The 57,671-nt window shown below is 47.0% G+C and carries 45 protein-coding genes, 2 tRNA genes and 1 pseudogene (2 of these 48 only partly in view); 16 read left to right on the top strand and 32 right to left on the bottom strand.

What is annotated here, in order from left to right; genetic code table 11:
- On the top strand, positions 1 to 140 hold the final stretch of the coding sequence (locus IL_RS08515; RefSeq protein ID WP_011234902.1) for an AbgT family transporter. The gene continues 1,429 nt to the left of window position 1, outside the view; 140 of the gene's 1,569 nt are visible here — the last part of the coding sequence; its start codon lies off the left edge, out of view; it ends in the stop codon at positions 138 to 140.
- Between the two features lie 5 nt (positions 141 to 145).
- Here IL_RS08515 and IL_RS08520 read toward each other — a convergent pair whose 3' ends face one another.
- The 4 genes from IL_RS08520 to rnhB all read right to left on the bottom strand — a co-directional run bounded on the left by IL_RS08520 (position 146) and on the right by rnhB (position 4,842).
- Positions 146 to 1,348 (bottom strand): multidrug effflux MFS transporter, encoded by a 1,203-nt coding sequence (locus IL_RS08520; RefSeq protein ID WP_011234903.1) that lies wholly within the window; start codon positions 1,346 to 1,348, stop codon positions 146 to 148.
- Positions 1,348 to 3,153 (bottom strand): bifunctional metallophosphatase/5'-nucleotidase, encoded by a 1,806-nt coding sequence (locus IL_RS08525; protein ID WP_011234904.1) that lies wholly within the window; start codon positions 3,151 to 3,153, stop codon positions 1,348 to 1,350. Before IL_RS08525 ends, IL_RS08520 begins: the two co-directional genes overlap by 1 nt.
- 12 nt (positions 3,154 to 3,165) lie before the next feature.
- Positions 3,166 to 4,101, bottom strand: coding sequence for an isopenicillin N synthase family dioxygenase (locus IL_RS08530; RefSeq protein WP_011234905.1), 936 nt, complete (start codon positions 4,099 to 4,101; stop codon positions 3,166 to 3,168).
- 66 nt (positions 4,102 to 4,167) lie between these two features.
- A complete protein-coding gene (gene rnhB / locus IL_RS08535) occupies positions 4,168 to 4,842 on the bottom strand; it encodes a ribonuclease HII (RefSeq protein WP_016341365.1) in 675 nt (224 codons plus the stop codon).
- Between rnhB and IL_RS08545 the strand changes: the two are divergent.
- Positions 4,834 to 6,406: pseudogene (locus tag IL_RS08545) on the top strand (AbgT family transporter). The gene rnhB and the pseudogene IL_RS08545 overlap by 9 nt on opposite strands.
- A gap of 41 nt (positions 6,407 to 6,447) precedes the next feature.
- On the opposite strand, the gene IL_RS08550 reads toward IL_RS08545, so the two are convergent.
- Both IL_RS08550 and IL_RS08555 read right to left on the bottom strand, forming a co-directional pair.
- On the bottom strand, positions 6,448 to 7,743 hold the full coding sequence (locus IL_RS08550) for a methyl-accepting chemotaxis protein (protein WP_011234909.1): 1,296 nt from the start codon (positions 7,741 to 7,743) through the stop codon (positions 6,448 to 6,450).
- Positions 7,744 to 7,885: 142 nt separating this feature from the next.
- Positions 7,886 to 8,299, bottom strand: coding sequence for a VOC family protein (locus IL_RS08555; protein ID WP_011234910.1), 414 nt, complete (start codon positions 8,297 to 8,299; stop codon positions 7,886 to 7,888).
- 70 nt (positions 8,300 to 8,369) lie between these two features.
- Here IL_RS08555 and IL_RS08560 point away from each other — a divergent pair, with 70 nt between their 5' ends.
- Positions 8,370 to 8,783: a DUF3293 domain-containing protein gene (locus tag IL_RS08560; protein ID WP_011234911.1), complete on the top strand. Its 414-nt coding sequence runs from the start codon at positions 8,370 to 8,372 to the stop codon at positions 8,781 to 8,783.
- A 60-nt stretch (positions 8,784 to 8,843) separates the two neighbouring features.
- Positions 8,844 to 9,704, top strand: a complete 861-nt coding sequence (locus tag IL_RS08565) for a DMT family transporter (RefSeq protein ID WP_227016315.1) — start codon at positions 8,844 to 8,846, stop codon at positions 9,702 to 9,704.
- Here IL_RS08565 and IL_RS08570 read toward each other — a convergent pair.
- The 9 genes from IL_RS08570 to IL_RS08610 all read right to left on the bottom strand — a co-directional run bounded on the left by IL_RS08570 (position 9,694) and on the right by IL_RS08610 (position 23,421).
- The gene (locus IL_RS08570) at positions 9,694 to 10,749 is read right to left on the bottom strand and encodes an endonuclease/exonuclease/phosphatase family protein (protein ID WP_011234913.1); all 1,056 of its coding nucleotides are present in this window, start codon (positions 10,747 to 10,749) and stop codon (positions 9,694 to 9,696) included. The two genes, IL_RS08565 and IL_RS08570, sit on opposite strands and share 11 nt — an antisense overlap.
- Positions 10,750 to 11,123: 374 nt before the next feature.
- Positions 11,124 to 12,701, bottom strand: a complete 1,578-nt coding sequence (locus IL_RS08575) for a dihydrolipoyllysine-residue acetyltransferase (protein WP_011234914.1) — start codon at positions 12,699 to 12,701, stop codon at positions 11,124 to 11,126.
- A gap of 12 nt (positions 12,702 to 12,713) precedes the next feature.
- Entirely contained in the window at positions 12,714 to 13,691 is a 978-nt protein-coding gene (locus IL_RS08580) for an alpha-ketoacid dehydrogenase subunit beta (protein ID WP_011234915.1), read from the bottom strand.
- Positions 13,691 to 14,878 carry a thiamine pyrophosphate-dependent dehydrogenase E1 component subunit alpha gene (locus IL_RS08585; RefSeq protein WP_011234916.1) on the bottom strand — a complete coding sequence of 396 codons (1,188 nt, stop codon included), beginning with the start codon at positions 14,876 to 14,878 and terminating at the stop codon, positions 13,691 to 13,693. Before IL_RS08585 ends, IL_RS08580 begins: the two co-directional genes overlap by 1 nt.
- A 157-nt stretch (positions 14,879 to 15,035) precedes the next feature.
- Positions 15,036 to 16,067: a succinylglutamate desuccinylase gene (astE, locus tag IL_RS08590; protein WP_011234917.1), complete on the bottom strand. Its 1,032-nt coding sequence runs from the start codon at positions 16,065 to 16,067 to the stop codon at positions 15,036 to 15,038.
- Between the two features lie 12 nt (positions 16,068 to 16,079).
- Positions 16,080 to 16,790, bottom strand: a complete 711-nt coding sequence (locus IL_RS08595; RefSeq protein WP_011234918.1) for a DUF599 domain-containing protein — start codon at positions 16,788 to 16,790, stop codon at positions 16,080 to 16,082.
- Between the two features lie 131 nt (positions 16,791 to 16,921).
- Positions 16,922 to 20,098: an efflux RND transporter permease subunit gene (locus tag IL_RS08600; RefSeq protein WP_011234919.1), complete on the bottom strand. Its 3,177-nt coding sequence runs from the start codon at positions 20,096 to 20,098 to the stop codon at positions 16,922 to 16,924.
- Positions 20,099 to 20,103: 5 nt separating this feature from the next.
- Entirely contained in the window at positions 20,104 to 21,333 is a 1,230-nt protein-coding gene (locus tag IL_RS08605; RefSeq protein WP_011234920.1) for an efflux RND transporter periplasmic adaptor subunit, read from the bottom strand.
- 120 nt (positions 21,334 to 21,453) lie between these two features.
- A complete protein-coding gene (locus tag IL_RS08610) occupies positions 21,454 to 23,421 on the bottom strand; it encodes a monovalent cation:proton antiporter family protein (RefSeq protein ID WP_011234921.1) in 1,968 nt (655 codons plus the stop codon).
- 167 nt (positions 23,422 to 23,588) lie between these two features.
- On the opposite strand from IL_RS08610, the gene IL_RS08615 reads away from it, so the two are divergent.
- Positions 23,589 to 24,494 carry a GGDEF domain-containing protein gene (locus tag IL_RS08615; protein WP_011234922.1) on the top strand — a complete coding sequence of 302 codons (906 nt, stop codon included), beginning with the start codon at positions 23,589 to 23,591 and terminating at the stop codon, positions 24,492 to 24,494.
- Here the strand turns inward: IL_RS08615 and tilS are convergent.
- The 9 genes from tilS to dnaQ form a co-directional block, all read right to left on the bottom strand.
- Positions 24,460 to 25,806: a tRNA lysidine(34) synthetase TilS gene (gene tilS / locus IL_RS08620; RefSeq protein ID WP_011234923.1), complete on the bottom strand. Its 1,347-nt coding sequence runs from the start codon at positions 25,804 to 25,806 to the stop codon at positions 24,460 to 24,462. The two genes, IL_RS08615 and tilS, sit on opposite strands and share 35 nt — an antisense overlap.
- Before the next feature lie 6 nt (positions 25,807 to 25,812).
- Positions 25,813 to 26,769 (bottom strand): acetyl-CoA carboxylase carboxyl transferase subunit alpha, encoded by a 957-nt coding sequence (accA, locus tag IL_RS08625; protein WP_011234924.1) that lies wholly within the window; start codon positions 26,767 to 26,769, stop codon positions 25,813 to 25,815.
- Positions 26,770 to 26,784: 15 nt separating this feature from the next.
- On the bottom strand, positions 26,785 to 30,261 hold the full coding sequence (dnaE, locus tag IL_RS08630) for a DNA polymerase III subunit alpha (RefSeq protein WP_011234925.1): 3,477 nt from the start codon (positions 30,259 to 30,261) through the stop codon (positions 26,785 to 26,787).
- 78 nt (positions 30,262 to 30,339) lie between these two features.
- Positions 30,340 to 31,635, bottom strand: a complete 1,296-nt coding sequence (locus IL_RS08635) for an NAD(P)/FAD-dependent oxidoreductase (RefSeq protein WP_011234926.1) — start codon at positions 31,633 to 31,635, stop codon at positions 30,340 to 30,342.
- Positions 31,636 to 31,735: 100 nt separating this feature from the next.
- Complete coding sequence (locus IL_RS08640; protein ID WP_011234927.1) at positions 31,736 to 33,925, bottom strand: M3 family metallopeptidase; 2,190 nt, start codon at positions 33,923 to 33,925, stop codon at positions 31,736 to 31,738.
- Between the two features lie 205 nt (positions 33,926 to 34,130).
- Positions 34,131 to 34,207: transfer RNA gene (locus tag IL_RS08645), tRNA-Asp, on the bottom strand.
- A gap of 26 nt (positions 34,208 to 34,233) precedes the next feature.
- Positions 34,234 to 34,310, bottom strand: a tRNA-Asp gene (locus tag IL_RS08650).
- Positions 34,311 to 34,450: 140 nt separating this feature from the next.
- Positions 34,451 to 35,785 carry a TIGR03503 family protein gene (locus IL_RS08655; RefSeq protein ID WP_016341366.1) on the bottom strand — a complete coding sequence of 445 codons (1,335 nt, stop codon included), beginning with the start codon at positions 35,783 to 35,785 and terminating at the stop codon, positions 34,451 to 34,453.
- Complete coding sequence (dnaQ, locus tag IL_RS08660) at positions 35,770 to 36,477, bottom strand: DNA polymerase III subunit epsilon (protein ID WP_011234929.1); 708 nt, start codon at positions 36,475 to 36,477, stop codon at positions 35,770 to 35,772. Before dnaQ ends, IL_RS08655 begins: the two co-directional genes overlap by 16 nt.
- A 51-nt stretch (positions 36,478 to 36,528) precedes the next feature.
- Here dnaQ and rnhA point away from each other — a divergent pair, with 51 nt between their 5' ends.
- A complete protein-coding gene (rnhA, locus tag IL_RS08665; protein WP_011234930.1) occupies positions 36,529 to 37,002 on the top strand; it encodes a ribonuclease HI in 474 nt (157 codons plus the stop codon).
- 1 nt (position 37,003) lies between these two features.
- Here the strand turns inward: rnhA and IL_RS08670 are convergent, their stop codons facing one another.
- Entirely contained in the window at positions 37,004 to 37,393 is a 390-nt protein-coding gene (locus IL_RS08670; RefSeq protein ID WP_011234931.1) for a rhodanese-like domain-containing protein, read from the bottom strand.
- Entirely contained in the window at positions 37,390 to 38,160 is a 771-nt protein-coding gene (locus IL_RS08675; protein WP_011234932.1) for a class I SAM-dependent methyltransferase, read from the bottom strand. The genes IL_RS08670 and IL_RS08675 overlap by 4 nt, the downstream gene beginning before the upstream one ends.
- 74 nt (positions 38,161 to 38,234) lie before the next feature.
- Here IL_RS08675 and gloB point away from each other — a divergent pair, with 74 nt between their 5' ends.
- The 3 genes from gloB to IL_RS08690 are packed head-to-tail and all read left to right on the top strand — an operon-like array spanning position 38,235 to position 41,194.
- Positions 38,235 to 38,996, top strand: a complete 762-nt coding sequence (gene gloB, locus IL_RS08680) for a hydroxyacylglutathione hydrolase (protein WP_011234933.1) — start codon at positions 38,235 to 38,237, stop codon at positions 38,994 to 38,996.
- Between the two features lie 48 nt (positions 38,997 to 39,044).
- Positions 39,045 to 40,679 carry a LysM peptidoglycan-binding domain-containing protein gene (locus tag IL_RS08685; protein WP_011234934.1) on the top strand — a complete coding sequence of 545 codons (1,635 nt, stop codon included), beginning with the start codon at positions 39,045 to 39,047 and terminating at the stop codon, positions 40,677 to 40,679.
- Between the two features lie 8 nt (positions 40,680 to 40,687).
- Positions 40,688 to 41,194, top strand: a complete 507-nt coding sequence (locus tag IL_RS08690; RefSeq protein ID WP_011234935.1) for a hypothetical protein — start codon at positions 40,688 to 40,690, stop codon at positions 41,192 to 41,194.
- On the opposite strand, the gene ligA is transcribed toward IL_RS08690, so the two are convergent.
- From ligA to smc, 3 genes are read right to left on the bottom strand one after another with little or no spacing between them, the layout of a single operon-like run.
- Positions 41,191 to 43,203: an NAD-dependent DNA ligase LigA gene (gene ligA, locus IL_RS08695; protein WP_011234936.1), complete on the bottom strand. Its 2,013-nt coding sequence runs from the start codon at positions 43,201 to 43,203 to the stop codon at positions 41,191 to 41,193. The genes IL_RS08690 and ligA overlap by 4 nt on opposite strands.
- Before the next feature lie 12 nt (positions 43,204 to 43,215).
- Positions 43,216 to 44,193: a cell division protein ZipA gene (gene zipA / locus IL_RS08700; RefSeq protein ID WP_011234937.1), complete on the bottom strand. Its 978-nt coding sequence runs from the start codon at positions 44,191 to 44,193 to the stop codon at positions 43,216 to 43,218.
- Between the two features lie 24 nt (positions 44,194 to 44,217).
- The gene (gene smc, locus IL_RS08705) at positions 44,218 to 47,676 is read right to left on the bottom strand and encodes a chromosome segregation protein SMC (protein ID WP_011234938.1); all 3,459 of its coding nucleotides are present in this window, start codon (positions 47,674 to 47,676) and stop codon (positions 44,218 to 44,220) included.
- 145 nt (positions 47,677 to 47,821) lie between these two features.
- Between smc and cysZ the strand changes: the two genes are divergently transcribed.
- Positions 47,822 to 48,562: a sulfate transporter CysZ gene (gene cysZ, locus IL_RS08710; protein WP_011234939.1), complete on the top strand. Its 741-nt coding sequence runs from the start codon at positions 47,822 to 47,824 to the stop codon at positions 48,560 to 48,562.
- A gap of 25 nt (positions 48,563 to 48,587) precedes the next feature.
- Here cysZ and rmuC read toward each other — a convergent pair whose 3' ends face one another.
- The gene (gene rmuC / locus IL_RS08715) at positions 48,588 to 49,931 is read right to left on the bottom strand and encodes a DNA recombination protein RmuC (RefSeq protein WP_011234940.1); all 1,344 of its coding nucleotides are present in this window, start codon (positions 49,929 to 49,931) and stop codon (positions 48,588 to 48,590) included.
- A complete protein-coding gene (locus tag IL_RS08720) occupies positions 49,931 to 51,454 on the bottom strand; it encodes a fumarate hydratase (RefSeq protein ID WP_011234941.1) in 1,524 nt (507 codons plus the stop codon). The genes rmuC and IL_RS08720 overlap by 1 nt, the downstream gene beginning before the upstream one ends.
- A gap of 137 nt (positions 51,455 to 51,591) precedes the next feature.
- On the opposite strand from IL_RS08720, the gene pabB reads away from it, so the two are divergent.
- From pabB to IL_RS08735, 3 genes are all read left to right on the top strand, one after another.
- A complete protein-coding gene (gene pabB / locus IL_RS08725) occupies positions 51,592 to 52,974 on the top strand; it encodes an aminodeoxychorismate synthase component I (protein ID WP_011234942.1) in 1,383 nt (460 codons plus the stop codon).
- Positions 52,971 to 53,585, top strand: coding sequence for a CoA pyrophosphatase (locus tag IL_RS08730; RefSeq protein ID WP_011234943.1), 615 nt, complete (start codon positions 52,971 to 52,973; stop codon positions 53,583 to 53,585). The genes pabB and IL_RS08730 overlap by 4 nt, the downstream gene beginning before the upstream one ends.
- Before the next feature lie 96 nt (positions 53,586 to 53,681).
- Positions 53,682 to 55,055, top strand: coding sequence for an L-serine ammonia-lyase (locus IL_RS08735; protein WP_011234944.1), 1,374 nt, complete (start codon positions 53,682 to 53,684; stop codon positions 55,053 to 55,055).
- Between the two features lie 23 nt (positions 55,056 to 55,078).
- On the opposite strand, the gene cysB is transcribed toward IL_RS08735, so the two are convergent.
- Positions 55,079 to 56,053 (bottom strand): HTH-type transcriptional regulator CysB, encoded by a 975-nt coding sequence (gene cysB, locus IL_RS08740; protein WP_011234945.1) that lies wholly within the window; start codon positions 56,051 to 56,053, stop codon positions 55,079 to 55,081.
- A 137-nt stretch (positions 56,054 to 56,190) separates the two neighbouring features.
- On the opposite strand from cysB, the gene IL_RS08745 reads away from it, so the two are divergent.
- The 3 genes from IL_RS08745 to yciH form a co-directional block, all read left to right on the top strand.
- A complete protein-coding gene (locus IL_RS08745; RefSeq protein WP_011234946.1) occupies positions 56,191 to 56,874 on the top strand; it encodes a sensor histidine kinase in 684 nt (227 codons plus the stop codon).
- A 73-nt stretch (positions 56,875 to 56,947) separates the two neighbouring features.
- Positions 56,948 to 57,661 carry a hypothetical protein gene (locus IL_RS08750; protein WP_231378583.1) on the top strand — a complete coding sequence of 238 codons (714 nt, stop codon included), beginning with the start codon at positions 56,948 to 56,950 and terminating at the stop codon, positions 57,659 to 57,661.
- A 5-nt stretch (positions 57,662 to 57,666) separates the two neighbouring features.
- Positions 57,667 to 57,671, top strand: the beginning of a protein-coding gene (gene yciH / locus IL_RS08755; RefSeq protein ID WP_011234948.1) for a stress response translation initiation inhibitor YciH. It continues 331 nt past the right edge of the window; the window shows 5 of its 336 coding nt (coding positions 1-5); the start codon lies at positions 57,667 to 57,669; the stop codon falls past the right edge of the window.

A 57,671-nucleotide genomic window follows, 5' to 3' on the forward strand; every position in this document is an offset into this window, starting at 1 on the left:
ATTTAGGTATTGGCACTCTGGTTGCCATGATGCTGCCTTATTCTATGTTCTTCTTTGTTGGTTGGTCGGTGCTCTTCTTCCTTTGGGTCTTTGTCTTTGGATTCCCTGTAGGACCAGCCGCACCGACTTATTATAACTAAAAAGCTTATTCTGGCCGGCGCATTACGCGGTATGCAATTACCGCGAGTAAGCCGGCCACACCTATGACCCAGGCCATGGCGTAATCAGTGAATGAGCCAGCCTGACTCACTCCGGCAGAAACTAAACCAGCAATTAAAAACTGTAAGCTACCGGTTACTGCAGATGCCGAACCTGCGCGTTCTTTCTGTTCAGCCAAAGCCCCGGCCATAGCGTTCGGGAAAACCATGCCTAAAGTCGAAATATAGGCAAATAACGGCAGCAATATTCCCCAGAAGCCGGCATTAAAATACGCCATAACGCACATTACAATGGATACTACGGCCAATATCGGTAAAGAAACATTAAGGATCTTGCGTGAGGAGTGGTATTTCAGTAACCAGCCATTCAGCTGCGAAAAGCCAATAATACCAATAGCGTTTAATCCAAACAGCCAACTGTAGTGCATGGGCTCAAGACCAAAAACCTCAATAAACATTTTTGGCGAACCTGTGATGTAGGCAAACAACCCCGACTGAGCAATAGCACCCGTTAACGAGTAACGCAGGAATGAGGGATCTCGTAAAACCGCCCAGTAAGTGCTGCCGGTATTGCGCATACGCACGTCGTAACGGCGCCCGCGGGTTTCCGGCAAAACAAAGTGAATAGTCACAGCGGAGGCCACACCTAAACCGGCAACAATTAAGAACAGAGCACGCCATCCCATCCATTCGGTGACATAGGCACCAAACAGAGGCGCCAGAATAGGTGCAACCCCCATTACCAGTATCAGGAACGAAAACACGCGAGCTGAAGCCTGCGGGGTATACAAATCACGCACCACAGCGCGGGCAATAACAATACCGGCACAAGCCCCTATAGCCTGCAGGAAACGTAAAGCAATAAGCCACTGAATATCCGGCGCAAAGGCACAGCCAATGGATGTCACTACGTATATAGCCAAACCGATATACAGCGGGTTCTTACGCCCAAATTTATCGGTCGCTGTACCATAGAGCAGCTGCCCAATAAAAAGACCGAAGAAAAATGCCGTCAGCGACAGTTCAACGTGGTGTGTATCGGTCGCATAGTCCGACGCAATAGCGCTGAAAGCCGGCAGGTACATATCAATGGAAAGTGGCGCAAAGGCCGTCAATAACGCCAGAATAACAACAATAAAATCGAATCTGGCGTTATCGGAAACCGGGGCTGGCTCGAATGCTCGAGCCATTATTTATCTCCCACAGGAACATATGACTGCGTCGCAAATTCTTGCGGACGCTTCAAAACCTCCTGCTCTCTGGCATAATCCACCAGCGACTGGGCATAGTCTATTCCGGTATTACGGGCACGTCCGCGCTCACTAACACGGTAAAAGGTGTCATAACCGTCCTGACCGCCTGCAATAAAGCTGTTTGTCACCATCACGTAGGTTGCTCTGGCGGTCATTGGCTGCCAACTGCTGCTGCCTTTATCCCACACTTGCAGGTTAGACACACGACTGCCTTTTTCTTTGGTTAAGTCCACCGAATAACGAATACCGGCACCATAGGGATAAGCTCGGGTTGAGCCGCCATCAGAAATGGAATAGGCCAGTGCTTCTTCCATTGCCTGTTTGAACTCAGAGCCGCTCAGTTCTAGCTTAACCAGGGTATTCGCAAAAGGCAGTACATTGAAAGCGTCGCCCACGGTAAAGTCCCCCTGACTAATACCAGAGCGGACACCACCACCATTTTGAATAGCAAAGTCGGCTTCCGGCACTGAGTTCAGGAAAGCTTCAGCAACCAGACGATGAGCACCAGAACTCATAATGTCAGCACAACCATCGCGTCTCGGCAAGTCAATTTCCTGACTGCAAATTTGCTGTGGCGCCTGCGCCAGCACTTCGGCAGAAAACTCTTCAACTTTGCCTTGATACTCCTGCAACATGCTTTGCAGCTCAGCGTCAGGTTCAACAAAGCTGAAGACTTCACTTTCTTCCAGTGCGGTTTTAATCGGCTCGTAAGTTGTCACAATGCCGTCGCTGACCTGAATGTCTTCACTCAGAAGATAATGCGGACGCCCGCCGCACTCTGCAATTTTGTCACCTTCAAATACGGCCTGCATCTCGCCAACTACCAATGAATATTGATAAGCATGGCCAATACAAACTTTGTCGCCGTCGGCATTGGTCAGTTCGGTTGGATAAGGCCCGTCAGACTCCATACCAAAATCACTGAAATCGCCTAACAGCGTATGCGAATCACCACCAATAACAATATCCACGCCTGGCAACTGCTGCACCAGCTCTTTGTCCCGCTCGTATTGAATGTGCGTCAGCAGCACTATTTTCTCGATACCCTGCTGTTGAACTTCCGCGATATACTTGCGCGCCGTTTCCAACTCGTCTAAAAACTCAGTGGATTCATCAGGCTGCGATGACTTTTTGGTTTTACTGGCAATATCCAGACCTATAATGGCTATTTCTTCACCGCCACGTTCGACTATTGTGTAGGGCTGAAACATTTGCCATTCGCGGTCGGGGGTTAGAGCCGACTGCCCAACTTTTGGCTTAATATTTGCTCCAAGCTTCACGGTAGGACAGCTTTTGGTCCCCAATTCCTGCAGGAACTCGGCCAGTCCGGCATCGCCAGTATCAAACTCATGGTTACCAATAGTGAAGGCATCGAAACAAATGTTGTTCATCATGCGGGCGTCGGCTTCACTACCAAACAAGGTGAAATATAAGCTGCCTGTCAGGGCATCACCGGCATGCAATGTCAGTACATTTTCGTTAGCCGCGCGTAGCTTTTTGATTTGCGCGCCAACACGAGGGAAACCGCCGGCTTCCACTTGCCACTCCTGCTCTCCCCACACTAAGGTTTGCCGCTTGGCATCCAAATTAGAGTGGTGGTCGTCAATGTGCAGCAACGTCAATCGAAACTCATTGCTTTCAGGCTCCTGCGGAGCAGATGCGCAACTGATTAATAATGCAGAAACAGTGACAGCAGCCACACCCCGAACTATGCGTTTTAGATTAAACTCGCCTGTTTTCACCAGCTGTTCCTTTTAGTCTTTTATCAAACCAATTTCACGTAAGCGCTGCATTAGATAGTCATCAGCTGTAATAGGTTCATCTCGCTGAGGATTTTCATCTGAAATACAGCTTTCCAGCGGCGTGATCATCACATCCGGATTAAAATGTAAAAAGAAAGGTATTGAGTAACGCGACTTTTCATTAAATGGTGCCGGAGGATTAACCACCCGATGCGTTGTCGATGGCAGCACATGATTCGTTAAGCGCTGCAGCATGTCACCCACGTTACAAATAATAGCACCTTCAATAATCGTTACCGGCACCCAGGTGCCGTCTTTCGCCAGCACTTCCAACCCCGGTTCTCGCGACCCCACCAGGAGCGTCAGAACGTTGATGTCTTCATGCGCACCAGCACGAACCGATGGCGTATCTTCATCAATAATAGGTGGATAGTGTAAAGGCCGCAAAATTGAATTGCCGTTATTCACTTTGTTGCGGAAAAAGTCTTTCGGCTGCCCCAGATAAACGGACAGAGCTTCCAGCACCTGATTACCTAAGTTATCCAATGCTGCGTAAATAGCCAGCATATCGTCTTTAAATTTAGGCAGCTCTTGTGGCCAGACGTTTGGCAATAGTTGTGGGTATGCGGGCTCCCCTTCAACTTCACGACCCACATGCCAAAACTCTTTTAAGTCGACATGTTTCGCGTCTTTAGCCACTTCAGTACCAAAGGGCGTGTAGCCTCTGGCACCGCCCTGACCCGGGCGGTGATATTGTTTTTTTACATCTTCAGGTAATGCAAACAATTCACGACAGGTATCCAGTGCCCGTTCAATAAGCGCAGTATCGACGCCGTGCTGGGTTAAGGCAATAAAACCGTATTTTTCGTAACCATTACCGACATCTTGAGTAAAAGCATCAAAATCATTCTGATAACGGCGCATATCAACGTGCGGGATAGACTGCATGGTGAATTCCAACTTCCTGAAAGAGCTTAGTGAATAGGCCGTTATTGTATGAATTTTCGGGTTAAATCACAAGTTAGCAAGGAGCCGCTTAACCGGGTTAAAACCTTTACGGTGTATAGGACAAGGCCCGTGTTTTTCCAATAACTCCAAGTGTTTGGGAGTACCATAAGCCTTGTGTTTATCGAATTCATACTGTGGGTACAATTCATGCCACTTTAGCATCTGTCTGTCCCGCTCCACTTTCGCTAAAATTGAAGCAGCAGCAATGCATTGTTCGCTGGCATCGCCGCCAACAATGGCTTTTGCCGGAACCTTCAACTCCGGAACCCGGTTACCGTCCACCAGCACCATATCGGGTTTTACCGGAAGCGCTTCCACAGCTCGCTGCATGGCTTTCATCGACGCCCAGAGAATATTAATGGCTTCTATTTCGTCGGGGTCAGACTGAGCAATAGCCCAGTAAAGTGCCTTTTCTTTTATTTCCAGACTCAGTTTTTCACGCTTCTTCTCGCTCAGTTTTTTTGAGTCGTTAAGCCCTTCAATGGGATTGTCCGGATCTAAAATGACAGCCGCTGCCACAACCGGCCCGGCAATAGGCCCACGACCCGCTTCATCTGTACCACAAATCATTGACACTTTTTCACCTTGTTCGCTTTGTTCCACCTTACAATAATGGTTATGATACCTGCGCATAATAATTAGACCAATAAAATAACAACCAGGGGTTTCACCATGGCTCAATCTCCACAACCAGACCGTTCGCAAAAGGATAAGCCAGACAGTCTGTTAAATCGCCTTCTAGATGGCGTTGAAAAGGTCGGTAATAAACTGCCCGATCCGGCCGTCATGTTCTTTGGCTTATTAATCATTGTCTGGGTAATGTCGTGGCTGTTGTCCGGCGTGAGTTTTGATGAGAAACACCCGCTTACGGGTGACTCTATTGGCGTAATCAACTTATTAAGCGGCACCGAATTTGCGGCTTTTCTTGCCAATATGGTTGATACCTTTATGGGTTTTGCGCCCCCTGGGGGTTGTGCTGGTCGCTATGCTGGGTGTCGGTGTAGCCGAACGCTCGGGCTTTATTAATGTTGCCATAAAACTCATGTTGAACGTTACGCCGAAAATGTTGCTGACGCCGGTTTTGATTCTGGTTGCTATAGTCAGTCATACGGCAGTTGATGCCGGCTACGTTCTGGTTATTCCTTTAGGCGGTGTTATTTTCTACGCGGCCGGCAGACATCCGCTGGCGGGTATTGCTGCAGCCTTTGCTGGTGTTTCCGGCGGCTTCAGTGCCAACTTCGTACCTTCGGCAATAGACCCATTACTGCAGGGCTTTACTGAAAGTGCCGCGCAAATTATTGACGCCGACATGCAGTTGAATCCGCTGAACAACTATTACTTTACAGCCGCTTCGTCAATTGTCGTCGTTGCTATTGGCTGGTTCCTGACGGACAAAGTGGTTGAGCCCCGTTTACGTGGTGCCGAAATTGATGGTGACGCCGAAGATATGCCTGCGCTAGACGAAGTCTCCCCACGTGACCGCAAAGCGTTTTATGCTGGTGTAATCACCATGGCCGTAGGTTTGACTCTGTTATATTTCTCAGCAACGGCTGAAAATACTCCTTTGGCTGACCCGACAACCGGTGAATTGGCATCTTACTCAGCACCTCTTATGGGTATGATTGTACCGCTCATTTTCTTGCTGTTTATTATTCCGGGCATTGTTCACGGCTATGTTTCCGGTAACTTTACCAACTCGCAGGACGTTATCGGCGCAATGACTAAGTCAATGGAAGGCATGGCCTACTATATGGTTATGGCGTTCTTCTGTGCCTTATTCATAAAAGCGTTCGGAGACTCACAACTCGGCACGTTAATTTCCGTAAAAGGGGCTAACTTCCTGGCCAGCTTAGAGCTGTCCGGTGGAGTCACTATGGTGGGAATTGTGTTTCTGGTAGCTTTCATTAACTTATTTGTGGGTTCAGCATCGGCAAAATGGGCACTAATATCCCCTATTTTCGTTCCTATGCTAATGCAGTTAGGCTATTCACCCGACTTAACTCAGGCGGCGTATCGTGTAGGTGATTCATCCAGTAATATTATTACGCCGTTGTTGCCTTACTTCCCGCTGGTCGTTCTTTATTGTCAGCGTTATGTTAAAGGCACAGGTATAGGTACTTTAGTGGCAATGATGCTGCCCTATACTGTAGCGCTCTTAATACTATGGTCTGCCTTCCTTATTCTCTACTGGACTCTTGGCTTTCCTCTGGGTATCCAGGCAAATTACGTTTACCCTGCGGGCTAAATATCTGAATTTAAACTCGTATGAAAAACCAGTGAGTCACCTTAAGAAAGGTGGCTCACTGCATTTACGACATTCGTCGCACCTTCGTCTATCTCTTCTATCAAGTTTTTCACTTTTTCAATTTGCTCTTTGCTCAGTTCTGCCATCTTTTGAATATCATCTATCGATGTCGATATCGCATGCGAGACTTCAGAGCTGCGTTCCATAACTCCGGAAATTTGACTGGTTGCCTGTGTCGTCCGTGACGCTAAGTTTCTTACTTCATCTGCAACAACGGCGAATCCCCGTCCGTGTTCTCCGGCTCTGGCCGCCTCAATAGCTGCGTTCAACGCCAATAAATTCGTTTGGTCTGCCAGACCATTAATCGTTTTCACAATATCCTCGATATTGCGAGCCTGCTCATGAAGCTGTTCAATAACTTCATCTGTTTTATTACTTTTAGACAAAATCTCATTCGAGGTTTCTACAGAAACCTCTATCGAGGCTTTTCCATCTCTGACAATAGCAGCCGTTTGCTTTGAGGTAGAATAAGCCACTGCAGCAGCTTCCGCAGTTTGCTGAGCTTTCACCACGCTGGCCGTTACGTCACTGGCGAATTTAATAACTTTTGTCACCTGCCCATTCTCATCAAAAATGGGGTTGTAGCTGGCTTCAAGCCAAATCGCCTCTCCATGCTTACTCAGCCGTTTAAATTGCCCTGTTTTAAACTGGCCGTTACTCAGTTCTTTCCAAAAGCTGGGGTTTTCATCATAAAACGCCTGTTCACAAAACATGCTGTGATGGCGCCCTTTAATTTCATCTGCACGGTAACCTATTGTGTCTAAAAAGTTCTTATTGGCACGAATAATCTCGCCCGATGGAGAAAACTCTATTGTTGCCATAGACTTATCAATTGCAGTACTAACAGCGACCTGATGTTCTAACTCCAGAACTTCGCGAGTCACATCTTTCGCTATTTTAGTTATATATTCGACCAGCCCCTCCGAGTTTTTAATCGGAAAATAAGAAGCCTCCAGCCAGACAACATCGCCATTATTACGGAATCGCTTAAAACGGCCATGGTGAGACTGCCCCTGAGCCAATTGCTTCCAAAAGTTCTGGTACTCTGCGCTTGTCGCATAGTTGTTATCGCAAAAGATTTTATGGTGCTTGGACACTATCTCGTCAAGCCGATAACCCATGGTTTCCAAAAACAGGTTATTGGCATTTAAGATGTCACCTTGAGGGGTAAAATCAATTCGGGCGATATTACCGTCAATGGCGTTTATCAGTTGCTCGTATTCACTCAGCTCTTTACTGGTTTGTGCAAGCTGATACTTCTTTTTTGAGCCAAACATGGGGCTTTCCTACTCATAATAAATATTATGAGTAGATACGCTCAGCAAAATGATTCAGGATCATTTGTGAGCGTTTTATTGAGTGGAAATTCAGATAAATTGAAATATATCAATGACTCGCTGATGGGATTTCTTACTTCTGCTAAGCACTCCAGGCAGGATTCCAGGTTACTTCCCAAATATGTCCGTCTGGATCTTTGAAGAAACCACCGTAGCCACCCCAAAACAAGTCCTTTGCGGGTTTAAGAATATCGGCCCCTGCCCGTTCGGCTTCCACCATAACGTCGTCAACCGCAGTGCGCGACTTGACGTTATGGCTTAACAACACTTCATTTGCTGCACGAGCAACTTCAACGCCCATTTCTGCAGCAATACTCTTACGTGGCCATAAAGCCAGTCTGAGCCCACTGGGTAGCTTAAAGAACACGACAGCACCATGCTCAAACTCTTCACCAATAATGCCATCGGTTTCCCAACCCAGGCCGTCCTGATAAAACGCCAATGAACGTTTCAGATCATCAACACCTAAAGTGATCACACTAATACTGGGGTTCATAGAACATCTTCACGGTTAACGCTAAACTCTTGCTATGTACTCTACATAGCATCGATACTCGGGTCAAAGCATGGATAAAGAGCTGCTAAACAACTATAAAAATACGGATTATTGGTTCGCAGTTGGGAAAAAGGCAATCACTTTGACTATAGGTCAAAAGAATAATGACTTTGACCGTTTATGCGAGCGCCTTGGTCAAACTACAGGCACCTTTATCACAGCCTTTAACCCACAAAGCCAACTGCTTACAAAGAGCGAAAATAAAAGCAGAAACGAGCAATTAGTGACTCGTTTAGAACAAATGAATGAAATTCACTGTTTTTCAGGAGAAGGTCAGGACCGCGACAAGCAATGGCCGCCGGAAGCCAGTTTTATGGTCTTAGGCCTCAAGAAAAAAACAGCCATTGACCTGGCACGAGAGTACCAGCAAAATGCGCTGGTCTGGATTGAATACCAACAAGCTGCAGTACTCATCGACGTATGAGTTAAGGGGTCACCATGCCATCACACCATAGCCGCTGATAAACAAGCCTTTATTTATGCGATCATCGCCGTACTTTTATGGTCAACGGTGGCTACCGCATTCAAAATAACCCTGCAGTACATGACCCCATTGCAGATGGTTACTGCTGCCAGTAGTGTTTCTTTTGTCATTTTAGGCCTGGTCTGCCTTATTCAGAAAAAGACCGGTGAACTGATACTTGAGCTACGTAAAATGCCCTTGTATTACCTGCTCATGGGACTTATTAATCCGCTTATTTACTATCTGGTGCTTTTTCAGGCATATAAACTGCTGCCAGCCTCCGAAGCTCAACCACTTAATTACACCTGGGCCATTGCCCTTAGCATTATGGCCGCTCTGTTTTTAAAACAAAGCATACGCCGTCGCGACTGGGTAGCCTGCGCCTTAGGTTATTTTGGAGTGCTGGTTATTGCCACACGAGGTAATGTGCTGGAGCTTAGTTTCAGCGACCCCTGGGGCGTTACACTGGCGTTAATTTCCACTTTCTTGTGGGCTGGCTACTGGATCCTGAATACACGCCGTAACGCCGACTCTGTTGTTAGCTTAGTACTTTCTTTCGGCTTAGCCTTACCCATACTTATTGTCGCCAGCTTCATATGGAGTGACTGGTCTGCAATACCCTGGCAAGGCTGGGCAGCGGTAAGCTACGTAGGCTTATTTGAAATGGGAATAACCTTCCTATTCTGGTTGAAAGCCATGAAAACAGCCACCAATACGGCACTTATCAGCAACTTAATTTTTATTTCGCCCTTTATCTCGCTGTTGCTGCTCTCGGTCGTGATTGGCGAAACCATTTATCCAAGTACGCTAGTTGGGCTTATGCTTATTATTTTCGGACTGTTAGTTCAACGTATTCACTTTCGGCGTAAGCTTAAGCCATAGCCTTATTCACAATCTCATCAGCGGCTTCTTTGTCATCTTTATCCGGCGACGGACCATCGCCGGCACCATTTTCTCCCGGTGCTAAAGCAAGCTCTGTCAGTAATGGAAAATGATCTGACCCAAAACCCGGTAGGCGAGTCATTGAAACCAGAGCAAAATGGTGGCTGTGGAATATATGATCCAGCGGCCAGCGGGCAAACCAGTACTCCGCATGGAAAGTATTAAACATACCACGCCCGATACGGGGGTCTAACAAGCCACTAAGCTTGCGGAAAAGAAGCGTCGTGCGCGACCAGGCAACATCGTTCAAATCTCCAGTGACTATAGTCGGATATTTCTCCGGCTCAACCCGACGAGCAACCAGCACCAGTTCAGCATCCCGCTCTGCCGACTCTTCATTTTCAGAAGGGCTGGGTGGCGCAGGGTGCACAAAATGCGCTTTTACTTTCTGTCCACAAGGCAGCTCAATAAAACAATGTACCGACGGTTTATCGTCTTCAACCAGATATTCAACACTGACATCAGACAAAGCATAACGAGAATACACATGCATGCCGTAGAGGTTATCTAAAGGTACCTTTACCGTATGCGGATAATCCGATTCAATCGCATCCAGCTTCTCCTGCCACCAGTCATCAGACTCAAGTGTGACCAGCACATCTGGCGTAAAATCATGAACAAGCTTTAGCAAGCCATCACTATTATGGTTAGGAGTAAGAACATTCGCGGTCATAATGCGCAAGCGCCCGTTAGCATTACCCGGCCGGACAGCTTCAACTTCCTTAGGAAAGAAAAAGGTATAAGGCACAACCCACCAGAGCTGACAGACCAGACAACCAATAATCAGACCCAGCGTTACCGCGTTAATTGAATTCCAGTCGCGTATAACAACCAACCCTACTATGAGAAGGGCAGCTAATAACACCGACAGCTGCAAACGCGGAAAATCCAAACCACGTATCCACCAAACTTGCGCTCGGGACAATGGCGCCAGGGTAAGCACCAACAGTAATACCGCTAAGGAAAGATAAATGACTTCAAACATGCTGACTCTCAATACTTCTCAGATAAGAAAACAATAGCACAGCTGCAAAGGATAAGGTGAAAGGAAGTGTTAACGCTCCTACGGATAGAGCGCTCCGCTTGGAGTCAAAACCCTCTGCTCATTACAGCTCCCGGCGGGACTTAGTGAAGCGGTAAGAGTTAAGGCCCTCTACTACAGGAGTGTCGAAGGCCATGGATGGCCTTCGTCAAGCCCTCATGGATGAGCTCGTCGCGTCTCCTGTAGTAGAGGGTCTTAACTCCTAGCGAAACTAAAAGTCCCCCGGGAGCTGTGTGACGCCAAGGATGGCGTCACCCAAGCCCCCAAGGATGGGTTTACGGCGTGTTCCGAAGCTTTATCTAACTCTTTGTTTCTGACTAGACCATGTTAACCAGCATGCTGGTTGGGTCTTCGAGGTATTCCTGCCAGAGTTTGTTGAAACGGGCAATGGTGCCGCCATCGATAATACGATGGTCGCCTGACCAGCTTACCGTCATTATTTTACGGGCTACCACGTTACCGTTGGCATCAAAGCGCGGCAGTTCCTGCACCTTACCTAAAGCGACAATCGCGGCTTCAGGTTTATTGATGATAGGAGTTGCCACCGTACCGCCAATAACACCAATGTTTGAAATGCTGATGGTACCGCCTTTCATATCGGCTTGTGGCAACTTACCTTCACGCGATGCCTGAGTCAGACGAGTGACCTCATTGGCTACATCAATGATGCTTTTGTTTTGTACCTGTTTTACGTTAGGTACTAACAGGCCAATCTTGGTGTCAACGGCCATGCCAATGTTGTGATCATCAAAATAAGTGATCTCAGTACAGTCTTCATTCACCTGTGCATTCATCACAGGGAATTCTTTCAGTGCCAGCGAAAGAGCTTTGATAAAGAATGGCATAACAGTTAAACGAATACCCTTCTCTTTGTATTGCTCTTTTAGCTTTTCACGCAATGCGATTAAGTCAGTAACATCGAACTCATCGGCGTAAGTGAAATGTGGAATCGTACTGACCGAGCTCATCATCTGCTTAGCCATAGCCGCTTTCACACCACGGATAGCTTCAGTACGAGTACCACCGCTAGTAGCCGCGGCTTTCTGCGGTTGCTGGCTATCGCTTGATGCGGCTGACTTCTGCTCACCCGATTTAAAGGCTTCAATATCTTTCTTCAGAACCCGGCCTTTTTTACCTGAACCTGGTACTTCAGCAATGTTAATATCGCTCTCACGTGCCAGACGACGCACAGCCGGGCTGGCAATAGCTTTGCCCTGACGCGCCTTCGCGGGTGGCTCCGCTTCTGCTTTGGAATCCGATGGCGAAGTCTTAGCGTCGGGGTCAACATGGCTCTGTGGAGCATTTGAACCAGATGACTGAACGCCACCCGCTGGCTGCAGTGCAAACAGCGGTTTATGTACTTCCGCGATATCACCTTTTTTGTGATACAACTTAACCACAGTACCGTCGTCTTTAGCCGGAATTTCAACCGTAGCTTTGTCCGTCATGACTTCAACAACCGGCTGATCTTCTTTCACTTCGTCGCCTTCAGACACCAGCCATTCAACGATTTCGCACTCAACAATACCTTCGCCAATATCAGGCAAAATAAAGTCAGTTGTATCACCGCTGCTTGAGGTTTGTTCTTCCTCTGTTTTCGGTTCTTCTTTTTTAGTCGGCTCGCTTTCTTTAGCAGGCGCCTCATCAGAAGAGCCGTCAGCTGGCTTTATCGCAAATAACGGTTCGTGAACCTTGGCAATATCACCTTTCTGGTAATACAGTTTTTCCACAATGCCGTCGTCTTTGGCCGGGATCTCAACCATAGCTTTGTCGGTCATAACCTCAACTACGGGTTGGTCTTCTTTAACTTCGTCACCTTCGGCAACCAGCCACTCAACGATTTCGCACTCTACGATCCCTTCGCCGATATCGGGCAGAATAAAGTCTTTACTCATGTCGATGGGTCCTTAGTAGTTCATTGAGCGTTTGATCGCTTCATAAATCTTCAAGTGATCAGCCATGTACTCTTTTTCGTGACACAGCGGATACGGTACGTCGATACCGCACACTCGACCAATTGGCGATTCCAGATACAGGAAGCATTTGTCCTGAACTGTTGCTGCAATTTCGCTGGCGAAGCCACCGGTAATAGGTGCTTCCTGAGTGATCACCAAACGACCGGTTTTTAAAACCGATTCTGTAACGGTTTCAACATCCCATGGAGAAATAGTACGCAAATCAATGACTTCGCACGAAACGCCGTCTTCTTCAGATTTTTCCACCGCTTTTTCAATCATTTCCATCTGCGCGCCCCAGCCAAGAACGGTAATATCTTTACCTTCTTTGACCACGTCAGCTTTGCCTAATGGAATGGTGTATTCTTCTTCCGGAACATCGCCTGTTGACGCGCGGTACAACCGCTTAGGCTCCATGAACAACACCGGGTTTTTGTCAAAAATAGCGCTTAGCAATAACCCTTTGGCCTCGTACGGGTTACGCGGGGTCACAATTTTAATGCCCGGCGTGTGGGCAAAGTAGGCTTCCGGAGACTGTGAGTGATAATGACCACCGGCGATACCGCCACCGTACGGAGTACGAATGGTTAAACCACCCACATTGAACTCATTACCTGAACGATAACGGAACTTGGCCGTCTCGTTCACTATTTGGTCAAACGCCGGGAAAATGTAGTCCCCGAACTGAATTTCGGCAATGGCATAACTGCCTTGTGACGCCAGGCCATTAGCAAAACCAATAATACCCTGCTCAACCAGTGGGGTATTAAAGTTACGATGCTTGCCGTATTTTTCAGTCAAGCCGGAAGTGGCGCGGAATACACCACCAAAACCACCGGTATCTTCACCAAAGCTGTATACGTTGTCATGCTTAGCCATCGCCAGGTCTAGCGCGCTGTTGATGGCCTGTAATAAATTCATTTTAGCCATTAGTCCAGTCTCCCCGACGTTTTACTATAGGCATCCGGGTATTTACGGATGTGCTCTTTCAACTCGTCTAACTGCTCTTTCAGCATGTCAGTCGGTTCGTCGTAAACATCATTGATCAGCTCATCAATGTGCGGGACCGGCACTTTTTCTGACTCTTTTAACGCCGCCAGAACTTTCGCCTTCACTTCAGCGTGATGCTCTTCAACGTGGTCTTTATCCAACCAGCCTTCATCCGTCATCCACTTTTGTAAACGCTCAAGCGGATCTTTCGCCTGCCAACCAGCTTCTTCATCACGCGTACGGTAACCAGTAGGGTCATCCGAAGTCGAGTGACCAGACATGCGATAAGACATGGCTTCAATTAAAACAGGTTCGTTTTCTTCTACAGCCAGACGACGAGCTTCCTGTGTCGCTTTTAGTACAGCGAAAACGTCGTTACCGTCAATACGTATGGTTTTCATACCATAGCCGATACCACGCGGGGCAATACCGTCACCAGCATACTGTTCGCCTTGCGCCGGTGTAGAAATAGCGTAGCCATTATTACGGCAGAAGAAGATGACCGGCACTTTATAAACCGATGCCATGTTCAAGGCGGCGTGGAAGTCACCTTCAGAGGCAGCACCTTCACCAAAGTAACAGATAGTGCACTTCTCGGTTTTATCCATTTTCTGACCAAACGCATAACCTGTTGCCTGTGGAATCTGTGTTCCCAACGGCGAAGAAATGGTCATAAAGTTTAAGTCAGCGCAACCGTAGTGAACCGGCATCTGACGGCCTTTACCTAAGTCTTTTTCGTTCGAAAACAGCTGATTCATAAACTGTTCAACGGTAAAACCACGGTAAGCTAATGCGCCCTGCTCACGGTATTGACCCATGATCATATCACCAGCATCCAGCGCGGCGGCAGACGCCACACTCTCGGCTTCCTCACCTCGTGAGGCCAGGTAAAAACTGATACGGCCCTGGCGCTGTGCGGCGATCATGCGTTCATCGAGAATACGGATAAATTGCATGGTGTCGTGAATTTTCACGATCAGCTCTTTATCGTACTCCGGCATATCCGCATCTTTATGAAAACTGCCATCTTCTTTTAAGATTTGCAGCATTGGAATTGTGACTGAGTCTTTATCAAACCATTTCGGTTTCGTCACAATTTCTGTGTCGTGTTTTTTATCCTTGACCATAACCTTCTCTTTCGGTTTTAAGCTGGGTTGGAAATTGCCGCTACTTTACCTTTACGTAAAGTGACATGCAAACCACACCCTAATGAAAACTGAGTGCGCTAAGTGTAAATAGAAACGAACAGTCTTAACAAAGTTCGGCAACTTAGGCTCAATAATTTCAGACTAAATCGAGCGACTCTGTGGGTACTCTAACCACAGTTAATAACGCCCGGTGCCCCAGCGCCACTTTGGCATTAGGGAAAATAATATGTTCACCATCATGCTGCGCGTAACATGCCTTGTCACCATCCCAGGCCAGTAGCTCCCCTTTATTAAAAGAGGTGAAGTTAGCCACATCATCCGCAAAGTTTAGCTCAAAGTCAGGTTGTGTGCGGTTAATGGTTTGCGCTTCTTTGAACACATAGTGTTGTTCTGGTTCAAAGGGACCAAAATCCAGCTCAGTTTGCGAAATTAAGTCGCGCAAGGTGGTTTCCGCTGCGGCAAACTTAGCCCTGTCATTTTCGCCAAATGGACGGACTTTACCCAGCTCAACGGTAAATGCATGAGCATTAAACTGACGTGCGCTAAAATACGAAAATGTCGTTGTCGGTGCCTGGTTCAATAATACCGTATCCACACCACAAGCCAGCAAAAACTGAAGCTGTTGGCGACTGTAAGGTGCGCCGTGAGTAAACGGATAAACGGCAAATTTCTCGCGTTTAGAGTCACGGATGGCAGTATGTAAGTCGTAATGAAAACGTTCGCGGGAACCTTCCGGAGCCGATTGGTAGAAGCGCTCTACATAGTTTTCCATCTTTGCTGCACGCTCGCGTTCTTTATTTTGCGTACTGCCTTTACCATGCTCGCCACTAAACAGGCGGTTCATATTTTCTTCAACAAACCGCTCGCCTTTGTTTATTGAGGCCGGATTTGCAATTAAAAACAGCGTTCGGTGCGTTACTGTCTGCTTTTCATCAATAATGTCATTAATGATATCCCGGCATATTTCAATAGGAGCCGTTTCATTGCCATGCACTGCACAGGATAACACAACATCCTTGTGTCCCGGGCTAGCCGGTGAAACTTCTAACACACCGCTATCCCAGACCGACAGTTTTGTGCCATTGCTCAATGTTAAGTTATAACTCTCGTCACAACCCCACTCATGTTCACGAGTCCAGGCCAGAAAATCAGAAAATACCTTATTCACAACCTTCTCCTATTATTTTTTTCCCGGCACATAGCCTTTCGTTGCCAACAATTCACGTAACACCCGTGAACGATATTCACGACGATAAAGCACGGCGACGACCACAGCGCTTGAAGCAATTAAGATGACGGGATGCAGAAACCAGGATAAATATGCCAAAGCAAAATAATATGTACGCAGACCCTTATTGTACTCATGTCCGGACTGATCCAGTACTTTTGCCGCGTGCATAGCAAAACGCCGACGCTCTTCTTCTGGTTTATTGCCCTGATGATACTCAACAGAAGCTCCCAGAAGAACAGACACAAAACCGAACTGACGAATAGACCAGGTAAACTTAAAAAAGGCGTAGATAAAGATAATGGCTAACACCGACAGCTTGAACTGCACCAAAATAGAACTGGTATCTGGACTCATCGGAATTTCATTTAGCACTAACACCACTTCATCGGCATGCGCTAAGACCGTAATAACACCAGCCAGAACTAAAATGGTAGAGGAGGCGAAAAAGGTGACAGTTCTCTCGACATTGCCAATAAGTGACGCGTCAGCAACTTGATTTTCTTTGTGCATGACAGTGGTAAACCAGTCAATTCTTAACGAGCACAGAATACTCGACAAACAATGCGTGGTTCGGGCTCGTTTGCGGGCAAACAATGAATAGCCTATCCAGCAGAAAAAGAAAAATAGCAATGCGGCAAGATCAAGAAGCGACAGCAACATGTCAGGGTTTCCTCTGGAGTGTTCGGTTATTAATAATTTAACAGTTTAGAGTAATTAGTTTACCAGTTTATGACTAACCATACGATAAAGCCGGAGACTTAGCTCCGGCTTTCTTTCATTTCCTCAGACACTTAGTAGTGCTCCAGTGCCTCTTTGGTACTCATATCTTTAGGTTCAGGCGGCGTTGCCAGCCCATACCAGGACAGCATGGTACGCATCCCTCGCTTAGTATCAGCCAAAATCAAGTACAAACAAGGTATTAACAACAAGGTAATAACCGTTGCGAAAATAATACCGAAGGCCAGTGATATTGCCATTGGTATCACTATTTTAGCCTGCAGACTCTTCTCCAGCACTATCGGAAGCAAACCGAAGAAAGTCGTTAACGAGGTTAAGGTTATTGCGCGAAAGCGACGACAACCGGCATCCAGCACCGCCTTACGTAAATCCGTTCCCATCTCCCGGGCCCGGTTAACGTAATCAACCATGACCAGACTGTCGTTCACCACAACCCCGGCTAACGCAATAATACCAAACAAGCTCAAAATACTAACCGGCATACCAATAACCCAGTGTCCAATAATTGCACCGATAATACCAAAGGGTATCACCGACATAATTATCAGCGGCTGACTATAGGACTTCAGCGGAATGGCCATTAGTGCGTAGACCGCAAACATTGCCAAAAAACCGCCAAGAGCAAGAGAGCCTGTTGCTTCAGCTTCATCCTGAGTCGCACCCTGGAGTTGGAAGTTAACACTAGGGTACTTATCCAGAATTGGTTGGATTTTTTGTTCACGAACTTCATTTACAACGCGGAAAGGTTCTACTTTGTCTTTGTCGGCCCTGGCGCGTACATTCACAGAGCGCTGGCGATCGATACGAGTAATCGTGCTGTAGCCTTCGGCAAACTCAATATCTGCCAGCTCAGTAAACGGAATTTCAGAACCATCCGCCGCACGCAACTTCATATCTTGCAAGTTGCCAACTGACTCACGCTGGTCACGGGGATAACGAACCATCACTTTAATTTCTTCGTCGCCCCTCTGTATGCGCTGGGCTTCGGCACCGTAAAAGGCATAGCGCACCTGAGTAGCCAGTTCAGCCAGATTAATCCCCATAGCAGTCGCTAACGGTTTGGTCTGCAGAAGAATTTCTTCTTTACCGTCGCCAAAGGTATCTTCAATATCAAATACCCCGTCATAGTCGGCAAGTTCCAGCTTAAGCTCATCAGCTGCGGCTTTCAGTTCATCCAGGTTTTCACCGACTAACTGAAACTCAATATCAAAGCCACTACCGCCACTCATGCTTCCCTGGAAATTAAGGGCTCGCACTCCAGCCAGTTCGGGAACAGCTTCACGCCATTGGTTCACAATTTCAAACCCGTCTATCTGGCGGTCTTCACCTTTTTTCAGTTCTACAAATACCGTACCGGCAGTATTGCCATCCATCCAGATATTGGTATGACGGACAACGGCTTCACCGTCGTTTTCTTTAATCCGACTGTTCACGTCGTTGAGTGACTTTTCCACGCTGTTCAGGACTTCAATGGTGCGAGTTTCTGAGGTGCCGGGCTGCATCTCCACATTCGCCTGAATAAAATCGCTAGGAATATCCGGGAAGAAAACCCAACGTACAATACCGCCACTCATAAGACCGACCATCAGAATCAGCATACCGACAAAGGTTGCTAACGTTGTATAACGGTAGTGCAGACATTTTTTGAGGAACGGTCGATAGTAATTATCTACGAAAGACTTAATTGCATTCGCGAATTTATTGCGAAAACGTTGGAAAGCGTTGGCTTTTTCACCTTTCTGTTTGGAATACTTCATATTAGCGATGTGCGCTGGCAATATGAGTTTTGACTCCACTAAGGAAAAGGCCAAACAAAGAATAACGACCCAGGCAATAGACTCCCAGATAGCACCCATACCTCCTTCAACCGTCAACATGGGCACAAAGGCAACCATAGTTGTTAGTACGCCAAAGGTGGCCGGCATTGCCACACGCTTAGCTCCGGCAATAACGTTATCGATACTTTTACCGTTTTCCTCTATTTCAGTATAAGCACTTTCTCCTATGACTATCGCGTCATCCACCACTATCCCTAACACGAGTATAAAGCCGAACAGCGATATCATATTAATTGAGATATCAAACATCGGCAGTGGCATTAACGCAATGGTGCCTAAAAAGCACACCGGAATGCCTATCATGACCCAGAACGCCAAACGCAGTTGTAAGAATAACGACAACATAAGGAAGACCAACAGCCCGCCCATCCACATGTTGTTCATCATTAAGTCTAAGCGGCCTTGCAGATAATAAGACGAATCGCCCCACTGTGCTACCTGAACGCCGTCGGGCAGCTCTTCATTTTTTCTTTCCGTATAGCCCCGGACGTACTCTGCTATTTTAAGATCGTTCTGATCGCCCACTGACTGTACGCGGACAAAAGTTGCCGGTTTACCGTCAAAGCGGGTATACGACTCTTCTTCAATAAAACCGTCTTCTACTTTGGCTATATCACCCAGAGTTAAACGCGTACCGTCAGCACGGCTTAATAAAACAATTTTCTCAAACTCACCGCCAACGTAAGCCTGGTTATTGGCACGCAGTAAAATGTCACCGTTAGGGGTTTTTATTGAACCACCAGCAACATCAATTGAGGTTCCGCGAACCGCGTCAACAATTTGTGAGAAGGTCAGTCCGTAGCGTTCAAGATCCTGCTGAGAAATCTCAACCGAAATTTCATAATCACGGTCACCAACCACATCAACTTTGGTTATGCCGCCGACAGTCTTGAGCTCATCTCTGACTTCCTTCGCCAGCTCTTTACGGGAGCGCTCATCCAGGTCGCCATAAACCGACATCCAGATAACTTGTCGCTGTGGTCTTACCCGATAGATATTCGGCTTCTCGATTTGCTGAGGGAAGTTAGGAATGGCATCTACCAGCATTTTCACCTCGTCCATGACAACTTGCACGTCATAGTCAGGTTCAACTTCCAAGGTGACACTACCGCCGCCTTCCCGCGACTGAGAGGTCATCTCTTCGATACCATCAACATCCTCAATGGCATCTTCTATCAGCATAATAACGCCCTGCTCCACTTCCTGTGGTGCAGCACCGGGGAAAGGTACCTGGATACTGATAATATTCAGTTCAATTTCAGGAAACATTTGCTTGCGCACAGTAAATACTGACAGTGCGCCTGCAACCAGAATAATGATCATCAATAAATTTGCGGCTACCGAGTTGCGTGCAAACCACGCAATCAGACCGGTTTGTTTTTCAGTCGTCATGATGTTTACCCGCCTACATTTTCAGAGTCTTCGGCTTTTTTCTCACCGTTTTCATCTGTTTTAGCCGTTGTTTCCATTTGCTCTGGCAGTGGATCGCCGGGCAAACGTACCTTCATACCCGGTAACGCATTCTTCAGCTGCGTCAGCACCACTTTATCTCCACTTTCCAGTCCGGAGCTTATAAGGCTTGTATTGCCCTGAGTTCGCACAACCTCAACATCACGTTTTTCCAGCTCGCGACTCTCAGGAACAATCCAGACAGACCCATCAGGATTCAGTGCATAGGTAGGAATTTCCATAACTCCCTGAGCCACAGTGCCCTCAACTTTAGCCTGCACGAAACGCCCATAGCGCAAAGGAATAGGATGTGTCTCTTCACCCAGGTTGTAAGGGTCAGAAACTTCTACAACACCATAGATAACCCGGCTGTTTTCATCTAAAACGCCTTCTGTCCGAACCAGACGTCCCTGCCAGGTTGCCGACTCACCGGAAACCATAGATTCTAACTGCACTCGGGGCGCTTCTTCAGCAAGAGCCGGATCTAGAATATAAGTCATATCAAGGTCACTTAATGGCAACCGAACTTCTGCCGTACGGGTATCAAATACCAAGGCTATCTGGCTACCCGTTGAAACAAACTGCCCCAAATTGGCTTCTTTACTACGAAGTACGCTATCGTAAGGCGCTTTTATGGTGGTTCGCTCTAAATCACGCTCGGCTTTAGCCAGGTTCGCTTCGGCTGACTCTACCGCGGCAATGGCACTGGCAAGCTGCGGTTTGCGCAAGCCCAGTTCAGGTGCTTTCCCTTCTTTGAAGGCCGACCATTCTTCTTCAGCAACGCGGGCACGTGCTTTCTCTTGTTCTAACTCGGACTGGGCCTGCAACAAGTTAGCCCGGGCCTGTTGGACCGCAACTTCATAGTCAGACGGATCGACCTGAACCAGCATATCGCCTTTTTTGAAGAAACCACCGGCATGGTAATTCGCAGCGACATCAACAATTTGCCCGGTCACTTCTGCAACCAGAGTAGTGGAATGCTTTGGTTTTACCGTGCCCTGAGAATCAACAATAAACGTCATGTCACGAGGGCTGACTTCCAGAACTTCAACCATCGCAGCAGGCTTACTTCGCTCTTTTTGTTTTGGCGGCTCCGCAGACATGCTTGCAAGTATCGATAAAACGATAGCTCCAACAATAATTAACGGCGGAATAAAGGCTCGTTTTTTAAATTTCATTTTTTATTGTTCTCATAATTGGTTAACTCACAGCATTATTATTACTGTTAATAATGTAAAATGTTAGGCGTTAACTGTTGCCAGTTGTGTGATTCCGGCACTAAGTTGTAACTGACTGTTTCAGCCTTCCAGTAACCAACGTTCCGCGGCCTCAACATAACGCGGTTTACCCACCAGCAAGACCACGTCCTGCGGTTGTAACTCGGTATCACCATCGGGCTCCTGAATTTCCTCGTCGTCACGCCTTAAAGCTTTTAACTGTACCTGATGTTTTTCCCAGTCTAATTCATCAATGCGTTTGCCCGTCGCCCAGGCACCTTCAGGTAAGGTTAAAGCACGTAAAAACTCAAGTTTGTCAGCAAGTTCTGGCGTAATCTCAGTTTCATCCCCTTGAAAGAAGCCATGCATTTCACCGTAATGGTTGCGTCTTTCTTTATCCAGCCGCGCAAGAATACGGCGTATTGGAATACCACTGCGGCTGAGCACATGAGAAATCAGCATTAAGCTCGCTTCCAGTGTGTCTGGAACCACCTGAGACGCTCCGGCTTCCTGTAACTGAGTCAGTCTTGTATCGTCACGACTCCGTACAATAATGTAGGCATCGGGGTTTAACTGGCGAAGCTCTTTTAGTACTTCGAGAGCGCGCAGGTCATCGGCGAAACTGATAATAATCAGATCGACACTCTCGGCTCCTACCGCACGTAAAATATCTTTTCTGGCACTGTCACCAAAGTAGACCCGGGCACCACCGGCAACGGCTTCCTGAACTCGCATGGGGTCATTATCGACAGCTATATGAGTAATTCCCTCTGCGTCTAAAAATCGACTCATGGTTTGCCCAACCCGTCCAAAGCCGCAAATCAGTACCTGGTTCTCCAGCCCTTCACTACCGGTTGTTCGTTGCTGTTCAATATCGACCAGAGGATCAGGGTGGCGAACAACCAGATTCACTAAAGGTTTCAAACGGTGGATAACAATAGGTGTTATCGCCATACTCAATACACCAATACCTATCATACTGGTGACAATCTCTTTGCTCAGTAATCCATGGCTGCTAGCCAAGGCGACAATTACAAAGCCAAACTCCCCCATTTGAAATAGTGAAATACCACTGCCCCAGGCATCCTCATCCCGCTCGCCCATAAAACGTGCTACTGAGCTAATTAACGCAATTTTAATCACGGCCATTACAATTAAAGCGAGGAGTATCCAATGAAAATTCTGGACAAACCCATAAAGCTGAAGCTGCATGCCTATGGTCGTAAAGAACAAGCCCATTAAAATATCGCGAAACGGGCGAATATCGGCTTCCAGCTGATGTTTATACTGGCTTTCCCCTAGCATCATTCCGGCTAAAAAAGCACCTAACGCCATAGAAAGACCAAAAACATGAGTCATACCACCGGCAACCAGTGCGACCAGAAGCGTCGCCAGAACAAACAGCTCATCGGTTCTTTGCTTGGCTATTTCTTTGAATAAATAGGGTAAGACCCATTTTCCTATTGTCATTAGTACAGCAATAACGGCGGCACCTTTCGCCAGAGCCAGTAATAAGGTGTAGCCAATATTACCGTTATCGGAGGCCAGCAAAGGAATAATAATTAGCAGTGGCACCACCGCTATATCCTGGAATAGCAAAATGGCGACACTCATCTGCCCGCGACGGGTTGACGTCTGTGCGCTTTCCTTTAGTTGCTTGATAACAACCGCAGTAGAGGACAAGGCCAGCGCTCCGGCAATAGCCAAAGATGCAGCCCATTCATCCAGCCAGATAAAGCCGATAAGCAAAAAGATTAACAAGGAACCAAGAACCTGAGCCGCGCCTAACCCGAATACCCATCGCCGCATGGCGATCATCTTAGGTAAAGAGAATTCAAGCCCCAGCGAAAACAGGAGCAAGACAATACCCAGCTCAGCAACCAGATGATAATCATCCGGGTCAGCTATCCAGCCCATAACGTCGGGGCCGGCAATAATACCGGCAACCAGGTAGGCTAAAATTGCCGGCAATTTCACCCTTCTGAAGAGCCAGACAAGAATAACGGCAACCGCTAATAAAAGCAGAAGGCTGGAAAATGTACCGTTCATTCATAAACTCCTGGATTTCTGTGTTTTTATGAGTGTCAAAATAGTAACACTCTTTTGTTTCAGAAAAACTATCTCTTATAACGTTTTGTAAAATATAGCTTTTCTATTCTTGGCCTAATATTTGCAGATAAATTTTCAATTATCAAATTCAGGCAAAAAGGTTTGTCATGCTAAACAGAGCTGTAGCAAAAACTGAGAGTAAGGCAACTGAGAACAAAACTCAGGCAATTATCAGTCAATTAACCTCATCGGCTGACTTGCAAAGCAAATCAACCCCGTTAACTGAACGGTTGCAGACATCTCTCGATTTGCATCAGGTATTATCTATTTACGCAGATTACATGGTTCAGCGTTTACCGGTAAGTGCCCTGCAATTTATCTCTGATGACCAAATTATTAATTTAATTGGTGACTACGAAAGCCTTGAGAGCGAATACTCGGTAATGCTTTATGCCGATAAAGAATACTTAGGACAAATGGTTTACCAATTCAAACGTCAACCATCCTATGTGAATAAAGTGCGCCTGGAGCAAATGCACCGACAGCTGACTTTCCCTTTGCGTAACGCTATGCATTTCTCACGTTTAAGAAAAGTTGCAATACGAGACCATTTAACCGGCCTTGGCAACAGAGCCTTACTGGACGAAACGCTTGAGCACATCAGTGCCCGTTTAAAGCGCGATAACAAACAGTCTCATATTGTCATGTTATTGGATATGGATGGATTTAAAAACGTCAACGACCGTCATGGGCACCAACAAGGCGATGAAGTACTGAAGCTGTTCGGCAATTTATTGCAACAGCAATTGCGCGATACGGATCGGGTATTTCGCTATGGTGGCGATGAATTCGTATTAATACTGGAAAACACGCGACCAGCACAAGCGGAGGACGTTTTTCGGCGTATTCGGGATGCGCTCGATAACGATATTAGTCTTGCCACTTTCAATATTGGCGTTAGCGCCGGTAGCCTGGTTATGGAAAGTTTTCATAGCCCCCAGGATATTATTGATGAAGCCGACAGACGCCTTTACGCCGCTAAAGTTGCCGGTAAGAATCAGCACCTGAGCTAACCCAGTCTGGCTCAGGTAACTGAAGGCTGTCGAATTCTGTTTTCTCAATAACCTGGTAGCTGAACCAGCCAAGTCCGGCTACCCACACGTACTTACCGTTCAGCTCAAGTATCGGCCGCCTGGCTCTCAACCACGGCGGAATTCCCGCCTGCTTCAGCCAGTCTTTCAGTTTTTTGCGCCCCTGACGCCCAGGCTTTGCCAGTTTTTCTGAGGTTAACGAAAAGGTTAATCTCAACTCATTATTATTCGTCAGCAATGCATCTGGCACGCTTAATGTGCCCCACTCCCCCAAATTGACATTAGCCTCAGCTAACCAACAATCTGCCGGTAATTGCCCGGTATTGTTGTCACACCATAGTGCGTATTGAAAGTAGCGCACACTGTAGCCATCACACTGAACCTGCATTTGGCTATCGTCTGTTGCGCTTTGAGCTTGTAAGCGAATTTGCTCCAGTTGCTCGTAACTGGGCAATGAGTATTCTTGTCCTTGCAGCCAGACTCGCAGTAACGCTCGCTGCATAGCCGCAGAATGCTCACTCAGTAAACTGAGGGGAAAGTGACTTTTGTGCTTCTGCGCCTTATACAGCTTTTCCTGCAAGAGTTCATCCATCACCTGCTGTTGCTCGGCACAAAGTTTTGCTGACCTCAGCACGCTATTCCCAAACTGAGGCCAACGCTGCTCTAATAACGGCACCACTTTATGCCGCAAAAAATTCCGCTCAATACGGGTATCGTAGTTCGTATCGTCTTCAATCCAGGTTAATTTCTGTTGCTGCGCGTAGCTTAAAATGTCTTCTTTACTCACACTAAGCAAAGGCCGGCAGAGACGACGGCTGCCAACCCAAGGCTGAATAGCAGCCATTGAGGATAAGCCTTTTGGCCCGCTGCCGCGTTTTAATTGCAGAAAAAAGGTCTCGATCTGATCATTGCGGTGTTGCCCTAACAGCAATACCGCATCATCCTCAGTCAGCTCGGCCATTCTCCGGTAACGGCTTTCACGCCCTGCGGCCTCTTTGCTTTGGCGGTTTTCTATGGGGACATTAAGCGGTTCAAAAACCGTTTTTACACCATAGGACTTAGCAGCATGCTCAATAGTCGACGACCAGTCAGCTGAACTGGGGTGAAAACTATGATCTAAATGAATGGCTAAATACTGATACTGAGGATTCTGCTGACGAAAGCGCATCAGTAAATCGAGGATAGTTTGCGAGTCAGCCCCGCCACCAAGGGCAGCAACTAATTGCTGCCCCGGCTTTAATGCAAGAGACTCTAAGCTTTCACAAAACAGGTCGTAAAGACCATCTTTCATCATTGGTAATTAGCAGTAACCAAAAGACATGAGTTTACGATAACGCTGGTCCAGCAATTCCTCATGGCTTAAGCCCTGTAAGCTTCCTAAATCAGCAATCAGCTGACGCTTAAGGCGTACCGCCATTTCTTCCTGATGGCGGTGCGCGCCGCCTAAAGGTTCAGGTATCACAGAATCAACCAGACCCAGCTCTTTACTCCGCTCTGCGGTTACGCCCATAGCTTCTGCCGCTAATGGCGCTTTGCTGGCACTTTTCCACAAAATAGAAGCACAACCTTCCGGAGAAATAACCGAGTACGTACTGTATTGCAGCATGTTAACGCGGTCACCGACACCAATAGCCAGAGCACCACCAGAACCACCTTCTCCAATAACAGTACAAACAATAGGAACGGTTAAACGAGCCATAACTTTCAGGTTACGTGCAATGGCTTCACTCTGACCGCGCTCTTCCGCACCAATTCCCGGGTAAGCTCCAGGTGTATCAATGAAGGTAACAATTGGCATTTTAAAACGCTCGGCGGTTTGCATCAGGCGTAGCGCCTTACGATAACCTTCCGGCTTTGGCATACCAAAGTTACGACGGATCTTCTCTTTGGTTTCACGGCCTTTTTGCTGGCCTATAACCATAACCGGAGTGCCGTCTAAACGCGCAATACCGCCAACAATCGCCTCGTCATTAGCAAAAGAGCGATCACCCGCCATTTCGTCAAACTCGGTGAATATCATGCGAATATAGTCAAGCGTGTAAGGACGCAACGGATGACGCGCCAGCTGTGCAACCTGCCACGCACCTAAATCAGAAAAGATTTTCTCTGTCAGTTCCTGACTCTTGGTGGTCAGTCGCTGCACTTCCTCTTCTAAGTTAAGATCCAGTTGCCCGCGGTTGCCAACAGACTTCAGTTCTTCGATTTGCGCTTCAAGTTCCGCAATAGGTTGTTCAAAATCCAGAAAATTAAGGCTCATTCGCTGTCATTTCCTTTAAAATTCAAGTGAAACTTGCTGAGTTCCCAGCAAATTCTGTAATTCGTATATTAATTCATCAGACGGATTCACATACCATTGTGCGCCAACATTTAACGTGGCTTCAACGCGTTCCGACTGATACCGCATTTTTATCGGACAAGTCCCTTCAGCAAAGGGCTGTAATAGCTTTTCCAGTTTTCCGGCAAGACCTTTAGCAAGCTGCTCATCCGTTACTGTAATTGCTAAATGCCGGAGATAAGTTTCCCGAGCCTGCTCAATTGCCATCACTTCTCTGGCAGTCATTGTATTGCTATTACTGAAGTTATCAAATCTGACCTCACCTTTTATCCACAAAATTCGGTCTTTTTCGAGCAATTCCTGATAACTTTCGTATTCGTTACTAAATAAGCGTACATCCATGCGCGCTGTTTTGTCATCTAAAGTCACTATAGCAAAACGCTGACCTCTTTTATTGGTCAGTACTCTCACATCAATCACCAGCCCGGCAATAGCAATACTCTCATCTTTACGGGTAGGAGTAACATTGGACAATGTACTATTAATGTAATGTTTGAGCTCTGCACGAAAACGGTTAATGGGGTGACCAGTCAAATAAAGACCGAGGGTATCGCGCTCTCCTTCCAACCAGACCGCTTCCGACCATTTACGTACGCTGACAAACTCCTGTTCAACCGCTTCAGGTTCGGTGGTAAGTACCCCAAACATATCCGACTGACCAATTTTTTCCGCATTCAAATGCTGTTCGGCCTGACGAATGGCTTTTTCCAGCGTCGCCATTAATGAAGCACGGTGAGGTCCTAAGTTGTCCATTGCGCCAGCACGAATTAAGCGCTGCAGAATGCGCTTATTCATTCGCTTCAGATCAACCCGGCAACAGAAGTCGAATAAATCCCGGAACGGCCCGCCTTCTTGCCGGGCTTTAATAATAGACTCAATTGGCGCTTCACCCACACCTTTTATTGCGCCTATACCGTACACCACTCGTTGCTGTTCATCGACGGTAAACTTATATTCGCCTTTGTTTACGTCCGGAGGCAGCAAGTCCAGTCCCATGCGTTCACATTCGTCCGCCAAAGTGACAATTTTGTCGGTATTATCCATATCGGCGGACATCACCGCAGCCATAAACTCTGCCGGGAAGTGGGTTTTCATCCATAAAGTCTGGTATGAAACTAAAGCGTAGGCAGCCGAGTGCGACTTGTTAAAGCCATAACCGGCAAATTTCTCTACCAAGTCGAAGATTTTCGTCGCCAGTTCAGGGTCAATATTATTTTGCGCCGCACCCTTAGCAAAAATTTCTCGTTGCTTAGCCATTTCCTCGGGCTTTTTCTTACCCATTGCACGGCGTAACAAATCTGCGCCACCCAAAGTGTAGCCAGCCAGAACCTGGGCAATTTGCATGACCTGTTCCTGGTAGAGGATGACACCGTAAGTCGGCTCTAGTATGGGCTGCAAACTCTCATGCTGATACTCAGCATCGGGGTACGAAATTTCTTCCCTGCCGTGCTTCCGGTCAATAAAGTTATCAACCATGCCAGACTGCAGTGGCCCCGGCCGGAATAGCGCCACCAGGGCGATAATGTCTTCGAAAGAGTCTGGCAAAAGCTTTTTAATAAGCTCTTTCATGCCACGCGACTCTAACTGAAACACCGCCGTTGTTTCGGCTTTTTTCAACAGTTTAAAACACGCCGGATCAGTTAAATCAATCGACGTAATATCAATAGGATCTTTACCGCTCTTAGCATGCCGGCGGTTCACCATATCAACCGCCCACTGAATAATGGTCAGCGTTCTCAAACCCAAAAAGTCGAACTTAACCAGACCTGCCGACTCAACATCGTCTTTATCAAACTGAGTGACCGGGTTGTTACCTTCATCATCGCAATACAGTGGCGAGAAGTCGGTTATTTTGGTTGGAGAAATAACCACGCCACCAGCGTGTTTACCAGCATTACGAGTCACGCCTTCAAGAATACGAGCCATATCAATAATGGCCTTAACTTCTTCATCCTGGTCGTACGCGGCGCCAAGCTGGGGCTCAATTTCAAAGGCTTTGGCCAGAGTCATGCCCGGATCGCCCGGTATTAACTTGGAAATTCGGTCGACAAAACCATAGGGATGAGCCAGTACCCGTCCGACATCGCGTATCGCAGCCTTAGCCGCCATAGTACCGAAGGTAATAATTTGCGAAACCGCTTCACGACCATACAGGTCAGCAACGTGATCGATAACTTCATCCCGACGATCCATACAGAAGTCGACATCGAAATCTGGCATAGAAACCCGTTCAGGGTTAAGGAATCGCTCAAAAAGTAAGTCAAATTCAAGCGGATCCAAATCTGTTATTTTAAGTGCATAAGCCACCAGAGAGCCTGCACCTGAACCGCGCCCCGGGCCTACGGGTATGCCGTTATCTTTACTCCACTGAATGAACTCCATAACGATAAGGAAATACCCGGGGAAGCCCATATCGTTTATAACACCAAGCTCGCGCTTAAGTCGTTCGTCGTATTCTGGTCGTTTCTGCTCTCGCTCTTCCGCGTCAGGAAACAAAAACTCTAAACGTTCTTCCAGCCCTTCTTCCGAAACCTTAATTAAGAACTCTTCAGTCGTCAGGTCGCCAGTGGGAAACTTAGGCAGGAAGTATTCGCCCAAACGCACAGTGACATTACAGCGCTTGGCTATTTCAACAGTATTTTCTATTGCTTCAGGAATGTCAGAAAACAACTCACTCATTTCTTCGCTGGAGCGCAAATATTGTTGTGGTGAATATTTTTTCGGCCGACGTTTATCTTCCAACTGGTACCCGTCGTGAATAGCCACACGAATTTCGTGAGCATCAAAGTCTTCTTCTTTCAGGAAAACCACTTCATTAGTAGCGACAACGGGTAGGCCTGTTTCCCCGGCTAAAGCCACCGCTTTATGTAAATAGTTTTCTTCCTGAGGCCGGCCGGTGCGCACAAGCTCAAGATAATAGCGGTCAGGAAAATATTGCTGGTAGAAATCGAGGGCAGCATCCAGCTGGCTGTCATGGCCTTTAATTAGAGCCTGTCCTACATCACCCTGACGGCTTCCGGACAACAAAATAATGCCCTCGTTATGCTCCTTCAGCCAGTCTTTATCGATAACCGGCTTGCCTTTAATATTACCGCGCAAATAAGCTTTTGAAATAAGCTGAGTTATCTGCTGATAACCTTCATTATCCATTGCCAGTGCGGTCAGGCGGAAAATTTCAGATTCAGGATAGTCAGCCTGCACCCAGAAATCGCACCCTATTAAAGGCTTTAAGCCCAATTGGTGCGCTTTTCCATAGTAGCGAACCAGACCACAAAAGTTCATTTGGTCGGTAATGGCTAAAGCAGGCATACCCGCTTCAGCAACAGCCTCACAAATTGGACCAACTTTCGCCAGCCCATCTATCATGGAAAAGTCGCTATGAACTCTTAAGTGAACAAAATTTGGTGCAGTCATTTTACGGATACAGTCTGGCTTTTTTCATTATCATTTTAGGGTCGTTATTGTGCCTTAAGCAGCCTCTGAAGTATATCGTCAGTGTAACTTCAGTCGCGGTTTTACAACATGGTTAAGTTTGTCCACCATTAACAACAAAAACATCTTCCACCAGCCGTGTAAGGCTCTCTGGTGCATACGATATAAACTGGCGTACGCCCAACGCGCTAAAGTGCCTTCAAGCGACATTGACAGACTTTTACTTTGCATTAAATTACCCACCGCCGAAAAACGACTCAGTGAGACGAGTGAACCCCGGTCTTTATATTTGAAGGCTTTTGCCGGTTTGTTGCGGTACTCACGTACAATATTCTGATACAAACATTCAGCCATCTGATGTGCGGACTGGGCCCTTGGTGGTACCCAACGTTCATCATCTATGCGGCAACCCGCACAGTCACCAATAGCATAAATGCTTTCGTCAGATACTGACTGGAGATACTCATTTACCTCAATTTGATTGTTTTTGCGAACTTTCAGGCCCCATTCACTGACAAAATCGGGAGCCCGGACACCAGCTGCCCAAACCATTAAATTGGCGTTGATATTCTCTCCTTCAGACAACACCAGAGTGTTTTCTTTTACTTCAGTAACCGGGTTACCCAATATGACTTCGACACCTAACGATTTCAGTTTCTTCTCTACCGATGCTGACAAACGCTCAGGTAACGCAGGCAGTAATCGTTTACCGGCTTCGACCAAACGAACTTCAAAATGCTTTTGATCAAGGAAAGAAAGACCATAAATAGACAACAATGACACTGAGTGAATGAGTTCAGCAGCCAGCTCAACTCCGGTCGCCCCGCCGCCCACAATAGCCAGTGACAATTTCGTATTTTCGCCGTCTTCGATCGACTGGTTTACTCGTAAAAATTCATTTAATAAATGTTCATGGAACTCATCGGCCTGACGTAATGAGTCCAGAAAGTAGCAATGTTCGCTAACTCCGGGGGTTCCAAAATCTGCGGTAACACTGCCAATGGAAAGAATTAATCTATCGTATTGAATACTGCGCGGCGCCAACACTTCATTACCCTGCTCATCTTTTATTGCCGCTAATTGAATAGACTTTTCGTTTTTATTCACAGCCTCTAAAGTGCCAACCAGAAACTGAAAACCCTCGCGGGCACTTTGTCCGCGATAATCCAATTCAGCCAGCCGCGAGTCCAGAGCACCTGAGGCAACTTCGTGCAACAACGGCTTCCACAAGTGGGTACTGTTTCTGTCAATTAGCATTATCTTTGCTTTCTTCTTGCGACCCAGCTTTCTTCCCAGCATAGTAGCCAATTCTAATCCGCCTGCACCGCCACCAACTATTACAATCCGTTCTTGCATTTGTGCCTCGCCTATCTGCAGATAATAAAAAAGCCACTGACGATGATAACGCCAGTGGCTTTAGATAACGACTGTTCAGTCGAAATTATTTCAGTATGACTTAGTCAATACTAGGATTCGTTAGTCCGCGACGCTCAAGTAAGGCTTCAACAGTTGGCTCCTGACCACGCCAGTCGATGTACTGTTGCATAGGATCTTTACTGCTGCCTTTGGACAGAATTTCTTTACGGAAAGCCTGGCCATTTTCAAGGCTCAAACCACCGTTATTGCCCATGTGTTTAAACGCATCGGCTGCCAGAACTTCACTCCACATGTAAGCGTAGTAACCTGCTGAGTAGCCGCCAGCAAATACGTGAGCAAAGTAAGTTGAACGGTAGCGTGGTGGTACAGCTTCAATCGCTACACCGTTTTTCTCCAGCGCGTCCTGCTCAAACTTCTCAACGTCGCTAATTTCTGTACCCGGCTCCACTGTATGATACTCAAGATCCAGTAACGCAGCGGAAATATACTCTAAAGTATCAAAGCCCTGGTTAAAGTTACGTGCATCCAGTACTTTTTGCAGTAACTCGTCAGGAATCTGTTCACCCGTTTCGTAATGCTTTGCATAATTTGCAATAACTTTCGGGTTCAGCGTCCAGTCTTCCTGGAAAGTTGAAGGGAACTCAACGTAGTCACGCGGCACAGACGTACCTGCCTGAGATGGATACTTCACGTCAGAGAACATGCCGTGCAACGCATGGCCCATTTCATGGAACATGGTTGAAACTTCATCAAAGCTTAACAAGGTTGGTTCACCCTCAGGCGCTTTAGTGATGTTCATGTTATTCAAAATAACCGGCTTCTGGTTCATCAATTCAGACTGAGTACGGAACGAGCTCATCCAGGCTCCACCGCGTTTGCTGTCGCGAGCATAATAGTCCGCATAGAACAAACCTAAACTTGAGCCGTCTACGTCTTTCACTTCATAAACAACAACATCATCCTGATAAACAGGGATATCGTTACGCTCTTCAAAAGTGATGCCAAACAGTTGGTTCATTGCATAGAACACGCCGTCTTCCAGAACACGATTAAATTCGAAGTATTTTTTCACTTCGTCAGAGTCAATCGCGTATTTTTCTTCGCGAACTTTCTCTGCGTAGTAGAACCAGTCCCACGGTTTCAGTTCATGCTGTTCGCCTTCAGCCTTAATCATCGCACGAATCTCTTCGGCTTCGCTTTCAACGTTGCTTACAACTGCAGGAACCAGATCACGCAACATTTTTTGAGCGGCTTCTGGATTACCGGCCATGTTTTCTTCAAGAACGTAATCACCCCAGGTGTCATAACCTAATAGATTCGCCTTTTCTGCACGCAACTGAGTTAGCTTTGCAACCATTGGGCGAGTATCGGTTTCGGTATTCCCTGTGCCACGGTTTGAGGACGCTTCCCAAATGCGCTGACGCAATTCGCGGTTTTCAAGATCCGTCAAAATAGACTGACGTGTTGTGTTAGTTAAAGTAATGGCGTATTTACCCGGCATATCACGGCTTTCAGCCGCACTCGCCAAGCTACTGATTTGACTATCACTTAAGCCGGCTAATTCTTCTTTAGAATCAACGACAATCACGTTTTCCTTGGTCAACTTCATTAAGCTGTTGCGAAATTCTGTGGTCAGGCTGGAAAGTTGCGAATTAACATCGCGAATCTGTTGTTGCTCATCTTCATTTAGTTCAGCACCAGCACGGACAAAACCTTTGTAGGTGTCTTCTAATAAACGTTCTGACGCAGTATCCAGCTCTAATTCGTCGCGTTTGTCATGAAGTGACTTAATTCGGGCAAACAATTTAGCGTTCAGACGAATATTATCGCTATGAGCCGCTAACTTAGGAGCTAACTTACCCTGCAACTCGCGAATTTGTTCATTACTATTGGACGATGACAGGTTGTAGAAAACTGATGAAACACGGCCAAGGATCGCACCCGATTTTTCCATCGCTACAATGGTATTCTCAAATGTTGGCTCTGCTGAGTTATTTGCAATGGCTTCAATTTCAGCCATGTGCTCTTCCATACCCTTTTCAAACGCAGGCTCAAAATGTTTGAACTCAATGGCATCGAAGTCAGGTGCCTGATACAGCAGAGGACTGGGTTTGTAGAATGGGTTGGTTTCTTTTGCTTGTTGACTGCTGTCTTTAGAAGCTTCAGTTGAAGCCGTTTTGTTCTCAGTTGTCGATGAGTCATTTGCATCACTGCAAGCTCCCAACGATACTGCCGCACTCACAGCTACAGCCAGTAAAGTTTTCCGCATGGGTATCTCCCGTTGTCTATGTTTATCATTGTGATTTTGGTGACAATACTCTAGCCCTGTGGAGGCTCAGGCTCAAGAGCTAAACGGCAAAAAGCATGATCTTCGGGGTAAAACTTAAGATGGATAAAAAATACAACAAACGAAAGAAAATAAAAAAGATAATTAATTTAGATTTTACAGGGGGGATTACTAAGAGAGAGAATAATGGCGGAGTGGACGGGACTCGAACCCGCGACCTCCGGCGTGACAGGCCGGCATTCTAACCAACTGAACTACCACTCCGCAAAAATTCTTTGAGGCGTACTAAATGGCGGAGTGGACGGGACTCGAACCCGCGACCTCCGGCGTGACAGGCCGGCATTCTAACCAACTGAACTACCACTCCGCATTAGTACTACACGTTGAAGTCTCCCTCAACGCGGCGTGCATATTACGAGTGAGGGGCAAATGAGTCAACACTTTTTTTAAAGATTTTAACCGACTGTCTGATTTATATTCAGATCTGTGCTTTTTTAACCACAAAGGTCACTTTTTACCACTTTTCTCTGGTTTTTCAGCTTCCGCTTCATCGCTCTCAACGGCAACTTTTTTCCGACGAAACTTAAACCACCACAGCCCAACTAAAGCTAACGCAATGAGAACAATATTAACAACAACAATAATGATCAGATTGGTCATCGCCTGTTTTTGCTTGGCCTCGCGTTCTAGTCTTGCCTGTTCACGTTGACGCTCAAGCTCTATTTGCTGTCGTTCAGCCAGCTCTGCGGCTGTCGGTTCAGGTGGAGGCGGTTCCTTTGCAATAAAACTAAAGTCATCAATTCTGGCTTCAAACTCACGCCCCCCGACACTAGTGGCAAAAATATCTAAGTCTATAAGGTGTTTACCAAAAGCCAGGTTGGCAATTTCGACACTGTGCGGAAAACCCTCTATCTGGCTGACCGTAAATTTACGAACCTCTCCGTTAGGGAAGCTGGTTTCACCATTAATCACCAGGCTCTGTGGATCTATCCAGTCTTCATTAACACGAACGACTAATTGATGATTATCGTCCACAGACTCTGACTGAATAACATTAAATTCAACTGGTAACGGCTTAACCTCAACAGGGCCTGATTCAAACACTCGTTGGTACAGAGGGGTGGTCATTTCATAAGTGGCCATCCACTCACCTGGTACAACATCCAGATTAAAGAAACCGGTAAATATACCATCACCCGCTCTTTCGTCATGCCCTCGCCCGTCGTCTTCAAATTGTGCCACACGTGACGGATTCGAGCCGAAGTTATCAAAGTCTGAGTTATTGGTACTGACAAATAGAACATCCAGCAAAACGGTCTGACGAAAACGTGAAGTTTTAACCACTTCGTCGCCATTATAGAGTTTTCCTTCTACTTTCAGCTCTTCGTTCTGGAATAATGGACTAGGTAAAGGCTCAGCTTCAAAGCGAATATCAGAAATAACTAAGGCTTTATTTTCTTCATCGATGCGACCAGCCGCCTGCCAGGGACCAGGCTGAGGTTCTTTTATCCGGATAATGTCAAAGTTAGGATCGGTATACCAAGTTACTTTTTCCGCTGGATAACGAGTATCGTACCACTTGCTCCCATCAGGCTTGATGAGAATCAGGGGCTTGCTACCCGGCTCGCGGAAAAATAATAGAGTAATCTCTTCAACGTTCTCGTCTATGCGGAAACTTTGCCCTTTAATTGGCAATTTATTAGTAAGATCGCCTTCAATAAGGCTCATCGCACGCTTTTCAACTTCCTCTTTCGAGTCAGAGTCAACCGTGCTAAAACTCTGTACCGCGTAGGCTGATGAGCTACTTATTAAAACCAATAATACTGCTAAGAGTCTTGCCACAGACAATGTCCACCTTCTTCTTTGACTCGCGCCAAACGCTCCTGATGTAATGCTTCTTCATCGGCCGTTGCCCGTAAAACCTTTAATGCGGGACGATTGGTTATTCGTTGATGTTCCACTTTTTGTGAGCCACCCTGATTGTCTTTTCCGTGGCTGGCCAGGTTTAATGCCGTTTGCCCACCAGTCATCATCAAATAGACGTCAGCAAGAATCTCGGCATCCAGTAAGGCACCGTGCAGTTCACGCGCAGAGTTATCAACGTCGTAGGCGCGGCATAGTGCATCCAAACTGTTTCTTTGCCCCGGGCGCATTTCACGGGCAAGCTGCAAGGTATCGAGTACCGAGCAAAAATCATTGGTCAGGCCAACCGCCGGGCGAATACGACTAAATTCAGCATCCATAAAGCCCACGTCAAATGGCGCATTATGAATAACTAACTGAGAGCCTTTAATAAATTCAATGAAATCTTGCACCACCTGAGCGAATACGGGCTTGTCGGTTAAAAAGTCATTGGTTATACCGTGAACTTCAATTGCTTCCTGCTCGACCACCCGCTCCGGATTAATGTAAACATGAAAATGATTACCGGTTAATTTGCGATTAATAAGCTCCACACAGCCTATTTCAATAATTCTGTGTCCCTTTGCAGGGTCAATTCCGGTAGTTTCTGTATCTAATACGACCTGACGCATGGTGAAATCCTGATATACTCGCTGGAAACAGAGGATATAGTAGCAAGTAACATGTCGAACTCAAAAACTGTTCATTTATATACTGATGGTTCTTGTCTGGGAAACCCGGGGCCGGGTGGCTATGGCGCTGTACTGGAATATGGAAAACATCACAAAGAATTAAGTCAGGGCTATCGTCTGACCACCAATAACCGCATGGAGATGCTGGCTACTATCGCTGGCCTGCGAGAGTTAAAGCGCTCCTGTCATGTCATTCTGACTACCGACAGCCAGTATGTGAAACAAGGTGTCGAGCAGTGGATGCATCGCTGGAAGCAAAACGGCTGGCGTACTTCTGCTCGTAAAGCGGTTAAAAATAAAGACTTATGGCAACAACTGGACGAAGAAGTTAACCGTCATAAAGTTGAATGGAAATGGATTAAAGGCCATTCCGGGCATAAACAAAATGAGCGTTGTGATGAACTGGCCCGCGACGCCGCAACGCGCGAGCCTATGCTTGAAGATGAAGGATTTGGGGGCGAGTAAATTACTCGCCGGCAACTACCGGCAGTTTATTTTCCTGCCAGGCACTCATGCCGCCATCTACGCTATAGACATTATCCAGCCCCATGCGTTGCAAGCTCTCTGCCGCCAGAGCTGAGCGACCACCGGTTCGACAAATAAGGTACAAAGGCTTTTCGGCGATGCGTTCCAGAGCATTGTCATATCCAGCCACATCAGGGTGCTGATTTAGCTGCATTTCCAACACACCACGGGGCATGTTCACCGCTTGTCGAATGTGCCCCTGTCCATATTCAGCCGGTTCTCTTACATCAATAACGCGCGCGCCCTGCTCTATGGCCTTTTGTAGTTCTTCGGTGTTTACTTCTTTGACGTTCGATTTCGCTTTTCCACATAACTCTTGTGCTGTAATCATAATTTACCTCTTATTTGTTTATTCGACTTTGAAAACTGTTTCGTCGTCATTGCTGTTGCTGCCTGTCTTCCATTAACCGCAAGCTGCTTTCTTTGAGCTGACGGTTTTAATCTGTTAATCAGAGTTTGTTTGCGTGCCACTATGAAATAAGCTGCACGCAGCCCTGGGACCAGGTTGCTCAGCTTCGTTGACCAGTCACTTCCCCGGTGCTCGCTATGATGCAGGAAATTGGAAACATAAAATTCAGATTCCAGAACTTCGAACCCCAGCAGCTCCAGCCAGTCTTTAACTCGTACTGGCGTAAAGTACCTTCCACACCATGGGAAACTCTTTTTATGGCGAATGAAAAAGCCACTGGCCACCGCCGGACTGTAGGGATTAAACCCTGTAAGTATTAATACACCATCGTCGTCCAGGACTCGCGTTGCCTCTCTAAGTAGCTGGTGCGGATGCCGACAAAATTCAAGGACAAAAGGAGCAACTAGGTTATCGACACTGTCTTCCTTCAAAGCCAGCTCCGTTAATTTGCTGCGAACCGCTACGTCACTACCTGTGCCGACAGTCAGCCACTGAGCTCCATTTTTAATACACTCGTTAAGCCCCGGACTCAAAGAGCCTATAGCCACGGTTTTTCCTGGTTTCAACCGTCGCTGATGAGCGCGAATTAACTCAGCCGTCTGTTCCATCATGTAGTGCCCGCAGGCCATTTGCTGCCAGTCCCCGGGAGCCGCTAAATCAATTTTCGAATATGCTGGTTTAATTAACACGGCTAATTCCTGTATTATGAACTTATCTTCAACTTACTCGCTGGGTTTCTCATCCTAGCGTTATAGGGGTTAACATGCGAGTGCACGCTATTGAAGCTTTCGACGACAACTACATATGGGCAATTGAAACCAACGATAAAGACAAGGTTATTATTGTAGACCCCGGCGAAGCCCAACCCGTTCAACAATGGTTGGAACAAAATAGTAAAAGTATTGAGACTATTTTAGTCACTCATCACCATTACGACCACACTGGTGGCATAGCTGAATTAATAGAACAGAGCCCGTGTCCGGTCATCGGTCCGGAAAACCCAGAGATAAAAACGCTCACCAAGACAGTTACAGAAGGCGATGAGCTGACCGTTGGAGGTATTCAGTGGCAGGTATTAACCACTCCGGGACACACACTGGACCACATCAGTTTTTATACTCCCGGCTTTTTGTTTTGCGGTGACACACTGTTTTCCGGTGGCTGTGGCCGTATGTTTGAAGGTACGCCAGAACAATTCACGCAGTCGTTATTAAAGCTGCGTAAGCTGCCGGGCGAAACTCGAGTCTTCTGTGCCCACGAATATACTCAGGCGAATGTAAATTTCGCATTGAAAGTTGAGCCAGAGAACGCTGTGCTGCAAAGTTACGCTGAAAAGGTCAGAATGTTACGTGAACAAGAGCAAATAACTCTGCCAAGCACGCTGCAACTAGAGTTAGCCATTAATCCTTTTCTCCGGTTTGACCAAAAAAGTGTTATTGCAGCAGCAAATAAGCATGCAGAAAGTGTAAAAAATAGCCCCGAGGATGTTTTTTATACAATTAGACAGTGGAAAGATAATGCGTGATTCTTTAAACTCCTCAAGATTTTAATAATTATCGGAAGTAGATTACGCATGATAAACAGCAAGCAAAAGAACGTATGGTTAAAGTATTGTATGGTGGCCAGTGGTTTGGCATTAAGCGGCTGCCAGAGCACAATGCTGTTTAGTAATAATGAACCGGTAAATACAAAAAACGAAACTACAGAGCTTAAACTGACGGTCATTCCGGAAGAAGTGATCAGTCGGCACGCCGAAGAAGAAATCAAAATCAGCGAACCTGTAAAGCTTACCCCGCAAGAGCAGGAAGATTTATGGGTGCGTATTCGCCAGCAATTGAGCTTTCATGTGCCTGATGTACCCAGAGTGCAAAGCCAGCGCAACTGGTATGCCAGCCACCCGGAGTATTTAGACCGCGTTGCTAAACGCGCTGAACCTTACCTGCATCTCATTGTTGAAGAGCTGGAAAAACGTGATATGCCAGTAGATCTGGCTTTATTGCCGATAGTCGAAAGTGCTTTCGACCCGTTTGCTTATTCGCACGGCAGTGCCTCTGGTGTCTGGCAGTTTATTCCGGGTACCGCGCGTCAATATGGTTTGGATATCAACTGGTGGTACGATGGTCGTCGCGATGTTTTTGCCGCAACACACGCTGCACTCGATTATTTACAGGCACTTCATCGATACTTCGACGGTGACTGGATGCACGCACTGGCAGCCTATAATTCAGGTGAAGGCCGAGTTGCCGCTGCAATTCGCAAGAATGAGCGTCTGAACAAACCAACTGACTTCTGGAATCTGTCGCTACCTCGCGAAACTCGCGCATACGTGCCCAAGCTATTAGCTTTAGCAGAAATATTAGCCAACAGTGAAGAGTATGGTGTGGCATGGTACCCGATCGAAAATCAGCCAAAGCTTGAGGTTGTTGAGACACCAGCACAAATCGACTTAGCATTAGCTGCTGATATGGCTGATATGCCTCTGGATTTACTGCACCAGTATAACTCTGGTTATAACCGCTGGGCAACGGCGCCGAACGGCCCACATCGTTTACTTCTGCCTAATCAAAATGCGGATAAATTTAAACAGGCTTTGGATAAAACAGAGCCAAAAGACTGGCTGAGCTGGACCCGCCACGAGGTTAAATCGGGTGAGAGCCTGCTCGTTATTTCCAAAAAATACAATACGTCTGTTGACGTGATACAGCAGGTTAATGACATCAGCAGTGATATCATCCGCGCAGGCGATCATTTGCTAGTGCCAGTTGCCACACTCGATATCGACAATTACACGTTATCGCAAGATCAGCGCCGTGAAGACCGTCAAGATCAGAAACGTTCAGGTAAACGTATTGAACACGTTGTTCAGTCTGGCGATACGCTCTGGGATCTCAGTCGCGCTTATCAGGTAAACCTTCGTGACTTGGCTCGCTGGAACTCAATGGCTCCGGGGGATTATTTAAGGCCAGGACAAGAACTCGTGGTTTGGACGGAAGCCGAGCCTTCTTCGACGATACAAAGCAGTATTAACAGTATCATGCGTAATATAAGATACCGTGTGCGTAGCGGTGACTCATTAGCCAGGATTGCTGATAAATTTAATGTCACCATTCGTCAAATTGAACAATGGAACAACATTCAACGCAATCGTTATCTACAACCCGGACAAATGCTTAAGTTAAAAGTAGATGTTACCGAGGTAAGTAGTTGAGGCAACCTATGAATAGCGTAAAATACTTTTTTTTCTTTGCAGCGCTACTATTTAGCGCTCAGACTTTAGCTGACTGGAAAGCCGAAGGTAGTGGTAAAGTCATTTATCCATCAGGCCGTACGGAACCTTTAACCTTTGGTTTTGAGTATAAAAAGGTTTATGACACCATTATTTTTACTGCCGGAAAGTCGCAAATGCGTACGTCCGAAATGCCGCCAAATTACATTCTTAATCTGTTTGTAAATAAGCAGGGACAGGTTTATGTCGCAGAGTTTGCTAATGGTTTCTTCAAAGGTTTCGAGCTCAATATTGGTGATCACAAAGTCAGCATGAATCACCGGCAAGAGTTTGATGAAGATGAACCACTGAGTCATCTGCGAGTGCAGATTGATGACCGTAGCTATCTGCTGGAAACCACACACCCGACTATCCGGTTCGAGTTTGATGAAGAAAAAGGCATTGTCGATATCAATGGCTCAGGCCTTCTGAAAGACCTGAGCGTTAAAGGACGTTAGTCGCTGAGCAGCTCAGCTAACGCATTCTCATCTAATATATCAAGCCCGAGGGACTGGGCTTTGGTCAGTTTTGAGCCGGCATTTTCTCCGGCAACCAGCGCGGTTGTCTTTTTAGAAACACTAGAAGCAACTTTCGCCCCTAAGGCTTCTAAAGCAGACTTCGCCTCGTCACGAGTCATAGTCGACAAAGTACCGGTAATAACATAGGTATTGCCCGATAAGCGGTCACTTTGCACGGAGCTTGCCTCCTCACCCTCAGGCCAGGAAATAAACTCACGCAATTCCGCAACCACCTGCTGGTTATGGGCTTCATGGAAAAAAGCCACAATATGCTTAGCGACAACAGCACCGACATCCGGAACTTCCTGTAGCTGTTCACTTTCAGCAGCAATTAAAGCATCCAGGTTTTTGAAGTGGTTCGCCAGCGCGTTTGCCGTCGCTTCCCCGACTTCCCGAATACCTAATGCATAAATAAAACGGGCTAAAGTTGTTTCCTGTGTCGCTTTAATGGCATTTCGAAGATTTTCTGCAGATTTAGCGCCCATTCTCGGCAAAGTTGCCAATTCAGCTTTGGACAGACGATAAAGATCGGCCGGCGATTTTATCCAGTCCCGCTCTACCAGTTGCTCGACAATTTTATCGCCTAGTCCATCAATATCCATGGCTTTGCGGGAAGCAAAATGTTTAATCGCTTCCTTTCGCTGAGCCGCGCAATACAGACCACCGGTACAGCGGGCAACGGCTTCGCCTTCAACGCGTTCAATATCGGATTGACAAATCGGGCAATGCTGAGGAAATTCAATTGCCTTCGTGTTTTCAGGACGTTTATCTTTTATGACGCTGACCACTTGCGGAATAACGTCACCCGCGCGGCGAATACTGACACAGTCGCCGATACGCACACCCAGTCGTTCAATTTCATCCGCATTATGCAAAGTCGCATTAGATACTGTAACGCCGCCCACATTAACCGGCTCTAAGCGCGCAACCGGCGTTATCGCGCCGGTACGGCCAACCTGGAAGTCAACTCCGGTAATGGTCGTCAGTTGTTCCTGCGCGGGAAACTTACGTGCAATAGCCCAGCGCGGCGCACGTGCGACAAAGCCTAAGTCTTGTTGCAAGCGAATAGAATCCACTTTAAAAACTACGCCATCAATATCGTAATTTAAGGTATCCCGGCGGGCCAAAATAGCTTCGTAGTAATCGTCGCAACCCTGCACCGAGTCTACCGTCTTTATTTCAATATTCACCGGCAGTCCCCAGTCTTTCAACTGTAACAAACGCTGGTGATGACTGTCGGGAAGTTGTGTGGTTTCTGATATTAACCCAAGACTATAAGCATAAAAGTGCAAAGGACGTTTTGCGGTAATTCTGGAGTCTAACTGGCGTAAACTGCCTGCCGCCGCATTTCGGGGGTTAGCAAAGACCTTTTCTTCGCGCTGCCGGGCCTGCTCATTAAAGCGCTCAAAAGCTCCCAATGGCATAACCACTTCACCCCGTACTTCCAGTCGCTCAGGAACATCGCCAGAGAGCTTTAGCGGCACATTGCGTATGGTCTTAACGTTCTCGGTAATATCTTCACCGCTTTGTCCATCGCCACGGGTTGCGCCACGCACTAACAGGCCATTTTCATAGAGTAAACTGACCGCAGCGCCATCAAGCTTAGGCTCACAACAAAAAGTCACAGTTTGATTGGTATCCAGCCGCTGTTCAACGCGCTTGCTAAAAGCTTCAAACTCATCGACAGAAAAAGCGTTATCCAGTGACAACATCGGAACTTCGTGTTCAACACTTCTAAATTGACCTAAGGGTTTACCACCCACTTTCATAGTCGGAGACTGGGCACTTTTTAAATCCGGGTGTTCAGTTTCCAGAGTTTTCAGTTCCCGAAAAAGACGATCATATTCAGCGTCCGGCACTGATGGTTCGTCATTCTCATAATATTCCTGGTTGTAACGATTAAGTAATTGCTCCAGCTCTTGCATGCGCTGGTGAACAGACTGATTCATAGTGACCTGTAATTAAGCTGAGTGTTTACGTTCAAATTCACGAATACGCTGGCGTGCTTCGTGAATAGACTGGCGGGTCAATAATTGGCGCTGGCCATCCAAAACCTGCCCCTGAGGAATTTCGGTAGCGAGCTTTTTAGCCGCATTCAACATCATATTAAAGGCCTGCTGACCGTCAAATTTCATAGGTAAGGCCATAAAAAACGCGACGCCTTCGGTTTCAAAGTTTTCCATGTTATCCAGGTCAAACGTGCCGGGGTTGAACATGTTGGCGACACTAAAAATCATGGGGCCGGTGCCTGCGGTGTTTTCATAGCGGTGGAAAATACCCAGTTCGCCAAATTTACAGCCCAGCTCGGTCATCATTTGCAACAACACTGCGCCCTGTACCGGCCCTTTAACATGTAACGCAATAACTTCTTCCGGAGCTGATTCAAAATCATCAGTCGTATCTGCACTGACTTCTGTTTCAGTTTCAGGTTCAGGTTCTTGCTCAAGCTCCTGCTCCGACTCTTGCAAAGAGCTCTGTTCGGCGGCACTTTTATAAGAGTCATCAGGCTCTGAAGGAACATCCCCATCAAACTTAAGCTCAGTTTGCTCTACTTCAACCGTTTCATCATTGCTGACACGCATAGACGGTAATGAGTCAGACATATCGTCATCATTGCTAAGGTCCATCGACATTTGCTCGACAGCCTCCGCATCATTGTCCTGTGTTCTCACATTACTGTGCGACGATGTTTTTGCTTTTGGTTCAACGGCTTGGTCATGGTTAAAGCCGTCATCTGAAGTCTCTTTCTTTAAAATCCGAACTTCGCCAATGCCGTCGTCATCAAAACCGGACGATTGCTGCTGACGATTTTCTGCAACCCGTTGTTCACGCTGCCGTTGTTGCTGGTTACCTTTACGTATCTTCCATACGCCATGCGCAACAATACCTGCGATTGCCAAGATCCCAAGAATACTGAGGGTTATTTGTAAACTGCCCATTTTTGCTCCATCAAGCTTATTTTGTTATCCGGCGTCTGTCATCGCCACAGCCTGTTCAACATCAACCGCTACCAATCTCGAAACGCCCGCTTCCTGCATTGTTACCCCTGCCAGATGGGTAGCCATTTCCATTGCCACTTTATTGTGACTTATATAAATAAATTGCACCGATTCCGACATTTCACTCACCAGACGGCAGAACCGTCCTACGTTGGCATCATCTAATGGCGCATCAACCTCATCTAACAGGCAAAAAGGTGCCGGATTCAAGCGAAATATCGCGAATACCAATGATAATGCGGTCAGTGCCTTTTCTCCACCGCTAAGCAAATGAATTGTACTGTTTTTCTTGCCCGGTGGCCTTGCCATGATGGTAACCCCGGTTTCCAGTAAGTCATCATCGGTAAGTTCCAGAGTGGCACTGCCACCACCAAAAACTTTCGGAAACAGAATTTGTAAATCATGGTTTATCGCATCAAAAGTGGTTTTAAACCGATGTCGCGTTTCCTTATCAATCTTACGAATCGCCGCTTCTAAAGTGTCTAGCGCCGATGATAGATCATCCACTTGCTGGTCGAGGTACTGTTTACGTTCTCTTTGCGCTTCGGCTTCATCAATTGCCGCCAGGTTAATAGCGCCTAAGCGTTTTATTTTATTTTGTATTGACTCCAGCTCTTGCTGCCACTGCTTTTCATCAGCGTCGGAAGAGAGTTCTTCCAGTATATTTTTCAATGTAAGGCCTGTTTCAGCCAGCGTTTCCAGCACAGCCTGACTACGTTCCTGCAATTTAGCCTGCTCAATTTCAGTACTCTGCATAGCCTCTTTGGCCTGGCTTATTTTGACCTGAATTGCAGATTGTCCTTGAGTTATTTGCTGCAAGTCGTGCTCTAACCGCGACAATTGCTGACGTTGTTCCTGCAATTGTTCTGAAACTTCACCACGCTTATCCAGCAATTCGGTTAACTGATCATCAAGAGCACTCTGATTTTCATCTGTCTCGTTAGTCTGTTGCTCACTGCGTTCCTGCCGAAGTTGCTGGTAACGTTGTTCACTGCGCTGCAGTAATTTCTGTAACTGTGCAGCCTGAGCCTGTAAATTCTGCTGTTGCATTGTCATCTGCTGCTGTTGGCTACGCAGTTGCTGTAACTGTTCATCTTCGGCACGCACTGTAGACTCCAGTTGCTCACCGTAGTCTTCATCAACCTGCTCCGTTTGCTCCAGTAACAACTCATACTCTTCCAACTGCATTTCGATTTGCTGTTGCTGCTCAGCGGCGTTTTCCGCATGCAATCGTTGCTCTTGCTGCTTATCTCGCAGACTCATTAACTGCTGCTGTATTTGCTCGGCCTGCTGTAAGTTCCACTGCAGCCGCTCTTCAACTTTCCCCTGCTCGTTACGGGTCTGTTGAACCTGCTCATTAACCTGCTCCAGCTGCTCTTGCGCCTGTTCAACCTGCGTCTGAGTTTGCTCCAGCTGCGTTTCACTTTCAGACAACCTGGAAGCCAGCACTTGCAGTTGTTCTAGTAAATTTTGGCGCTGTGTCTGCAAATGAAGAACACTGTTATCTTCGTCAACTCGAGCCGCGATAAAACCGTCCTGCCAATACCAATTGCCGGTTTTTGATACCGCAAAACTGGCATTGCTTTGTTGTAATTGCTGCTTCGCATCAGCATCCTGTTCAATCGCCAGACACTGCTGCAACGGCGCCCAATAACGTAACGGACCTTTAACCTTACTGGCCAGAGACCAGTTTTCAGGCTCTTGTCCACTCACAGGCCACACCAGCTTCACCCCAGAAACCGCTTTCAATTCTTCCGGAGTTTGTTCCAGAACCACGGCATCCAGCCAGTCGTAAGCCAACTGCTCAACCGCCATTTCCCAGCCACTTTCAGCCTGCAGTAACTCCCTCACTTTCAAGCTGTCTGGATAGTTTTGCTGTAACCATTTTTCACTGCGGCTATCGTTATTTTGCTTCCCTTCCAACAGTTGCTCAATGGCTGTTAACTGAGCCTGAGCTTTATCTTGTTGCTGCTGATTCTGTCGGTGCTGTTGCTGCTGTTCTTTAAACCCTTGCTGCAGAGCCTGCAGTTGCTGCTTACTGTGCTGATACCGAGTTTCTTCCTGCTCCAGCTGACGTTTTAGTTCGACCAGAGCCTGTTCGTTCTCGTCAACAGATAATGCTTGTTCCTGTTGCTGCAACTCTTGTTGCTGGCTGTGAAATTGCTCCACTTGTTGCAACGCATATTGTTGGCTCTGTTTCAGCTGCTGCAGTTTAAGTTGCGCCTGCTGTTGCTGTTTTTCGACATCGCGTTGCTGCTGTTGCTGCTGTCGTTGTTGTTGCTGCCACTGACGCCATTTCTCATTAGCTTGCTGAGACTGTTCAGCCACGCTTTCCATCTGTTCCTCAACCTGCTCCAGTTGTGGCTCCAGCATCAGCTGCTGTTCTTCCAATTGTTCTCTTTGCAGGCGATCATCCGCCAACTGCTCATTAAGCTGATCTATTTCTTCATTTAACTGCTGTTGCCGCTGGCTGCGCTGCTCTTTTAGTTCTTGCTGATGTTTCAAAGTTTGTTCAATACGGGTAATTTCATTGCCCACTGAAAACATTTGTTCCTGCGACAGCTCTACTCTGTCGCGCGCTTCTTCAGCCTGCTCTTTCAGTTCAATAGCGCCCCGTTCATCACCACTTTGCTGTGCCTGCCAGCGTTCAAGCTCGGTTTGTTGTTCGGCGTATTGTGTCTGCAACTGCTGTCGTTGATTATCCAGTTTTAGCCAGCGTAGGGCCTGCAGTTCACCTTTAAATTTACGCTCACTGGCTTTCAACTCCTTGTAACGAATGGCAGCCGCGGCCTGACGCTCCAGCTTCTCCAACTGTTGACCCAGCTCTTCGCGAACGTCACTCAAGCGCTCCAGGTTCTCGCGCGTATGCAGCATCCGGTTTTCAGTTTCTTTGCGACGTTCTTTGTATTTTGAAATGCCTGCGGCTTCTTCAATAAACACCCGCAGTTCCTGCGGACGTGATTCAATCAGGCGGGAAATCATGCCCTGCTCAATAATGGCGTAGCTGCGCGGACCCAGCCCGGTTCCCAGAAATAAATCGGTAATATCACGGCGACGACAACGACTGCCGTTCAAAAAGTAATTAGACTGGCCGTCACGGGTCACCAGGCGCTTAACCGAAATTTCATTGAATGCCGCGTACTCGCCCTGAATACGTCCCGAACTGTTATCAAAAACCAGTTCGACACTGGCCTGAGAGACCGGCTTACGGGCACTGGAGCCATTAAAAATCACGTCGCTCATGGCATCGCCACGCAAGTTTTTTGCTGAACTTTCACCCAGCACCCAGCGCACGGCATCAATCACATTGGATTTGCCACAGCCGTTCGGACCGACGACGCAGGTCATTTGGTCAGGAAAGGGAACTTTGGTTGGATCCACAAAGGATTTGAAGCCAACTAATTTGATGTGTTTTAGGCGCATTCAGTTGTTTTTATTATCAATTTAATACGACGGTTTATTATCACAAGACTCTAGCAGATCCGGTAGCCATTTGTAACAATTTAGCCCGCACATTGCCATTGTATTGCCTTATTATACTAAGCAAATTAAAACCTCTGGAGTTTTCATGCAAAAAGCAGCCTACAGCAACTCGGGATTAGCTTACATAGGACGCGGTTTAGAACTTATCCGAACCAAAGGTCTGCGTCGCTATGTTGTGGTGCCTATTCTGACCAACCTTATCCTGTTCTCACTTGCTTTCACCTGGCTGTATGGCGAAGTCGACTATTGGCTGAACCGCTTTATGAGCTGGCTGCCCGACTTTTTCCAATGGCTGGAGTTTATTTTATGGCCACTGGCGGTTATTACCATTATTGCGCTCTTCTCGTTTATTTTTAGTACCATCATGCATTTAATTGCAGCCCCTTTTAACGGACTTCTGGCGGAAAAAGTGGAACGCTATGAAAGCGGCGAGAGCTTAGGAGACGAGGGATTCTTAGGTTTGTTTAAAGACATTCCAAGGACTTTAAAACGGGAAATGCAGAAACTCATGTATTACATTCCCCGAGCACTTGGCTTTTTTCTGTTATCGCTCGTTATTCCGGTAATTGGACAGGTCCTTTGGTATATCTTTGTCTGCTGGATGATGTCGATACAATACTTAGATTACCCGTTCGATAATCACAAACTGTCGTTTCCGCGTATGCGGTCTGAATTACACCAACAGCGCAGTAAAACACTAGGGTTTGGATTCGGGGTAACCGTGCTGACTATGATACCGCTGATTAACCTGATTATTATGCCGCTGGCGGTTTGTGGAGCAACCTCACTGTGGGTTGATCATTATCGTCGCAGTGCATTAAGTTGATAAAAGTAAGCGACTGAGCATTGGCTCAGTCGTTTTTCTTATCAGCATCGTCAGATTCAATACCTTCCTGACCTGTTTCATCGGAGTCGAGGTAATCCGGGTTTAATCGCTTATTCGTTTGAACTCCCATCTGGCGGAACTTATCGACCCGACCAATAAGGTTACCGCGCCCGGTACTCAGCTTCTTCATAGCTTCCTGATAACGGTTATCCAGAGTTTGTAAGCCGTTACCAATTTTCTCTAAGTCTTCGACAAAGCCCACAAACTTGTCGTACAAACGTGCCGCATCGGTCGCTATTTTCTCGGCGTTCTGATTCTGATACTCATACTGCCAGATGTTATGCACCGTGCGCAGCGCAACCAGTAGGTTAGTCGGGCTTACCAACATAATTTGGTTGTCCAGCGCCAGCCGGATAAGCTCCGGGTCACGATCAACAGCCAGCAAAAATGCCGGCTCAATCGGAATAAACATCAATACATAATCCAGCGTACGCAACCCTTCCAGTTGATGGTAGCTCTTTTTACCCAACTGTTTTATGTGTTGCTTCAGCGACTGAACGTGCTCATTTAACGCCCGTTCACGTTCTGTATCGTCATCAGAGTTGAAGTACCGCTCGTAGGCCGACAAACTGACTTTCGAGTCGATAATCACGTCTTTTTTATTCGGCAAATGCACAATCACATCCGGCTTGAACGACTTACCGTCTTCATCGCGGTGATGCTCCTGTGTCTGATACTCGTGCCCTTCACGTAACCCGGACTGCTCCAGAATACGCTCCAGTACCACTTCGCCCCAGTTACCTTGCTGCTTGGTGTCACCTTTTAATGCCCGGGTTAAGGCTTCAGCTTCAGACGCCATTTGGCGATTTAAGTCCTTAAGCGACATCACTTCATTTTTAAGTGCCGAGCGCTCTTTGGTCTCATCGGTATACTGCTGAGTAATTTGCTTTTTAAACGCATCAATTTGCTGTTTGAACGGCTCTAATGTTGCCTGCAACGACTGCTGATGATGTTGCTGCAGCCCTTTGGACTTCTCATCAAAAATACGGTTGGCTAAATTTTCAAACTGCTGGGTCAGCCGTTCTTCGCTAACCTTCAGTAGGTTCAGCTTTTCTTCTGCGGTTTTCTGCTCATGCTCAGATCTAGCCAGAGTTTCACGCAGACGGCTGTCTTTTTCATAGACTTCGAGCTGAAGTTCATCGACGCGCTCACGAAGAATATCCGCGTCTTGCTCCAGTGCCGCATTTTGTTGTTCTGCCTGTAAACGCAAACGGCGCTGCTGTTGCCAAAGCAACAACAACGCCGTAATGACAGTCACAACCGGCACTCCAATTATTGCCATCCATTGCCACAGTGCCAGCGACATCATTAAGCTCCTAATTTTTCATTGAGGTCAGCAATTTTCGCTTTCCAGATAGCAGGCCCTTGGGTATGCGCGTTTTGACCGTCGCTATCCACAGCAACAGTGACCGGCATGTCTTCCACTTCAAACTCATAAATGGCTTCCATACCTAAGTCTTCAAAGGCAACAACCCGGGATTTTTTAATGGCTTTAGCGACCAAATACGCGGCACCACCCACGGCCATCAGGTAAACCGCTTTGTGCTTACGAATACTTTCCACAGCTTCAGGGCCACGCTCTGCTTTGCCTACCATACCAATAATACCGGCTTCTTCGAGCATCTGATCAGTGAATTTATCCATACGCGTAGAGGTTGTAGGACCTGCCGGACCAACAACTTCATCACCCACAGGATCTACCGGCCCTACGTAGTAAATAAAGCGGTTGTTGAAATCAACTGGCAGCTCTTCACCGTTATCCAGCATACCTTTAATGCGTTTGTGCGCCGCATCACGACCGGTCAGCAACTTACCGGACAAGAGCACGGTTTCACCCATTTTCCAGTCCTGAATGTCTTCTTTGGTCACTTCATCCAGGTTCACACGGCGGGCATCATCACCCAGTTCAAAAGTCACATCCGGCCAATCTTCCAGTTTCGGCGGGGTTAAATCTGCTGCTCCGCTGCCGTCTAACGTAAAGTGAACGTGACGGGTGGCTGCACAGTTCGGAATTAAAGTGACAGGCTTAGAGGCTGCGTGGGTTGGTAGTGACTTAATCTTCACATCCAGCACCGTTGTTAAACCTCCCAAACCCTGAGCACCAATACCTAATGCGTTAACGCGGTTCAAAATTTCTAAACGCAGCTCTTCTTCGGCATTCTGCGGGCCGCGCTCAATAAGCTCATGGATATCGACAGACTCCATTAAAGATTCTTTTGCCAATACCGCAGACTTTTCCGCTGTACCACCAATACCTATACCCAGCATACCCGGCGGACACCAGCCAGCGCCCATCTTCGGCAAGGTTTCAACAACCCAATCGGCAATCGAATCGCTGGGGTTTAACATGGCCATTTTCGATTTATTCTCAGAACCACCACCTTTAGCGGCAATCATCACTTCAATTTCATTGCCCGCCACCATATCAATATGCACCACAGCTGGCGTGTTATCGCCAGTGTTTTTACGAGCGCCCGCCGGGTCAGCCACAATAGAAGCACGCAGTGGGTTGTCCGGGTTGTTGTAGGCTCGACGAGTACCTTCATCCACCATTTGCTGAACGGTCAGGTCGGTTTTATCCCATTGCACGCCCATGCCCACTTTCACAAAGCAGGTGACAATACCGGTGTCCTGGCAAATTGGACGGTGCCCTTGCGCAGACATACGCGAGTTAGTCAGCACCTGAGCAATGGCGTTTTTCGCCGCTTCGTTCTCTTCACGCTGGTATGCCTCGTCCAGTGCTTTAATAAAGTCCAGTGGGTGATAATAAGAAATGTACTGCAACGCATCGGCAATACTGTCAATAAAATCGGCCTGACGAATGGTGGTCATGGAACTGCCTCTTGGTTAACTTTTGCGTGGCGCTATAATAGCGTTTTCGCTAACAACTGACCAGTGCCACTGACCGGCGAATATTTGCTGTGATAGTATATTGGTAATGAATAACCAGCCTGAATTGCGAGCATGATGTGAGTGTTTTCCCGGATCTCTGTGCGATAAAACTTGATTGCGAAGCCTCAGCTATTGAGTTATTTCAGCGTTGTCAGCATGAAAGCTACGCTCTATTACTGGACTCTGCCGCGCAAAGCCACCAGAACTGTGCCTACGATATTATCTTCCGACAGCCAGAACTGATTTTAAACTGCAAAGCAGGCAAGTTAAATGTATCAACAGACGCTCCTTTAGAACTACCGCCAGCCCCCGAAGACGCAGCCGAGCTTTGCCGTTATGCCGGGCAATTGAATCAGTTATCAGGTCATTATTCGGGGCCTGCTGAACTGCCTTTTCAGGGCGGGTTTGCCGGGGCTGTCGGCTATGACCATGGCCGTTCGCTGGAAGTCATACCTGAGTTTAATGCAGACATCTATCAGTCTCCCGATGCAGTACTGGCCTACTACAGCCAGGCGTTGATTATCGATAGGCAGAGCAACGCGATCTGGTTAGTTGCACCAATAGAAGGGTCAGAAGAGCTTCGAGAATTCTGGGAACAGCCAGTAGCAACAAAAAAGCCCGACGCTTTTCAATTGCTAAGCGACTGGCAAAGCAATATGAGCGAGCAGCAGTACACCGAGAAATTTAAGGCCGTGCAAAACTATCTGCTGGCCGGAGATGCCTACCAAATTAATTTAGCGCAACGGTATTCAGCCCGTTATCAAGGCAGTGAATGGTCCGCTTACCTTAAATTACGACAAGCGAATTCAGCACCGTTTTCTGCCTTTATGCGCCTTCCCGGCAGCGCTATTCTGAGCCTGTCGCCGGAACGCTTTCTGCTAACCGACGCCAAGGGACTGGTAGAAACAAAACCCATTAAAGGCACGCGTCCGCGGTTTGAAAATTCGCTTAAAGATCAGGCTAGTCAGCAGGCTCTGTTAACCTCAGAAAAGGACCGCGCAGAAAACCTGATGATTGTGGATTTGCTGCGTAATGACCTCAGTAAAAACTGTAAGCCGGGCAGCATCAAAACGCCAAGCCTGTTTGCCATAGAGAGTTTTCCGGCGGTTCACCACCTGGTATCGACAGTTATTGGCAAACTGCAACCCGACCGTACCGCATTAAGTTTGTTTAACGGCGCTTTCCCGGGCGGTTCTATTACTGGCGCACCGAAAATTCGGGCCATGCAAATTATTGAAGAGCTGGAGCCCCATCGCCGTAGTATCTACTGTGGCAGTATGGGCTACTTTTCTCAGCACGGTCGTAGCGACACCAGCATAACCATTCGTACACTGCTCGCCGAAAATGATCACTTATATTGCTGGGCCGGTGGCGGTCTGGTCGCGGACTCGACAGCAGCAGATGAATACCAGGAAACCAAAGACAAAGTGTCACGCATACTGCCGGTGTTAACTTCATGACAATCAATACTCGCGCAGACTTTATTCGTCGATTTAGCCTTTATCCTTCGCCGCCGGTTGAGCGCAGAATTGATGAGCCTTTGCGCAAACGTTTGCGCCCCGCGGCGGTGTTAATCCCAATTATTGAGCGTCCGCATGGGTTGTCGTTAATACTTACCCGGCGCTCCAGCAAATTGCGCAAGCATGCGGGTCAAATCAGCTTCCCCGGAGGCCGCTTTGACGAAACTGATAGCGATTTACTGGACACGGCTCTGCGGGAAACTGAAGAGGAGATTGGCCTGCCCCGCAGTCAAGTCGAAGTCATAGGACGTTTACACGACTACCCTGTCTTATCGTATTTTATGATCCGACCTTACGTGGCTTTTGTCTCGCCACAACAGCCCTTGGTTGCCGAGGAAAGTGAAGTCGCTGAGATTTTTGAAGTACCGCTGGCTGATATTCTCGATCATGGGAACCATTACGTTTACCGTATTCGAAAGTTTATCTACGACCGAGTGTATTTCATCCCCTGGCAACATCGCAATATTTGGGGCGCAACCGCCGGTATTTTACGTGAGTTATCAGAGCAACTGCAGCCCGACGGCAAAAATCACTTCAGACCACTGAACTGACCACTTATTTTTGCTTAAAACTTGATTCCCCCCACATGAATCGTGCGACAATACTATAATAAACAGAATACGCATGCGCGACAGGTAAGGATAAATATGATCAGCGTTTTTGATATCTACAAAATTGGTATTGGTCCTTCCAGTTCTCACACTGTGGGGCCGATGAAAGCAGCCTATGAATTTTTGCATGCCGCAAAAGAGGCGGGACACCTTACTAAAGCAGACGGGATTAAAGTTGAGCTGTTTGGTTCACTAGGCCAAACGGGTAAAGGTCATGGTACCGGCAAAGCCGTTATTCTTGGATTGGTCGGAGAGACTCCCGAAACAGTAGACACTGACAGCGTGGAAGATTTTCTGGAGCAAACTCGTAAGACTGAAAAGCTGAACTTGCTTGGTGAGAAAGAAGTCTCCTTTCCCAGCGAAGGCGCCATTACTTTTCACCGCCGAAAAACCATGCCCAAACACGCCAACGCCATGGAACTCAAGCTGCTAAAAGACGGTGAGATCATCTATAGCGACCTATATTACTCCATCGGCGGTGGCTTCATTGTGCGCGATGAAGATTTTGACGAGACGCTGGAAGAAGCGATAGAACAGTCGTCTAAACCTATTCCATATCCGTTTGACAGTGCAGCGGATCTTCTGGCGCATTGCAAAGAGCACGGTATGCGCATGAGTTCATTAATGATGGCTAACGAAAAAGTCTTCCGCAGTGAAGAGGATATTCGGGCCGGATTAATGAAGATTTGGCGCACCATGCAGGAAAGCATCAAAAACGGTATTACTACCGAAGGCATTCTGCCGGGTGGACTTAAAGTGCGTCGCCGCGCATCGTCTTTATATCAGCGACTGAAGAAAGAAAAATCCAGCGATGCCATGCAGGTCATGGACTGGGTCGATTTATACGCTTTAGCCGTTAACGAAGAAAATGCCGCAGGCGGGCGCATTGTAACAGCCCCGACTAACGGAGCCGCTGGCATTATTCCTGCGGTAATGAGCTACGCTGACAGATTCATCGAAACGCTGGACGAAGATGCAGTCGTGCGCTTCTTACTGACTTCAGCTGCTATCGGTATTCTTTATAAGAAAAATGCTTCAATTTCAGGTGCTGAAGTCGGTTGTCAGGGTGAAGTGGGTGTTGCCTGTTCAATGGCCGCTGGTGCCCTGGCCGAATTTATGGGCGGTGACCCGTCAAGAGTCGAGAATGCGGCAGAAATAGGTATGGAGCATAACCTGGGTCTAACCTGCGACCCGGTGGGAGGTTTAGTACAAGTACCCTGTATTGAACGAAACGCCATGGGCTCGGTTAAAGCCATTAATGCCGCCCGCTTAGCCATGCGAGGCGAAGGCGATCATAAAGTGTCTCTGGATAAAGTGATTAAAACCATGTGGGACACCGGCAACGATATGAAAACCAAATACAAAGAAACCGCTCGCGGCGGTTTGGCAGTCAATATTATTGAATGTTAACCAGTTGATGCTGCTGCCGGTGCTTAGCGCATCGGCAGTGAGCAACTATCAAAGAGTTTATCAATCTCATCCTGACTTTTTAGCTGAGTAGCTTTTTGCACCCTATCGCGAGTTAAGTGTGGTGCAAAATTCTCAATAAAATCGTACATATAAGTACGTAAAAATGTTCCGCGCCGGAAACCTATCTTAGTCGTACTATGAGCAAACATGTGCTCCGCAGGTATCGCCACTAAATCGGTATCTTCTTTAGGGTCGTAAGCCATACTTGCCAGAACCCCAATACCCAATCCCATTCTGACGTAGGTTTTTATCACATCGGCATCGGTTGCTGTAAAGACAATTTTAGGCTCATGTCCCGCATCGGCAAAGGCTTTATCCAACTCGGAACGACCGGTAAAACCATGCACATAAGTGACCAAAGGAAACTGAGCAATATCATCAATAGTTAGCTTACTCAGTTGCGTCAGCGGGTGCGATTTAGGCACCACTATAGAGCGGTTCCAGTGATAGCAGGGCAACATAATAAGGTCGTGATATAAATGCAGCGCCTCGGTCGCAATGGCAAAATCTGCCCGCCCTTTCGCCGCCGCCTCACTAATTTGCTCTGGAGACCCCTGATGCATATGCAGTGACACTTTGGGATATTGCTGAATAAATCGCTGAATAACGGACGGCAAGGCATAACGAGCCTGAGTATGGGTCGTCGCAATATTAAGTTTGCCTTGGTTTGGCAAGGTGTGCTCAGCAGCAACCGTCTTAATCGACTGGACGTTATCCAGAACCTGCTGAGCAACTGCTATGATGTCTTTACCCGCGGGCGTTATGTGAGTCAGGTGTTTGCCTGTTCGTCCAAATATCTGCACGCCCAGCTCGTCTTCCAGCATTCTGACTTGTTTACTAATGCCCGGCTGCGAGGTGAATAAGCTTTCAGCCGTAGCAGAAACATTCAGGTTATGATTTGTTACTTCAACAATGTAACGTAACTGCTGTAATTTCATTGAGGAACGTGCCACTCTAGTTTGCTAAATGTGATATAAGAAAATACTATAATAATCTTGATAACTATGACAAATATAAAAGCTATCGCAACAGTATTTTGTCGAGGCTTCTCTTTGGACCACAGGAACTGTCATCTATGACCCAACCCGCATTTGATTTTTCAACCGTCCTGGCTTCTTCTGTGCACGACATGAAAAACTCACTGTGCTTACTCATTCAGATGATAGAAGAAGTATCAGAACAGGTCGCTGACAGCAGTGCAACAGAAAAAATGGCGAAAGTCCATTATGAGGCTCAGCGTATCAATTCAAGTTTGATGCAAATGCTCACGCTTTATCGCAACGACAATAACGCTTTACCACTCAATAGCGACCAGCACCACGTCGACGAACTTGTCGAAGAGCTGTTACTAAACAATGAGCTCTATCTTGAGCAGCGGAACATTACTGTCAGCACCGACATTGATGAAACAGCAACAGGCTGGTTCGACAGGGACCTGATCTTTAATCTGCTTAATGACATCATCATTAATGCAATGCGCTACACAGCCGATAAGCTCTTTATAAAAGTAGAGATAACCGAAGATGGTGGATGTCGTATTATGGTTCACGACAATGGCGATGGTTTTCCTGCTAGTATGCTGGAAAACGCCACTATGCCGATACAACAATTGAATATTCAGCAATCCCGGACGGGATTAGGTCTATACTTTGCTCAGATGATAGCAAGTGCCCATGAGCGAAATAATAAAAAAGGTTTTATCGAGCTGAAAAATAATGGACACTTAGGTGGTGGTGTTTTCTCTTTAACATTACCCTGAAAAATAATTATAACTTAACGAGCGTAATATGATTTACACCATTGTCATCGCATTGATTATATTACTAATAATAATGGCAATTATAGTTGGTGCGGTACAACAGAACAGACAGCGTTTAGAACTAGAGCGGCGTAAGAAGTTGGCGCGCTTTCGCAGTTCGCTTGAACAGATCGAAGATCTCATTCATATGTCGAGCTTCTTCCCTATTGGTAAATCCATGCTGGTGGTTCTTAATAGCCGTGCGTTAGAAATACTTAAAGGTATGAACGCAGCATCGCCGTCAAAAGACTATAAGGCGCGAATACAGGATTACGAAGAGCGCATACAAAGTGTTGACCGTAACGACACCTCGTTAATCAGTGAAGACTTTGAGATCCCGGAAAACAACAAGCAAATCATAGCAATGATCAATGGGCTGAAGCGTTTACGTTCTACTTTACGCAATGAGCATTCCCGCGGTCGGGTCGACAGCAATGTTTTTAGTGTCGAAGATCAGCGTTTGACCAAGTTGCAACTGAAAATTAGTATTGAAACCTTAATACGCCGGGGCCGTCATGCTTACGAAAGTCAGATGTTAGGTTCCGCCAGACAGTATTATGAAAAAGCATTACGCACCATAGAAGACCAGAGCTTTAGCGACGACTACACTACGTCGCGCCAGCAATCGATTAAAAAAGCGCTGGAACAAATTGCACAAGAGTTGAAAGATGCTCATACGCGAGACAAAGAAAAACATAAAAAAGAAGACGATTTAGAAGAACTGTTTCAACCTAAGAGAAAATGGTAGAAAGAATGCC

The organism is Idiomarina loihiensis L2TR (genome assembly GCF_000008465.1).
GTDB classification, from domain to species: Bacteria; Pseudomonadota; Gammaproteobacteria; order Enterobacterales; family Alteromonadaceae; genus Idiomarina; species Idiomarina loihiensis.

Excerpts from the sequence above, each read along its gene's own strand:
- IL_RS08555 (WP_011234910.1), bottom strand. The coding sequence starts at position 8,299 with ATGAACCCCAGTATTAGTGTGATCACTTTAGGTGTTGATGATCTGAAA.
- IL_RS08600 (WP_011234919.1), bottom strand. The coding sequence starts at position 20,098 with ATGACGACTGAAAAACAAACCGGTCTGATTGCGTGGTTTGCACGCAAC.
- cysB (WP_011234945.1), bottom strand. The coding sequence starts at position 56,053 with ATGAAATTACAGCAGTTACGTTACATTGTTGAAGTAACAAATCATAAC.
- IL_RS08575 (WP_011234914.1), bottom strand. The coding sequence starts at position 12,701 with ATGAGTAAAGACTTTATTCTGCCCGATATCGGCGAAGGGATCGTAGAG.
- IL_RS08685 (WP_011234934.1), top strand. The coding sequence starts at position 39,045 with ATGATAAACAGCAAGCAAAAGAACGTATGGTTAAAGTATTGTATGGTG.
- IL_RS08560 (WP_011234911.1), top strand. The coding sequence starts at position 8,370 with ATGGATAAAGAGCTGCTAAACAACTATAAAAATACGGATTATTGGTTC.
- rnhA (WP_011234930.1), top strand. The coding sequence starts at position 36,529 with ATGTCGAACTCAAAAACTGTTCATTTATATACTGATGGTTCTTGTCTG.
- dnaE (WP_011234925.1), bottom strand. The coding sequence starts at position 30,261 with ATGACTGCACCAAATTTTGTTCACTTAAGAGTTCATAGCGACTTTTCC.
- ligA (WP_011234936.1), bottom strand. The coding sequence starts at position 43,203 with ATGAATCAGTCTGTTCACCAGCGCATGCAAGAGCTGGAGCAATTACTT.
- dnaQ (WP_011234929.1), bottom strand. The coding sequence starts at position 36,477 with ATGCGTCAGGTCGTATTAGATACAGAAACTACCGGAATTGACCCTGCA.
- IL_RS08670 (WP_011234931.1), bottom strand. The coding sequence starts at position 37,393 with ATGATTACAGCACAAGAGTTATGTGGAAAAGCGAAATCGAACGTCAAA.
- IL_RS08530 (WP_011234905.1), bottom strand. The coding sequence starts at position 4,101 with ATGCAGTCTATCCCGCACGTTGATATGCGCCGTTATCAGAATGATTTT.
- IL_RS08605 (WP_011234920.1), bottom strand. The coding sequence starts at position 21,333 with ATGAAATTTAAAAAACGAGCCTTTATTCCGCCGTTAATTATTGTTGGA.
- zipA (WP_011234937.1), bottom strand. The coding sequence starts at position 44,193 with ATGGGCAGTTTACAAATAACCCTCAGTATTCTTGGGATCTTGGCAATC.
- accA (WP_011234924.1), bottom strand. The coding sequence starts at position 26,769 with ATGAGCCTTAATTTTCTGGATTTTGAACAACCTATTGCGGAACTTGAA.
- IL_RS08595 (WP_011234918.1), bottom strand. The coding sequence starts at position 16,790 with ATGTTGCTGTCGCTTCTTGATCTTGCCGCATTGCTATTTTTCTTTTTC.
- IL_RS08570 (WP_011234913.1), bottom strand. The coding sequence starts at position 10,749 with ATGTTTGAAGTCATTTATCTTTCCTTAGCGGTATTACTGTTGGTGCTT.
- rmuC (WP_011234940.1), bottom strand. The coding sequence starts at position 49,931 with ATGATGTCGCTGGCACTGTGGCAATGGATGGCAATAATTGGAGTGCCG.
- IL_RS08720 (WP_011234941.1), bottom strand. The coding sequence starts at position 51,454 with ATGACCACCATTCGTCAGGCCGATTTTATTGACAGTATTGCCGATGCG.
- IL_RS08585 (WP_011234916.1), bottom strand. The coding sequence starts at position 14,878 with ATGGTCAAGGATAAAAAACACGACACAGAAATTGTGACGAAACCGAAA.
- IL_RS08730 (WP_011234943.1), top strand. The coding sequence starts at position 52,971 with ATGACAATCAATACTCGCGCAGACTTTATTCGTCGATTTAGCCTTTAT.
- IL_RS08615 (WP_011234922.1), top strand. The coding sequence starts at position 23,589 with ATGCTAAACAGAGCTGTAGCAAAAACTGAGAGTAAGGCAACTGAGAAC.
- IL_RS08750 (WP_231378583.1), top strand. The coding sequence starts at position 56,948 with ATGGCAATTATAGTTGGTGCGGTACAACAGAACAGACAGCGTTTAGAA.
- IL_RS08735 (WP_011234944.1), top strand. The coding sequence starts at position 53,682 with ATGATCAGCGTTTTTGATATCTACAAAATTGGTATTGGTCCTTCCAGT.
- IL_RS08580 (WP_011234915.1), bottom strand. The coding sequence starts at position 13,691 with ATGGCTAAAATGAATTTATTACAGGCCATCAACAGCGCGCTAGACCTG.
- IL_RS08640 (WP_011234927.1), bottom strand. The coding sequence starts at position 33,925 with ATGCGGAAAACTTTACTGGCTGTAGCTGTGAGTGCGGCAGTATCGTTG.
- IL_RS08610 (WP_011234921.1), bottom strand. The coding sequence starts at position 23,421 with ATGAACGGTACATTTTCCAGCCTTCTGCTTTTATTAGCGGTTGCCGTT.
- IL_RS08635 (WP_011234926.1), bottom strand. The coding sequence starts at position 31,635 with ATGCAAGAACGGATTGTAATAGTTGGTGGCGGTGCAGGCGGATTAGAA.
- tilS (WP_011234923.1), bottom strand. The coding sequence starts at position 25,806 with ATGATGAAAGATGGTCTTTACGACCTGTTTTGTGAAAGCTTAGAGTCT.
- IL_RS08550 (WP_011234909.1), bottom strand. The coding sequence starts at position 7,743 with ATGTTTGGCTCAAAAAAGAAGTATCAGCTTGCACAAACCAGTAAAGAG.
- IL_RS08520 (WP_011234903.1), bottom strand. The coding sequence starts at position 1,348 with ATGGCTCGAGCATTCGAGCCAGCCCCGGTTTCCGATAACGCCAGATTC.
- smc (WP_011234938.1), bottom strand. The coding sequence starts at position 47,676 with ATGCGCCTAAAACACATCAAATTAGTTGGCTTCAAATCCTTTGTGGAT.
- gloB (WP_011234933.1), top strand. The coding sequence starts at position 38,235 with ATGCGAGTGCACGCTATTGAAGCTTTCGACGACAACTACATATGGGCA.
- cysZ (WP_011234939.1), top strand. The coding sequence starts at position 47,822 with ATGCAAAAAGCAGCCTACAGCAACTCGGGATTAGCTTACATAGGACGC.
- IL_RS08745 (WP_011234946.1), top strand. The coding sequence starts at position 56,191 with ATGACCCAACCCGCATTTGATTTTTCAACCGTCCTGGCTTCTTCTGTG.
- IL_RS08690 (WP_011234935.1), top strand. The coding sequence starts at position 40,688 with ATGAATAGCGTAAAATACTTTTTTTTCTTTGCAGCGCTACTATTTAGC.